The sequence below is a fragment of the Reticulibacter mediterranei genome, assembly GCF_016587455.1.
On record NZ_BNJK01000001.1, the window covers coordinates 7895162 to 7952329 of the forward strand.

Consider the following 57168-nt stretch of genomic DNA (forward strand, 5'->3'; position numbering starts at 1 on the left):
GTGCCGTCGTTGCTGTGAGGCGTAACCTGTTTGTGATGATTATGAGTTGTCAGAGTGGATCAGGCATATCAAGCCCTGCCTTTGGAAGGAAGTGGAATAGGTTCACGTTTGCTGCGAGACGTACGGCGAGGAGGGGGCGGAGTAATACTTTCGGGTGTTGCCAGAGCGCGTGAGACTTTTTCGCGGATGAGAGATATTTGTGAGTGAACTGCTTGACGGGACTGCTGGAGTTTACGGGCGATTTCGGAGGGGCGTTCATTGTTGAGTAGATAACGACAGATGGTTTCCTGCTTCTCGGTGAGTTCGACGGCTGGATCATTGAGTGCTGTGTGCGCGAGATCTTCCAGTTTGCCGTACTTGCTACGTCTATACTCAGACAAATCGTCCGGCGAGAAGAGCCATCGATCCACAACGCGCACGCCTGGTATCCGGCCCGCTTCGACCAGGTGCATAAAGTGCCAATAACTGAGATCGAGTTGTTTGGCTGCTTCGTGTGTTGTCAGCATGCCATTCAGGTGTTGTAAGTTCCGATGTAGCTCATCGCTCCTAAGAACCATGTCGGACGCCTTTCTACGGTTGGCCGTGTGCTAAAAAGTGTCTGGCAGAGACCTACTTAGTCAGGGTAAGTATATCATAGGAGAGAGAAGGAGTGCAAGATTGAGAACACGTAGCATTGCGATCATCGATATAGGGGGGAGAAGAGCGACCTCAACTCTCGGAGAAAGTCGCTCTTTCTATGTATGCCTGAGCAGTTGCGGGTTAACGTTTAACCGGGAAAAGTTGAGGAATACGCATTGCCAGCATCATATCGCCGGTGACTTTGACTTTTCCGGTCATATAAGCATTCATGGCGTCCAGTTCGCCTTTTGCGATTGCCAGCCAGTTTTTGTCGCTCATAATCAGGGTGATATTGGGATTATCGACGCCGCCGGGGATGACTTCGCAGGTTTGATCGGCGATCTTGACGGCCCACTTCCCGGCCTCTTCTCCAGAGATATCCCATTGAAAGATCTTGTTTAACCCAGATGCGGCTGCGGGATTAAAGACAGACTTCATAGTTTCGAAGGTTTCGGCAACTGTCATTCTTTCATCTCCTCTTTCCGAACGAATGTGGGAACGGTCCCTGTTGAACGTCTACAGTATAGCAGCCGTGATACGCGAATGTCCAGTTTGCTATATGCATCAGCCTCGTATTTCGGCGCGAATCTATGGAGGTTCTTTCTCTTGTTTCTCGCCCCTGCTGATGGTATCCTGAAGGGACTGAAAGATTTCGGCGTAGAACAACAGGGAGTTTTGTTATGTCGCGTGAGCAAATCATGCGTAAAGTGAAGGTAGAGGGAAACTATCTCAATTTCAGCTCTGCCCACTTTATTACCTATGGTGGCAAATGTGAGCACCTGCACGGGCACAATTACGAGGTGCTGGTTGAGATTGAAGGCACACTGGGGGAAGACCGGCTGATCTTCGATTTTACGGTGTTGAAGCGATTGACAAAGGAGATTTGTCGTCGGCTCGACCACCGTTTTCTCTTGCCGCTATACAATCCGCACCTCACCTTGCACTCCTCACCTACGGAATGGGAAGTGCTTTTCGGGAAGAGACGCTATGTGTTTCCTCGCCAGGATGTAGTTGAGATGCCCATTGATAATTCAACCGCGGAGCGCATTGCCGAGTATATTGGTGATGAGCTATGCGCACTGCTTGCTGAATACGATACCTCTCGCCTATCGACGCTGCTTGTTGGCGTTGCTGAAGCTCCTATGCAAATGGCGTATTATCAACGTCCGTTTCGTGAGTAATCGGTTGACCAATGATGTAGTTGTGCTTTTGCTCTATCGCATGCGTGGCACTGCTGTTCCTCTTCACTTCTTGCACCTCTGCTCCTATTGTTATCTTGACAACACATGCTGCGTTCTGTATAACTAAGGAAGAGGGGAAACGTTTTCCTTACCGGCTCGATGTGGTATCGAGCTATTCGCGTATTTTTTGGAGGATACTACAATGGTGTTACGTATTGTTCAGGTTGGCCTGGGAGGATGGGGGAAAAACTGGGCGTCTCATGTCGTCTCGCAAAACAAGGATGTTGAGGCGGTCGCCTGGGTTGATGTGCATGAGGAGACGTTGCTAGGTGCTCAGAAGAGCCTGGATCTTCCGGCTGAGCGCTGCTTTTCGTCGCTGAAATGTGCTTTAGAAGAGGTTGAGGCTGATGCTGTGCTGGTGACTGCAAGCCTGCCTGGACATGTGCCGAGTGCTTTGGAAGCGCTCAACGCCGGGAAGCATGTGTTGATGGAGAAGCCTTTTGCCCCCACAATCGGGGAGGCGCGTCAAATCATCGAGGCCGCCACGCAGCACAATCGGATCATGATGATCAGCCAGAATTATCGCTTTTACCCCGCTCCTCGCGTGGTGGCTGATCTGATCCGCAAACAGGAGTTGGGGCCGGTCTACGCAGTGAATATAGATTTCAGAAGATACGATAACGTGGCTCCCAAAGGCTCCTATGGTCACTATATTATCTGGGAGCCGTTGCTGGCCGATATGTCGATTCATCATTTTGATTTGATGCGCATGGTGCTTGGGCAGGAGCCGCAGGAGGTAACATGCAAAACGTGGAACCCGCCGTTGAGCAACTATACCGAACCGCCAACCGGCACGGCAACGATCACGTTTGATGGGGGAACTGTGGTGAGCTATCGCGGTAGCTGGGTGAGTACCGCTCCGCAGACGAACTGGGCTGGCGAGTGGCACATGGAATGTGAGCAGGGCGAGATTATCTGGACCAGTCGCGGCGAACTGCCCGAATATGTGCAGGTGCGCCCACGTGGAAAACGCGTGCGCTCGATCAAACTGCCCGACTATCCATTGACGGACCGATCCGGGAGCTTGAATGCGTTTGTGCAGGCGGTGCAAAGCGGTCAGGAGCCTGAGACTTCGGGGCGCGACAACCTCAAAACGCTGGCTCTGATGTACGCCACCATCGAAGCCGCCGGCAGCAATCGGCCCGTCAAACTCACAGCGGAATAATTACTCTTTAAATAAATCTTATGAAAAAGCGAAGGAGATCGACGTTTTGACAATCTCCTTCGCTTTTCGCTTGCTTACGCTTATTTCGTGATGACCGTGCGGCCAATAGCTCCGGCAACAGCCTGCAACTGTGGCATCAACTGCTGGAACTGATCGAGGGTAAGCGATTGCGCACCATCTTTCAAGGCTTCATCCGGGTTTGGATGCACCTCGATGAGCAGCGCATCAGTGCCAGCGGCGACGGAGGCCAGTGTCATGGGCGTGACCAGATCGCGGCGACCGGTTCCCTGGCTGGGATCGGAGATGATGGGCAGGTGCGAGATCTGCTTGATCAGTGGAATGGCGCTGATATCCATCGTGTTGCGCGTCATTTTCTCGAAGGTGCGGATGCCGCGTTCGCAGAGAATGACGTTGCGATTGCCCTGTGAAAGCACATACTCGGCGGCCAGCAGCCACTCTTCAAAGGTGGCCGACATGCCGCGCTTGAGGACAACAGGTTTTTGCGTGCGTCCCACCTCGTCGAGCAGCATGTAGTTTTGCATATTGCGGGTGCCGATCTGGAGTATGTCTGCGTATTCGCAAACCATCGGCACATCGGAGGGAGTCATCACCTCGGTAATCACCGCCATGCCAAACTCCGAGCGGGCCTTTGCCAGCAGCCTCAAGCCCTCTTCGCCCAGGCCTCGGAAGCCATAGGGCGAGGTTGACGGCTTGAACGCGCCTCCACGCAGGATGACCGCGCCCTCTTTGCGCACTGCCTCAGCGGTGGTCATCAACTGCTTCTCGCTCTCAACGGTGCAGGGGCCGGCCATCATCACAACGGCATCGCCACCGATAAAGACGCTGCCGCCATCGACGCAGGCCACCGGCACTTCCACCGTTGTATTTTCGGGATGAAATTCGCGACTGGCGAGCTTATAGGGCTTGGAGACGCGTAGGACGCTATCGACGCAGGGCAGCGACTCCAGCGTCTCGCCAATGGTTGGATTGATGCCACCAATCGCACCAGGCGCGCCCGAAGGACCAACTGCTCCCAGGACACCGATAACGGTGCGCTCAACGCCGCGCGAGGGATGACCAGTAAGTCCGTGCTTCTCCAGAACTGTTAAAACGTGCTCGATATTTTCTTCGCTACACGATGCTTTCATTACAACAATCATGACAACTTAACTCCTCCAGATAGATCAAAATGGTAAAGAGCCAGCATAGCATTGCCGGCACACGGCCATCGTGACTACCCTGTCATGATTGCCGGTCTCTGTGTTCAATCGACTCATTTACAAATTTAATGCGAACGTGGGGCGCAAGTTTATCGCTCCCCGAATATACACATGCTGTATCTCAGCATTTGTTCGTGTCGTATTAACGTGCAATAGCACACGAATACACTTGCCCAGGCTGTCAGGGACCGGGATTTCGCGAGCGCACATCAGCGAAACATCCAGCCAGCCTATTGCCTTAGAACGAGCCGCGAGCGCGGGATACGCTGCATCCAGATCATCCGTCACCGTGAAAATAGCGCTGGCGATATCTTCCGCGTGCAGATCGTTCTTTTCAATCATTAATTCTAATAATTCCCTGGTAGCATCGAGGATCTCGTCCCGGTCATTGCGCTCTACGGTCGTTGCTCCTCGGATTCCTCGGCAATAAATCAACCAACTCACCCCTTTCAATAGCATGCTTGTTCCATCCTCTCAAATGAGCGAACAGAAGTTGCCTTCTATTGTACGGGATGATGGCAAGTATGCGCTAATTACTACACATGAGATTTCCTCTTTTCGTTAGTGTACCTGTTCTGCTGTTGAGATGCTATATCTACATCGTACTACTTTTGCGAAAGACTCTGGATGTATTGTCTTACTACATCAACCTGTTTCTTTTCGTCGCTCCTGTCAATCAGCGTGACCAGTGCGCTCCCGACGACAGCACCATCGGCAAAGCTGGTGACGGTGGCAATATGTTGCGGCGTTGAGAGGCCAAACCCGACAGCGAGTGGGATCTGATATTTCTGCGTATGGGTGCGAACTCGCTGGATGAATTCGTGTAAATGTGGGGGGAGCTCTTTGCGCTCTCCTGTCACGCCGCTTAGCGAGACGCAATAGATAAAGCCACCTATTCCGCTGGCGACCAGTTCGGCGATCTGCTCGATGCGCTCTTCGGGCGTGGTTGGCGGGATCAGGAAGATCAGGGCCAGCCCGTTTTGTTTCGCCGCTTGGTGAAGTGGCTCTGCTTCCTCTAGCGGCAGATCGGGAATGATCAGGCCGCTGACTCCATGCGTGCTGGCGTCCTGGCAGAAGCGCTCGACACCATAGGCCAGAATTGGATTATAGTAGCCCATGAAAACGAGCGGGACCGTTGTCTGAGCGGAGACCTGTCGTGCGACCTCCATGCAGCCCTTGACGGTCATGCCCTTCTCAAGCGCGATCTGTCCGGCGTGCTGGACAGTGGCGCCATCGGCGAGTGGATCGCTAAAGGGCATGCCCAGTTCGATAATATCTGCGCCGCCCTCTGCTGCGGCAACGATGATGCGTGTACTTTGTTCGGCGGAGGGATAGCCGCACATAAAATACGGCATCAGGGCGCCGCGCTTCTCTTCTCTGGCGCGTGCAAAGGCTTGTGTGATGCGTGTCGCTGGTGCATTGATGACACGGCTTGTGGTTGGTTCCATTGTGTGTCTCCTGTCTGCTCAGTCTGAGATGCTCGGGTTGTGGGCGTCCAGTATGCCCGTCTGGAAGCGGCCCCCGGCGTATGTTTCGAGCAGCGCTTGCAGATCGGTGAGGGCGGCCATGATATCCTGACGCGCTTGTGGATGGTGGCCCTCAACGGTGATGATGGCGTCGGTTGTATCGAGTTGGGCGGCGCTTTGCTCGCTCTGTCGCCAGCACCAGCGCCGTGCTATGCCCATACCGGCCTCGTCCGAGAAGATAACCTCGCCGGGTGCTGGCAGATCTACCTCTGTCTGCCCCAGGTTGGTGAAGCGCTCGGTGCCGTCTGCAAAGTGGACCGTGATCGGCCCCTGCACAGCGCGCGTATCGACGACGGCGATGGGCAGCGCGTAACGGATGCTCACGAGATTGCCGAGATCAACCAGCGTATTGATGCTAGGGATGTCGCCTTTTTTGGTCAACCGGCGTAGCAGCGCTTCGGCAGCGCAGCGATATTGCGTTGGCTCGACGCCAAATGTGCGAAATGCTCCTCGCCAGGCCGATAACGATGGCAACTTGCTCAGCGGGGTGTCGCCCTGCCGCTTGAGCGTGGCCTGCTGCTCCGCTGTATATGCGCTCAACAATTGCTCTGAAGTGGGGCTATTGGTAAGGCCGTGCGCCAGGATAACGCCGCCAACAACGTTGGGATAGCGGGCCAGGATCTCCGAATGATACTGGAATGCACTCATTGTACCTCTTGTACTCCTTACGCTTTTTCTATCGATACAACTTTATAACTGAACATTCAAGGCTTTGGCGACCGTGCCCATGTCTTTATCGCCGCGCCCGGAGAGGTTGATCAGGACCAGCGACCCGGCGGGAATCTTGCCAGCTTCGCCCATTTCCAGCACATAGCCCAATGCGTGCGAGGATTCGAGGGCTGGGATGATCCCCTCGGTGCGGCTGAGCGCCTGCAAGCCTTTGAGCGCGGTTGCATCTTCGGCAGCAACATATGTGGCGCGCCCCGTTTCCTTCAGATAGCTGTGCTCAGGGCCGACGCCGGGATAGTCGAGTCCCGCTGAGATGCTATGGGTTTCGAGGATCTGCCCATCTTCGTTTTGCAGAAGGTAGCTGAGCGTGCCGTGCAGGACGCCCGGCGTGCCTGCCGTCAGCGATGCTGCATGCTGCCCGGTTGCCAGCCCTGCACCACCAGCTTCCACGCCGATCAGTTTGACTTCGGGCGCGTCTGCCAGCGGATAGAAGATGCCGATGGCGTTGCTGCCGCCGCCGATGCAGGCAAAGACCATATCGGGGAGCCGTCCCTCACGCCGCACGATCTCTTCGCGCGCCTCTGTGCCGATGATCGACTGGAAATCGCGAACAATGCGTGGATAGGGATGGGGACCGGCTGCGGTGCCAAAGAGATAGAAGGTAGTCTCGACGTTTGTTACCCAGTCGCGGATCGCCTCGTTGATGGCATCTTTGAGTGTGCGCGATCCACTTGTGACCGAGCGCACCTCTGCCCCCAGCAACTTCATGCGGAACACGTTGAGCGATTGGCGCGCGATATCGACCTCGCCCATGTAGATGATGCATTGCAGGCCGAGCAGCGCACAGACCGTCGCAGTGGCAACGCCGTGCTGACCAGCCCCCGTCTCGGCGATAATGCGCGTCTTGCCCATGCGCTTTGCGAGCAAGCCCTGACCAAGCGCGTTGTTGATCTTATGCGCGCCCGTGTGTGCGAGATCCTCGCGCTTGAGATAGACCTTCACATCGGGGGCGACCAGTTGTGAAAAGCGCGGCACGTAGGTCAGCGCGGTCGGGCGACCAACGTAGTTGCGTTGATATTCGCGTAGCTCCTCTTGAAATTTGGCATCTAAAAGCGCTTCCTCATAGGCCGCCTCCACCTCTGCCAGGGCTGGCATCAGGCTTTCAGGCACGAACTTGCCCCCGAATGGACCAAAGCGCCCCCGCTGGTCGGGATACTGATAATGTTGGTATGCGCTCTGCTGCGTTGCTCCCACCTGTATTTGCTGCATGATAAATAAAGCCTTTCTAGTTCTCTCTCGCTCGTACCTGCTCGATAAACGCTCGTATTTTGGCAGGATCTTTCTGTTTCTGCGTCTCCACGCCGCTGCTGACATCGACTCCCCAGGGCTGAACGCTGTTGATCGCCTGTGCCACGTTGTCTACTGTGAGTCCGCCCGCCAGGATGATGCGTTCCATCTGTGCGGCAGTGCGGGCAAGCTCCCAATCGTGGGTGACGCCTGTGCCTCCCCATTCGGGTGTGGGGGTATCCAGTAGGAGTCGCCACGCCACGTCCTGGTAGTCGCGCAGCCGCACCAGATCGGCACTTTCCCGCAGGTGCAACGCTTTGAGGACGGGTTTCTGGATCTGCTGGCAAAACTCCGGGGTCTCCGTGCCATGCAACTGCACGAAATGTAAGCCCGCTTGCTCGGCAGTCTCATTGATGAAGGCCGCGTCTTTATTGACAAAGACTCCCACCAGATCGGGCCTGGTCTGTCCTTTGGGGAGATGTTGGTAGAGCTCGCTTGCTGCCAGGAGACCCTGCACCTGCTCTGGTTTGACGTAGCGATGGCTTGGTTCGTGGAAGATGAAGCCGAGCATGTCAGCGCCAGCCTCGACCGCAGCATCGATATCTGCCGGTCGGCTGAGGCCGCAGATCTTCACCTGCGTACTCTGGCGCGCGCCCGAAAGCAGCATGTGCATCTGTGCTGGCACATCATCGGAGACGACCAGCGACTCGCCAACCAGCATCGCCTGCACGTCGTAGCGAGCCAGACGGCGCGTATCGGCTGTCGTGTGGATGCCACTCTCTGCAATCACCACGCGGTTCGATGGGATCAGGCGGCGAATGTCGCGAATGAGATAGGGGTTCATCTCAAACGTTACCAGGTCGCGGCTATTGACGCCAATGATCATCGCTCCGGCTGCGACTGCGCGTTGTGCCTCTTCCCGGCTGTGCGTCTCCACCAGACAGCGCATGCCCAGTTCGTGGGCCGTCTGAAGCAGGTGGTAAAGCTGGTTGTCATCCAGAATGGCGCAAATGAGCAAGATTGCATCCGCACCCCAGGCGCGCGCCTCGTGGACCTGATACTCATCAACGATAAAGTCTTTGCGCAACACTGGAATGTTGACGGCTTGCTTGATCGCGGTGAGATAGGCAGGCGAACCCAGAAAGAAATCTGGTTCTGTTAGCACCGAGATGGCGGCGGCTCCGTTTGCCTCGTAGGTTCGGGCCAGCGCGACGGGATCGATATGTGGGGCAAGCATCCCCTTCGAGGGAGAGGCCCGCTTGACCTCGGCGATTAAGTGGACCTGTGTGCGCGGCTCAAATGCTCGCAACAGATCGCGTGGAGGTGTCTGCTCGCTGGCAAGCCGCTTGATAGTCCCCAACGGATATTCTTGTTTGCGTTGCTCTAGCGTTTTTAGCGTTTGCGCGACAATTTTATCGAGAAACATAAATCACCTGACCAGAGATTGAGAATACGCGACGACATCGGCCAACTTCTGTTTTGCCTTCCCTTCGCGCAGTGTCGAGCTTGCCAGCTTGATACCGTCCTGCAACGACTCAACCTGATCATTTGCCAGCAGCGCCGCGCCAGCATTGAGGCAGAGCATGTGGGTTGCCGGGGTATCAGTGTAGCCGCTCAAGAGGTCGCGCAACATTGCGGCGTTATATGCGGGATCGCCGCCCTGGATAGCCTGGGGATCGCTCAGGCGAGGCAGTCCCACCTCTTCGGGCGTGATCGTATATTCACGCAACTCTGCTCCCTGGCGCACCTCACAGATGCGCGTGGGGGCGCTCAGCGAGCATTCGTCCAGCCCATCTTCACCATAGACAATCAGCGCATGCTTGCAACCTAGACGCAGCAGCACTTCGCCCATTTTACGCATGTGGGTAGGATCAGCCACGCCAAGCACCTGATAGCGCGTGTGAGCAGGGTTGGTGAGCGGGCCAAGAATGTTAAAGACGGTGCGAATACCGATCTGGCTGCGGGTGGGACCGACATGCTTCATAGCCGGGTGATATGCCTGCGCGAACATGAAGCCGAAGCCAACCTCTTTGACGCAGCGGGCGAGCTGTTCGGGGCCGAGATCAATTCTGGCTCCCAGCGCTTCCAGCACATCTGCACTTCCACAACGGCTGCTTGCGGAACGGTTGCCGTGTTTGGCTATCGTCGCGCCTGCTGCCGCCGCGATAATACCCGCTCCCGTTGAGACGTTGAAGGTGCCCGAACGATCTCCACCGGTGCCACAGGTATCCATTGCTTGAGCTGCTATCTGCTCATCGAGATGGACCCGTAACGCCTTGTCGCGCATAACGCGGGCGAGACCTGCGATTTCCTCGACGGTCTCGCCGCCTGGACGCAGGCGTAGAGCTGTTAGAAAGGCTCCCAATTGCGACGGGGTAGCCATGCCCGTCATGATCTCTTCCATTGATGCCGCTGCCTCTTCTTCGCTCAGCGTGCCACCTGCCGCGATTTGTATGATAGCTTCACGAATCATGGATGCTCTCCTCCTTAAATATGCGATACCTTCCGATGGTATCGTTAGCATCGTTCCTGCTTTAAAAAGTTGCGTAACAGGTCTTTTCCTACAGGGGTCATGATCGATTCCGGGTGAAACTGTACGCCCTCGACTGGATGCGAGCGATGGCGCAGTCCCATGATTAAGCCGTCCGCAGTTCTAGCGGTGACGGTTAGCTCTTCTGGTAGCGTGGCGTCCTCCACGATCAGGCTGTGGTAGCGATTGGCTTCAAACGGTTGTGGCAGGTTATGGAACACGCCCTGGCCCTCATGGTGCATGAGCGACGTTTTGCCATGCATCGGCTCTGGGGCGCGAATGATCCGTCCACCATAAACCTGACCGATCACCTGATGTCCCAGACAGACGCCCAGCGTTGGGATGCGTGAGCCGAAGGCGGCGACGATCTGACAGGAGAGGCCCGCTTCGTTGGGCGTGCAGGGACCGGGCGAGACTACGATGCGATCTGGTTGCATCGTTTCGATCTCGTCGAGCGTAATCTCATCGTTGCGGCGCACTTCGACGGTGGCCCCCAGCTCTGAAAGGTATTGATAGAGATTGTAGGTGAAGCTATCGTAGTTATCGATCAGCAGTAGCATTGTGTGTCCCCTTGCTTACATATTCCGCGCTACTCTTCGTCAGTTCTCGCTGGAGCTTAGCGAGATGCTCTGCCTCGTCGAGCGCTCGCACCAGCGCTTTGGCCTTGTTCATGCTTTCCTGATATTCGTAGGTTGGATCTGAGTCGGCAACCACACCGCAACCGGCCTGGATGTACGCTCTGCCATCTTTGATGACCATCGTACGCAGGGCAATTGCCGTTTCCTGATCGCCTGAGTAGCTGAAATAGCCGACTGCTCCGGCATACACGCCGCGCTGATCTTGCTCCAGTTCGCTGATAATCTCCATTGCGCGGATCTTGGGTGCTCCCGAGACCGTGCCCGCTGGAAAGCCTGCTCGTAGCGCGTCGAAAGGCGTGAGATCTTTGCGCAACTGGCCGGTGATATTCGTGACAAGATGCATGACGTGGGAGTAGCGCTCGGTGGTCAGAAACTCGCTGACCTTGACGCTGCCTGTTGTGCTGACGCGTCCAACATCGTTGCGAGCCAGATCAACTAGCATGACGTGTTCTGCACGCTCTTTCGGATCGCTCTTGAGTTCCTCCTCCAGTTGTCTGTCGCTCTGGGCGTCTTTCCCGCGTGGCCGCGTGCCAGCGATGGGACGAATGGTGACGGTCTCATCCTCGAAGCGCACGAGCAATTCTGGTGATGCACCAACAATATTGAAATCCTTCAGATCGAGGTAGAACATATAAGGAGAGGGATTAATTGTCCGTAGCGCGCGGTAGACCGTAAATGGAGCGGCATTGACGTGGCGGCTCAGGCGTTGTGATGGCACGACCTGGAAGACATCGCCGGCGCGGATATATTCGATGGAGCGGCTCACCATCTCCTCAAATTCCGCCTGGGTGCGATTCGAGGTCAGGGTCAGGGCGTCCGCATCGTGGATTGGCTCTGGCTCTGGGGGGAAGCGTACGGGTTGGCGGAGTCGCTGTTGGATATCCGCGAGGATAGCACAGCAGCGTCGATACTCTTCATCGAGATCGGGAGCGTCCAGATGAAGATGAGTGATGACGCGCACGCGCTGTTTGACGTGATCGAAGACCAGCACCGTTTCGGTGAAACAGAGCACGGCCAGCGGCAGGCCCAGCGTGTGTTGTTCTGGCACTGGCACCCGTTCAAAACGCGCCACAGCCTCATATGCAAGATAACCGGCGGCTCCTCCATGAAATCTGGGAAATTCGGAGGGCGATTGGTGCGGAGGCGTCACCATGCGATACTGGCTGAGCTCCGCCTCGATCAGTGCAAGGGGATCATGGCAGGGAACCTCTTCGACTCTGCTTTGTGTGCCAGACATCTTGTGCAGGATCGCCTTCTCGCCCTGATGGATCATGACCATGTAAGGATCAATACCGATGACGGAAAAACGGGCAACATGTTCACCGCCTGTCACGCTTTCTAACAGGAAGCTATAGGGAGTTTGCGCCGTCTTGCAATAGGCCGAAACCGGCGTTTCCATGTCGGCCAGGATGTCACAGTAGAGCGGGAGCAGCGGCTTTCCCGCTTTGCCGTTGTGCGGATCGATTTCTCCATCACGCACCTGTCTGGTTTCTTCAAGCGTCGGATAGTACATACTTTTAACCCCTGTTTCAAGGTTCTGACCAGCCTCACCAAAACTGGTGAGGCTGGTGCAGCTTAACCCAGTCCTACAACTTCCTTTACCTGATTGAGCGTCGTGGCTGCCAGGGGGCGTACTTCATCGGCCCCTTGTTTCAGGATGCCTTCCAACGTTGGAAGATCGTTCATCAATTCGTAGTAGCGCTTCTGAATTGGTTCGAGAGTTGTCACCAGGCGATCGATGAGCGCGGCTTTGAACTCGCCATAGCCTTTGCCCGCGAATGCCGCTTCGATCTCCTGCTGGGACTCGCCCGTGAGTACCTGATAGATGGTCAGGAGATTGGTGATCCCTGGCCGCTCCGGGTCGAATGTGACCAGGCGCAGCGAATCGGTGGTTGCGCGGTTGATCTTCTTTTTGATCGTTTTAGGATCATCGAGCAGATTGATGCGCGAGTTGAGATCTGTATCGCTCTTGCTCATCTTTTTGGTCGGCTCCGTCAGCGACATGATGCGCGCGCCCTCCTCGCGGATTTGCGCTTCTGGAACGGTGAAGACTGGCCGCTTATAGATGGCATTGAAGCGCTGAGCCAGATCGCGGGTTAGCTCCATATGTTGCCGCTGGTCATCGCCGACAGGAACGTAGTGAGTCTGGTAGAGCAAAACGTCGCAGGCCATCAAGACGGGATAGCAGTAGAGACCAGTATCGACTGAATCGAGGTTGCCAGCCGCCTTGCTCTTGAACTGCGTCATGCGATTGAGCCAGCCCATCGGCGTAAAGCAGCTCATGATCCAGCTCATCTCGGCATGCTCGCGCACGTGCGATTGAATAAAGAGCTTGCAATAGCGCGTATCCAGGCCGCAGGCTATATAGAGCGCCGCCAGCTTGCGCGTGTTAGTATGTAATTCGACTGGATCAATGGGTAACGTAATAGCGTGCAAGTCAACGATACAGAAGATGTTATCATACTCTGCCTGAGCGTTGACCCAGTTGCGAAGCGCGCCCAGGTAGTTGCCCAGATGGATATTGCCGGTTGGCTGTATGCCGGAAAAGACGCGCTTCTTCACGGCTGTATTGGTGTTTTCTTGTTTAGCATCCTGATTCATGTCGATGCTCATTGCTCAACCTCCCTCAACGTCGGAACAAGACAAATTGAGAACAATAAAAAACGCCCCTCATCCCACAGGGACGAGAAGCGTGAAGCTTTCGTGATACCACCCTTATTCAGATGTTCCGTCCATTGTTTCTTCTTCTTGTATGTTGTTCAGACGTGACGGATCATCCCTTCATTGCCGGATACGGTGTGTTCTGCAAAAATGAGAGTACACGATATCCTGTCCTCGATAACGGGGGACGTACCGAAAGATACTACCAGTACTGCACGGGGCAGACGTTCGCTCTTTAGCTACCAGGCCCATTCCATAACTGCACAGGTGTCGGTTCGCACCAGACCCGACTCTCTGTATCCAGGCAAAGTTATGTACTCTTCCTGTTCATTGCTTCGCTATTCTTTTTTACTTGAGATCTAGTATAGAGAGATTCTTGCGCTATGTCAAGTGCCGATTTTTTTGTTTTACCATGCCTCTTGTTTGCTCATGGTTTCTTTCAGCGCCTCGCCAAGCGTGTTTAAGCGTTTATCCTGCCCAATTGGGAGGACGTGCAAACGGTTATAAGATTTATCAATCCATCCGATATGTCGTTTGGATTGATACTGAGAAGCAAGCTGAATGCCTTGGTAATAGTGGTGAACATCACTCAAAAGAGCGCATCAGGCTGCGTACATTCTTGACGTAGCGCCAGTTGAAGATGCCTCGATGAACGACGGCCCAACCACCCTCGTTGTAAGCGCTGATGACTTTGTTCAGGTCGCCGTGAAAGTTGTGCCACAGGATAGCTAAATAGTAAGTACCGAGGTAAATGTTGCCGCGTAACTTATAAGGATCATAATGTTTACGTGCCGACGTGTTGAGCCCCATCGCCGTATAGGGCATGATTTGCATCACCCCGATTCCACCGTCGCGCGAGATGATACGCTGCTGCCATCCGCTTTCCTGCCAGGCAATGGCCTGCACAAGAGATGCTGGCAGGTGGTAATATGCGGCAGCCTGTTGTAACGTCGTGATCACCTGCCCACGAGTGGCACTTTCCAGCGCGTTGTATGCGTACCAGCGTATTGTGCCGTTGGACATTAGCCCGCTCTGTTGGATAAGGTAAGGGATACATAGCACCTGCTTTTTGTATATCAGATTAATATTTTTCAGGTGATTAGCCCGGGCTAATGTCTGGATGCTCGTTTTAGTATTAGCCGCTATTCGGGTCAAATTATCGCCAGAACGTACAGCATACCAGTGACATGCTTTGCCAGGCCCGGGTGTAGCAGATGCATAGGCATCTGGTAGAGAACAATCGGCGGCAAGAGAACCGAGGAACAGGAGAACTGCAAAGCTAAAGAACAGCAGCATCTTGCAAATAGGAGCAAAAAACTGATACCTTGTTTTAAGGTTGCGGTTAATCCCCCGCTTTATACGCTCTCTTGTAGAAATTCTTCGTATCGGTATGTTCATCATGGTTCCACATCTCCTCTCCCATTTACTATATCTATCGCTTAAATAAATAAATATGGATATATCATGTATAATTGATAGTGCGAATATTCTCTTGACTACGGTTTAGCTGCGTGCTACAGTGTGGAGCATAGAGTATAAGACACTTGAGAGGGCATCGGGCTTATGAAAACAGAAGACTTGTTGAGTGCAACGGTCGAGGAATACCTTGAGACGATCTACAACATGAGTATGGAAGGCGAAGTTGTTATTGGAGCGCGTCTGGCGGAAAAATTCCGCGTTGCTCCGCCAACGGTCACAGAAATGCTCAAGCGATTGGTGAGAGATGGGTATGTGGAGATGGACAATAAGCGCCATGTGACCCTGACGGAGGCTGGCAATCAGGCGGCGGAGGCTGTGTTGCGTCGGCATAGACTGACGGAGCGATTTCTCGTTGATATGCTAGGGATGCAGTGGCATCAGGTGCATGAGGAGGCCTGTCGCCTTGAGCATTTTATCTCTGGCGCGGTGGAAGCACGGGTTATCTCCAGCCTGAACAATCCCACCACCTGTCCACATGGGAATCCAATCCCCGGTTCTGTTCCCAACGCTCGGAGCTATCTCAAAGATCTGCAAGCGGTGCGGCTTTCGACCATAGAGGTTGGTCAAAGCGCAAAGATCCTCTGCATTTCGGAGGTTGTGGAGGACGAAGAGGCGCTGATTATGTACCTGCACGAGAAAGGGTTGACCCCAGAAATCGTTGTCACCATCCTTTCTCAGGGAACCCCTGATCCAGAGACGCACATGTTGCAGGTGATCTTAGATGTCAACGGGCGCGAGGTGGTGATTAGCCGCGAGGTTGCCACAAAAATCTGGGTCACGCGTTGAGCAAATCGCACATTTGATAGATAGGCTTTGACCAGGGATAGAGAAAACGCCCCACATATCGCTAGCATGATGTGTGGGGCGTTTTTTTGCAACCAGAGTGGTTTTTTCGGAGGTTGAGCCGATTACGAAATTCGTAGAAATAATGGGAATAATTGAAATAATTCGCAATGATAGCTCAAGAATTGTTGCTATTTTCAGCAAAAATAGCGTACAATACAACAAGGTACGAAGATAAAATACGAAGAATGGCTATCCTGGGAACCGGATGTCTGCCGTAGACGTAGAGCAACGGCTGTCGAGTTGTTCGTTATCGAGGTTCCCCGCTGAAAGGAGTCCTCTATGCTGCGCGAGCCGATTACAGTTCGTCCTGATCTGGTGGGGGAAATTGTTGCGCGTGAGGAAGCAGAGTTTAAAAAACGTACGCCTCGTTCTCACGAGATTCACGAGCGGGGCAAAGCATCCCTGCCTATGGGAGTCTCCAGTTCTTTCCAGGCCGTCCCACCATATCCGCTGTTTATTAGCCGTGCTGAGGGGAGCCGCATCTGGGACTATGATGGTAACGAGTATATCGATTTTCATCTAGGTTTTGGTAGCTTGCTCGTTGGTCATTCACATCCCGTGCTGATGGCGGCGTTGCGCGATCAGCTGGGGAAAGGCTCGCTGTACTCGTTGCCCTGCCCGGATAGCGTCTTTCTCGCAGAGGAACTGGTGCGGAGGTTTGCCCCCATCGAGCAGGTACGCTTCTGTAACTCCGGGACTGAGGCGACGATGGATGCGATTCGTCTGGCTCGTGCGCATACCAGGCGCGACAAAATCGTCAAGATCGAGGGTGCCTATCACGGCCATCACGATAACGTGTTGATGAGTACGAAGCCCTCGCTTGAGGCAGCAGGTCCGGCGAGACATCCCAATACTGTGCCTGCCTCGCAAGGCATTCCCGCCGACGTGAAAAATAACACCATTATTGCGCCATATAACGATGCCGAGGCGCTCGATCAGATCTTGAGCGAACACGAGGGAGAAGTTGCGGCGGTCATTACCGAAGCGGTGCTGATGAATGTTGGCATTATGTTGCCGCAAGAGGGCTATCTTCAGAGAGTGCGCGATATCACGCGGCGGCACGGGGTTCTCTTGATCTTTGATGAGGTGAAGACGGGTGTGACCGTTGCTCCGGGCGGTATTACCGAACTTTATCCGGTCGAGCCTGACCTGATCTGTCTGGCCAAGTCGATTGGCGGCGGCATGCCGATTGGTGCCTTTGGCGGACGAGAAGAGATCATGCGCCACATCAATCATCAAGAGGTACTGCACCTGGGCACCTTTAATGGTAATCCCATGTCGATGCGCGCCGGGTTGGTGACGCTTACCGAGATCTTTACCCCGGAGGCGCACGCACACGCCAATCAGCTTTCGGCGGCGCTGGCGAAATCGTATGAAGATCTGATTGCCAGCACTGGCCTGCCTATGCATGTTGCTCAGATTGGTGCAAAGGGTTGCGCCATGTTCCGCCATGAGCGTGCGCGCAATTATCGTGCCTGGCTGGAGGTGGATATGGAGCTATCCTTTGCCTACTGGCTCTTCCTGGCAAATCGTGGTATTCTTTTCCCACCAGGATTGGACGATCAATGGACAATTTCGGTTCAGCATTCGCAGGCCGATATTGAGCATCATGCACGTGTCTTTCACGAGTTTGTCGCTGAGATCAGTCGCTAAGCATGAATTGGCCTGTCGTAGTTGAGCGATGTATCGCGGGGAAGCTCGTCGTGTGGCCCTCCGCGATACATCGCTCGACTACGACGGGCTAAGGGTACTCATAATAGAGTAGGTGAGTACCTCTTTCCATCCCCTCCAATCTTTGTCAGACATATACCCCTATCTTCCCCGTTGGTAGACTTATGGTATGCAATTTGTTATAGTTCATATTCAGTATCAATTTCTGCGAGTTGCTTCGTTGTGGCCTATGTTTTTTGCGGAAGTGTGTCGTCTATTATGAATAACCAGAATATATCAGTATCGTCACTTGCTCAGAGTACAGATGAGCGGCCTGTTATCTCATCGCGTCCACCAGCGCTCCCCCCTGAAGGGAATGGACATCTGCTGGCTCGCCTCTCACCGTTCTGGCGAGATCGCCTGGTCGAGGGAGGATTGGTTCTTTCGATGATACTCTATTATCTTATCCATTCTCCTCTGCTCTCTCTACCATTTCTGCTTATTTTTGCATTATTAAGCTGGTATCGCTTATCATTTGCTATTGCCCTGTTGCCGCTGACGTTGCCCTATTATCTTGAAACGTACCAGAAAGCAGTTGCCGGCTCTGCTATGTTTAGCCTGACCGAGATTACGCTGAGCATCTGTGTTGTGGTCTGCCTGGCACAGTTCGTCTTGAAGCGTGGCGAGCGGCGTTTCTGGCTCTCGTGGAGAGAGCTGCAAGATCGTGTGGGGCCGTTTCTGCTACCAATGGTTGTGTTTTTACTGGTGGCTGCCCTCTCGATTACCATCGCCTATCGGGGTGATCTGGCTCTGCGCGATTTTCGCAAAGAGGTCTTCGCACCCCTTCTCTATTTTGTGCTGGTGCTCCTTTATATACGCTCGCGACACGATGTGATACGTCTGCTCGCTGCCCTGATCGCCACCGCAACGATTGTGGCTTTCATGGGCGTGATACAGATTCTCTTCTTTCCAAATTCTATGGCGCTGGAAGAGGGTGTGCGTCGCGTCTATGCAATCTACGGAAGTCCGAATAGCATCGGGTTGCTGTTTGATTATACGTTGCCAATTGTGCTGGCATGGGCGCTGGGACGAGTGCGCTGGGGCAGCCGTTTCCTGGCACTGTTTTTAGCAGGGTTGATGTTTGTCGTTCTCTATTTGACGCATTCTCTGGGGAGTTGGATGGGCATTGCAGTGGCAGCGCTTTTTGTTGTAGGGTTTTCTATCAGGAGCCGTAAGATTTTGTTGATTGGTGGCCTGTTCGCGCTGGTGCTGGCGATTGCCGTAGTTGCCGTATATCATACCCAGTTGTTGAACTATGTGGTTGATCGCCACTCTGATGCCTTTGGGACCGGCACAGCTGCCAAGCGTGTTTATCTCTGGCAGGCGGCGCTGGCAATGATTCACGATAGCCCCTGGCTTGGCTACGGGCTGGATAACTGGCTCTGTCATTACAGCCAGAACACTATCTGCCCGAATACGCTCCATCACTATTGGCTGCTGCGAGATGCAACCGGACACCCAACGGGGCTGGTCAATGAGCCGAATCTGTCGCATCCCCATAACATATTCTTGCATATCTGGGTGAGCATAGGAGTATTCGGTCTGCTCTCGTTTGGCGTCGTGCTGATCCTGTTCTACTGGCTCTTTGCGCGCATCCTGATCTCCTTGCACGCTGCTCCTGGCAAATATAGCGAGCAGTTGCGCTGGATGACGCTGGGTGTGGGTGCTGCTATGCTGGCCGCTCTGGTGCAGGGGCAGGTCGATAGTGCTTTTCTGGAACAAGACCTTTCTTTCTGCTTCTGGACCCTGGTTGCGACCTTATTATTGCTGCGTGTCCTCTCACAAACTTCCTGGCGCGATGTCGTGCAATCTGAAGCGAAGCAAGAGGCTGTGTGACGGGCAGCACAGTGCCAGGGCTTTCCAAATCTCCCATCTAGCGGGAGTGCAGAGGGCGGCAGCCCTTTGCCGGGGTGCGGGGTGTTCCCGCAAAAACCTTTTTTCTTCTCTTTTGCGCGCCGCCGCAGGCGGCGCGCGAAGGAGGGAAGGAAACTGGGGACACCCCAGACCCCGGCAGGGAGACCCCTGCACCCCTTTGAGCGGAGAACTGGAAAGCCCTGGCACAGTGCTCGTTTGTCTGGACGCGGCAGAGGTCAGGTGATATACTGATTCCTGCCGCGCTAAAACGTTTACTTTTTAAGAATTTATATTCTGTCGTAGTTGAGCGATGTATCGCGGGGAACTTGTCGTGCGGCCCCGCGATACATCGCTCAACTACGACAGGCTTATATTAAAGAAGCGGCAAGGAATCCTCTTTTATTTTCGATGGTGAATGGAGAAGCCCTTCATGTCAGACAATCTTTCCCCCTCTTTTCAATCCGTTCGGCAATTGGCGGAGGCACTACGGGCAAATGTGGCGCGGGTGATTATTGGCAAACTGGATGTGATTGATTTTTTGCTGGTTGCTCTGTTGAGCGATGGTCACGTCTTGATTGAGGATGTCCCCGGTATGGGGAAAACGGTCATGGCAAAATCACTTGCCCGCTCGCTGGGAGCCACGTTTCAACGCATCCAGGGAACGCCTGATCTGCTGCCGACCGATATCCTGGGCGTGAGCTATTTCGATCAGGGGCGCAACGATTTTGTGTTTCGGCATGGCCCTATTTTTGCACAAATTCTGCTGGTCGATGAAGTCAACCGTACAACTCCTCGTACGCAAGCGGCACTGTTGGAGGCAATGGCTGAGCGACAGGTAACGGTGGAGCGCGAGACGATGGCGCTGGCAAAGCCGTTTCTCGTCCTGGCAACACAAAATCCTGTAGAGCAAGAAGGAACCTTCCCTCTGCCCGAAGCTCAACTCGACCGCTTTCTGATGAGCTTGCAGATCGGGTATCCGTCCGAAGACGAGGAACAGGCTATCTTGCATCGCTTTAAAACCGAAGAGCCGCTGGAGACCTTGCAGCCAGTGATTGATGCGGAGCAACTGGTCGCCTTGCAGCAGGTGGTCCGTCAGGTGCAATGGCAACCCGAAGTCGAGCGCTACCTGTTGGCGATTGTGCGAGCCACGCGCAATCATGCCTCTGTCGCGCTTGGCGTCAGTCCTCGTGGGGCGCTGGCGCTGTATCGAGCCTGTGAAGCCTACGCCGCCCTACAAGGACGTGATTATGTCCTGCCCGACGATGTCAAACATCTGGCCCCTGTTGTGCTGGCCCATCGCTTGATTACAACGACGCGAACTCGGATGCGAGGGAAGCGCAATCTGGAGATTATTGCGGAGATTGTGCAGGCGACTCCTGTTCCTGTTGAGACCGTAGCGCCTCCTTCAAGCAAAAGGTAGGTGTGGCGATGAACACCGATCTCGTTAAGATTGAGCGCGATGAGGAGATGCTCAAAAAGCGCCGCCTCTGGTATGCGCTGGCGGTGGGCCTCCTGTTTATCAGCGTCGTAACGCGGCAACCCCTCGCGTTTCTGGCGGCACTGTTTACCGTCGTCGTCGCATTCGTGCCAGAACTGTGGTATCGACGCGCGCTGCGGCATCTAGTGGTGCGCCAGTGGGTGGACCATAATCACTTGTTCTTTGGAGAGGTGGTTACGCTCTCGATGCGCATCGAAAACCAGAAATGGCTCCCGCTGCCCTGGCTGGCAGCCGAGAATACCATTACGCCTCCGCTCGCTCCTGTCAGCAAACGTGCTCTACGCTTGCGCAAAGCGAACGAAGATACCTTTGCCAATACCTGGCTCCTCTGGTCTTTTCAGCGGGTCACACGTCACTATCGCTTCTTCTGTCACGCACGCGGCTTTCATGTTTTTGGCCCTATTAGATTGAGAAGCAGCGATCCGTTTGGTTGGCTGGAATGTGATATGACGTTGCCTGTTGCCGAAAACCTGTTGATCTATCCGCTGATTGCGCCGCTGGAAACGCTGGGCTTTGCATCTGTGCATCCCTTTGGGGACTATGCCTCGGATCGGCGCTTGATCGAAGATCCCCTGCGTTTCGCCGGTGTGCGCGATTACCAGTTGGGCGATGATCCGCGTCGTATTCACTGGAAAGCGACTGCGCGCACCCATACGTTGCAGAGTAAGCTCTACGAACCCAGCAGCCTGCGTCGCCTGCTCGTGCTGCTCGACGCCTGGAACTATTCTGAAGATCTCAAAGAGGCCGATGTCGAGATTCAGGAGTTGACGATCTCTGTCGCAGCCTCGATTGCGTTGTGGGGGCTTGACAATAACTATATGGTAGGGTTGCTCTCCAATAGCTCCCTGATGACCTTACAGGCCGAGCGGCCCGCGTCATCGTTAAGCGATTCGTTGGTTGAGTGGGATATCAAAAGACTGGAAAATGCTACCAGCATCAAGATTTCTGCCCCCGGAATCAGCGTCCCCTTTGCCTCCGACTACGGACAGTATGAGCGTATCCTTTCGCATCTGGCCCGGCTCGTTCCCCGCTTTAACACGCCAATAGAGCACATTATGGATACGGAAGATACGATGTTTCCTCTTGGCACGACGATACTGTTGGTCAGCGCGAAAACCTCGCTCAACGCCGCCACGATAGAGCGCTTGCTTGATTTGCGTGCGCGTGGTGCGGCTGTCTATCTCGTGCTGACTGGTGAGCCTGATGTTGATCTGGCAACGGACATCTACGATTTACCCCTGCATTCTGTCGGTGGAAAGGAGAAATGGCATGAACTCATCAGCACCGTCGGCGAGCAAAAAAGCGAGACTGTTGGAACCAGCTCTACTGCGCTCCAACTGGATTGAGTTCTTTGCCGTTCCGGTTGCAATTAGCATTATGGAATCGCAACCGATTATCATCATTCTCGCCATCTTCGCACCATTGTTTAACACTGGTGGTCAGACCGTCCCGTTGGGAGAGACGACGATTACACTGTTGTTGCTGGGATTGCTCTGGTGGGCGAGGCTGGGGAAACACTTTGTGCTGCGTGGGGTCAACGAACGCAAGGTGCAAATCTGGCAGGTTGGCGGACTGGTGCTGGCGATGGTCCCTGTTGGTGCGGTTGGTATAGGACAGATCGGGAATATTCTGGCCCTTTTTCTGGTGATTGCGCTGGTTGTCTGGTGCTGGAAACGGGGACTGGATTGGGCACGGACCGGGCTGGATGATGAGCATATTATCACGGCGTTTCGCGTGGGGTTCTGTGTGCTGCTGGTTGGGCTGGTGATCGGCATTTTATTGCTCAACATGGCATCTCCTCTGGTGTTAGCGGTGCAGGCGCAGGCCATCCCGCTGTTCTTTATGAGCGGCTTGATCGGCCTGTCGTTTACGCGTCTGGGATTGGTGCGTCGGGAGAATGCGCGACATAGCCCAACGGGTACTGATCAGACCCGCTCCTGGCTGACGATTCTCTCAATTGTGTGGGTGATTGTGGTTGTCGCGTCCCTGGCGTTGGAGACCTTTTCGTTTCAGGTATTACTGGCAATCATGCCGTTCTTCTGGAATGTGCTGGGAACGATAGTCACATGGATCGTGTATGCGCTCTATTTCTTGCTCTCGCCGCTGCTCTCGTGGCTGTTTAACGGTGGGAAGCTTCCTCCACCAACCGCACGACCAACTGGACCCGCCCCAAAGCCTCAGCCACCGCCACACATGACTCCGATTGCCCCTGAAGCTGTATTGATCGGTCAGATTGTGCTGTCGCTAATTGTGCTGGTAATTCTGGTGTTGATTGTGCGAGCGATAGTCAGGCGGTGGCGGGTTGAGCGCGAGGAGGATGAAGATGAGGAGGAGCGCGAGGCACTACCCGTGCAGGAAATTTTGAAGATGCGGCGCGAGGAACGGCGGAAAAAGAAGAAAGAGGAATTGGCACTTGAAGCGCTTGAGCCAGGATCGGCGAGGGCACGGTATCGCGAACTGTTGCAAACGATTGCGGAGAGCAACGAGCGGCTGGCCCGGCGTCCCAACGAAACACCTGCTGAGTATGAGACGCGGCTGCGAGCGCAATTGCCGCATAGTGCGGCTGTGACTATGGACACAGAACAGGAACTATCTGATGCAGCGATACTGGAAACATTAACGCAGTCCTACGCGGGAGAGCGTTATGGAGGAGTGCAAACCAGCGCGGTCCAGCGAAAGTATTTAAGTACCTGGGTTCCACATTTGCTGAAAAGGTTTACGGGCAGGACAAAAGGAGTTTAAAATATAAAAAAGAAAAGTAATTGCTAAAAGAGGTGGAGTTTTATGCGCTAATTCACATGTCAGGTGCGATATAGATCATAGATGCTTTCTCCTGATCAAGTTATTCTGTGATAAAAGGATACAATGAGGGGGAAACTTATGATATTCAATATGCAAATTTCGACGGTATTGCTCTGGTTAGCATGCCATTTTGTAGGTGATTTTGCGTTTCAAAGCACCTGGATGAGCGTTGAAAAGGGGAAAAGTTGGGAGGTAAATTTCTATCATTGCGCCACCTATACAGCGACTTTTTTGTTATTTATACGTCCTTTCCCTTCGCTTGCGGCCATTGCCGTTTTGATTGGAACCCATTTCGTTGTGGATGCGCTCAAGGCTCGTTATAAAGTAATTGGCCCTATCTGGCTCGACCAGCTTTTGCATTTTTTGACTATTTTCTTAATTCTTGGACTGAATTTATAGCAGTTTTTTGGAAGCGTCTTGCTTCACTGATCGCTTTCATGATATGCTCATCAGCATTGAACTATGAAACAGAAGAGAGCAGAAGAAAGCGATGTCACAGACTGAAAATCAGAACCTTATCTCGCCGCTTGCTACCAAACTGGCTGCACCCCAACTTCCTCTAACATTGGTCAACCGGGAGAGATTGCTGGCAGATCTGGATGTGACACCAGCGCATCGGTTGGTGCTGCTTTCTGCCTCTGCTGGCTTTGGTAAAACTACTTTGCTCTCGGCATGGGTTCGTCAGAGCAAGAGCCGGGTCGCCTGGTTGACACTTGATGAGCAAGATGACGATCCGATCCGCTTTTGGGCCTATGTGATTGCGGCGCTCGGGAAAGCCAGCTTGCCTGTAGGAGAGGCTATGTTAGCCCTGTTACAGGCACCCCAGCGTTTAGAGCTGACTGGCGCTCTGACCTCGCTCATCAACGAACTGGCGATGCTTGAGCAAGAAACAATCCTGGTGTTCGATGATTATCATGTGATTAGAGAACGAACTATCCATGAATCGCTGCAATTTTTGCTCGATCACCTTCCTCCCAATCTGCATCTATGTATTGCCAGTCGCATCGATCCTCCGTTGGCGCTTTCTCGTCTGCGGGTACGTGGGCAACTTGTTGAGATTCGCGACACTGATCTACGCTTGAGCAGCGAAGAGACAGCGACATTTTTGTCTCAGGTGATGAAGCTTGCACTCTCAGAAGAGGATATGCAACGCCTGGAAACGCGCACCGAAGGATGGATTGCTGGCCTCCAGTTGGCGGCGCTCTCTCTGCGGAGACATGCTGATGTGCCAGCCTTTATCCGGGCGTTTACTGGTAGCCAGCGCTTTATCCTTGATTATGTGCAGGAAGAGATTTTGATGCCTCTGCCTGAATTGCAGCAGAACTTTCTGCTGGAAACAGCCGTGCTTGATCGCATGAATGCTGCCATCTGTCAGGCGCTCACCGGACGAGAAGATGCTCAACAGATTCTCGAAGCGTTGGAGCGTGCCAATCTGTTTCTCGTGCCTCTCGACGAAGAACGGAACTGGTATCGCTTTCATGCCCTCTTTCGCGAGGTGTTGCTTGCCCGATTACAGGCTATCCAGCCGAGACGAGCTTTGCAACTGCATCGGGCGGCAGCGGTCTGGTATGAGCAACAGGGCTGGTTGCATGAGGCCATCTCGCACGCTCTGGCGGCACGGGACTTCTCTTTCGCTACTTCCTTGTTAGAAAGCAATGTCGAACGCCTGTATCTGCAAGCCGAGCTGAAAACATTGTTAGCCTGGATTCAGCAGTTGCCCGAAGATGTCCTGTGTGAGCATCCTCGCCTTGCTACAAGCTATATTTTAACCTTCAATATGATGTTTCCTTTCGCTCATCAACAATTGGCAGAAAGAGCATCTCTTCATCAGCTTATGGAGCGGCTTGTCCAGCGTGCAGATCAGGAGACCCTTGCGCCACAGGAGCGAGATCGATTGCGCAATCGGATCACGATTCTCAAATCCTGGGATCTGATTGCAGGGGCGCTCTCTGACGGCAACGTAGAGCAGCTGACCAGTGTTGTTCAACAGATGCAACGGTTGTCTCTGAATGACGATATCATGTGGTCGCTACAACATGGGGGATGCCTTACCATTGCGTTGCGCCTTGCCGGGAATTTTCCTCCGATGGTGGTAGCCATTCAGGAACTCAGGACTATGAGCCAGACGACACAACAACTTGCCCTGGAAGGTCAGGTGCTCTGGGGTCTGGTTGCCGCTCTGCTCGCTCTGGGACAATTGCGGCAAGCGCGTGACCACTGCCAGGAACTAGGCCAGCTGGTTGATCGTCTGGGCAGACCGCTCCCGGTGGCGGCGTATCCAGATTTCTTCCAGGCGCAACTCGCCTATGAATGGAATGATCTGGATATGGCGAAAAGTGCTGCTCTGAAGGCCATTGAGCAGACAACGCCTTTGCAGTATATGGATATTCTCATGGGAGCCTATGAGGTGCTGGTTCGTGTTTGCATTGTTCAGGGCGATCTGACTGGTGCTGAACAGGCGGTACGTGAGTTGGAGCGCTTGCATCAGTCGGCTGAGATTCCCCTCTTTCGTCCCTGGATTGCCAGTGTACGGGTTCACCTCTGGCTGGCTCAGGGCAAACTTGCGCAGGCTGTGGATTGGGCCGAGCGTGCTGAGCACCGTCAGGATGTCCTCGCATATCCCCGCGAAAGGGAATATCTGGCGCTGGTACACGTCTATCTGGCAAAGCGGCAGTATCCACAGGCCTTACAGTGGCTCAATGCGCTTCTTAGCAGCGCCGAGCAGGTTGAGCGCACGGGGAGCGTCATCGCGATCCTGGCCTTGCAGGTGGCAATTCTGCAAGCGGCGGGGAATGTCCAGGAGGCGCGTTACGTCCTTCAGCGCTTGCTCATGTTGGCAGAGCCGGAGGGATATGTGCGCGTCTTTCTCGATGCCGGTAAACCGATGCAGCAGGCACTTCAGGCATTGCTCGTTGCTGAGCAGAACGATGTTCCCGCAGATCATATTTCCTATATTCATGCGCTCCTCGACGTGTTTGCAAGCGAGCAAGGCCAGGAGGTGACGGAAAAAACGCTACCTCTGACCGCCAAACCTCTCATCAGTACTCCATCATCGCTACCTGAAGCGCTGACACCGCGCGAACAGGAAGTTTTGCGGCTGCTTGCGGAAGGAGCCTCCAATCAGGAGATTGCCAGGCAGCTGATTGTCTCTCTTGCGACCGCAAAGAAACATGTCGCGAATATTCTGAGCAAACTGGGGGCGGAGAACAGGACGCAGGCTATTGCGTATGCTCGCTCGCTCTCTTTACTCTAACTTGCTCATCATCCCCAACCAGGACGGTAGCCGAAAGGCTACCATCTGAACCTCTTTTCCTCTACTCCTTTCGCCATGAAAAAGGTATCCCTTGCGATATCCTTTCGGTTACTGTGTTCTGTTCGCGAACCAGGTATTCTTTATCCACAGAGAAGAACAAACAATATGAACGGAGTCCAAGAGCTTATGAGATACGTTATCCGCGTCAAGGGACACCTGGACGCCTTCTGGCAAGGATGGTTTGAGAACCTCTCGATCACTCACAATGTAGATGGCACAACCTTGCTTGTGGGTCATATCAAGGATCAAGCTGCACTGTACGGCATCCTCATTAAATTGCGCGATCTGGGGCTAACGCTTCTAGAGCTTGCGCCTTCGGAGCAGTGAGTAGCGCCACCGGTTTTCGACTCCATCTCTTCTCTTGCATGAATAAGCGAAAAGCAACATAAGGAGAAATGAATATGTCATCATATGATCGCGATGCTACTGAAAAGACACAGGTATTGATTGTCGGAGGCGGTCTGGTGGGCCTGTCAACCGCCATGTTTCTGGCTAACCAGGGGATTGCATCCCAGTTGATCGAGCGCCATCCTGGGACCGCGATCCATCCTCGCGCAATGGGTTTTACCCCGCGCACAATGGAACTATTCCGGGGCGCTGGAATTGAGGAGGCGATTCGCCGGATCGAGCCGCCTATTCCACAAGGCAATCAGGTGCTCTTGGTCGAGAGTCTGATGGGACAGGAGTTTGACCGTTTTCAAGAAAATGTTGACTCTTTGTTTATCGATGCCAGCAGCCCCGTGCATGGCAGCGCCATTGCTCAAGACCTGCTGGAGCCTGTGTTGCGTACACGAGCAGAAGAACTTGGTGCGGATCTACACTTTGGGACCGAACTGGTGACGTTCGAGCAGGATGAAGAGGGCATAACTGCAACGGTACGCGAACGTGTCAGTCAGCGTACTCCCACGATTCGCGCACGATATATGGTGGCGGCAGATGGTAGCCAGAGCGCGATTCGCAAGCAGCTTGGCATCGGTCAGCATGGCACGGGAAGCATGGGGCATTTCATCAGCGCTATCTTTGAAGCCGATCTGATGAAGGTTTTTCGCGAGAGGCAGGTTGTGATGTGTTTCCTGAGCAACGAGCAGGTTGCAATTGGCTCGCTTGTTCCCTATCCAGGTTCCACCGGGCGAGGAGACATCTTTCGGTTGGATATGGGCTATGACCCGGAGGAAGAGACGCTCGCTGATTATCCTGAGCAGCGCTGCCTCAGCCTAATCCGGGCCGCGACGGGCATTCCTGACCTGAAGATCACGCTCAAAGCCACGCTGACCTGGGAAATGAATGCGCTGGTGGCTGATCGATGGCAGCAGGGCAACATCTTCCTGGTGGGCGATGCCGCACGCACTCAACCGCCTAGCGGTGGTCTGGGGGCCAATACGGGCATTGCTGAAGCCCACAATCTGGCCTGGAAGTTGGCAGCCGTCCTACGTGGAGAGGCCGGCAGGGCGTTGTTAGTTACATATGATGCAGAGCGTCGCCCGGTGGCAGATTATACCGCCGAACAGATGGCGCTCCTTTCTCAGCAGCGTCATAGTGAGGGATCATCAGGCATAACCGTGAATATCAGAGATGTCAATACTGGCTATCGTTATGAGACGGGAGCTTTTGTGCATGAAGAGGGCGATGAACAACTTCCCCTGGCTCTATCCCCGGAAGCGTGGCGAGGAGAACCGGGAACGTATTTCCCTCATCTCGTACTCGCACAGGAAGACAGGGCGATCTCAACACACGATCTGATCGGCTCCCATTTTGTTCTGTTTGCTGGCCCCGATGGACGGCGTTGGAAAGAGGCCGCTCAACATGTAAAAGAGACACTCCATATAGAGCTTGCCAGCTATCAGGTTGGCGGCGAGGCGGGAGATCTCATCGAGAGTGAGAACAGGTTTTGCGAGACCTGCGGAATCACCAGTACTGGTGCGGTTCTGATCCGTCCCGATGGTTTTATTGGTTGGCGGAGCAAGAGCTTGGGTGAGTCCGTGCAACAGGAGCAAAATGTGTTAATGGGCGCTATCTCCACAATGCTAGCGCGTTAAGCAATGGTAAAAAATTGTCAACAGTACATCATGATTGAGAAAAAGGAAAAGAACATGGCTACGTTTGAATATACAGATACATTTAACTACTCATCTGCTTCCGTCTTTGCACTGCTAACCGATCTGGATGCTCGCCCCTCCTGGATTCAAGGGATTCTTGAGGTTCGTGTGACTCCAACCGGCCCCGCTCATCTGGGAACTGATTACTACGAAGTGGGCAAGTTCTCTGGTTTCAAGAGCGAGAAGATGATGAGTGTGACCGAGTTTGAGCAAGATCGTTTGCTGGTCCTGGCTACCCCGGAAGGGGCGAGCCATCCATTCCGTGAGACCTATCGCGTCGAGCCGCTCTCAGCGGAAAGCTGCCAGCTGACGATCACCGTCGAGGTCGGCAACGTGCCACAGGTGGCGGAGTTCTTTATGAGGCAGGAGATGAAGAAGTCACAGCCGCGCAACGCCGAACAGCTCAAAAAATTTCTGGCCGGGCAAAAATAATAAATTTTAACCTGTAACGACAATGGATATCGTAGTCGAGCGATTGATCGCGGTGCACTTGTCATGTGGCTTCTACTGTGATAAATCGCTCGACTACGATATCCTGGATATATAGATGAAATTATTCAGTTGGTGGTGTGTTGGGATCGCTGCCCTTGCTCTCACCATAGATCATATTGGCAAGATCGTTGCGCGTGCGTTCGATGATGGTGTGCAGGCGTTTGAGATGTTCCGGGTTGTGGAACGACATGCGCCCGGCAATCGAGAAGAGGCGGGCCACTTCCATTGCTTCGCTGCGGAGCGCCTGCATTTCCGGGGCATTCCAGCGACCGCCAGGGCCGAAAGTACGTGCCCATCCCGCTCCGGGAAAATCCTCATCTTCTTTTTGCCGCTCAGCAAGAAATGCTTTTCCTGCTTCGGTAATGCTGTAGACTTTCTTCCCATCAGCTTCTGCAACGGTGACGAGTCCGCGGTCTTCTAGCATCTGGAGCGTTGGATAAATGGAGCCTGCGCTGGGGACATAGAAGCCGCCCGATTTTTCTTCCAGCGCCTTCATCATCTCGTACCCATGCATGGAGCGTTCCTGGAGCAGTTCCAGCAGCGCATATTTCAAGTCACCGCGCCCGAAGAAGCGTCTTGATTCGCCGCCAGGACCACCGAAGGGGCCTTCTGGACCAAAAGGTCCGCCAGGGCCAAAGGGTCCGCCATGCCCGAAGAGGCCGCGTTTGATGCGTTTGGCAAAGAAACGTGGTCCGAAGTTCGGTCCATCATCCTGCAACCAGGGAGGAGTCCAGCCTTCCCAGTTGCCGCCGCCATATTGATATGCAAAATGTCTGTCGAATCTGCCAGGCATAAAAGTTCGCTCCTTTCGTTTCCAGGGAAATACGATATATCGCTGTAAATACTATAAGCGATATATCGTATTCATGTCAAGGACAAATATGTATGTTCTGCTGGATCGAAATAAGGCTATCTTTGCCTCTCGCTGCATCCCACATCCTGAGAGCAAAAAATACCTTTACGCGAATGTGGCGGATGGTGGAAGAGAGGTGGAACTGTACATTGCCATACGAGTGTAGTAGCTATGATTGACCAGGGTCCAGAGTTCCTGGAAAAGAGCTGGATCGAGCTGTTCCAGGGATTTGAGCGATGCCTGTTGCTTGTCGGCAGAGGCTTTGCAGAAGCTGCCACCGGCGGCAGCATTCAATTGGTCGAAGACGCTGCGCAGCTGTTTCAGGTTGAGCATGCGGGGAGAATATTCGACACGGGATGAGCAGTGATGCAAAAACTCATCGATCAGGTCAAGGCTGGAAGGTGGAGGAAAATGTTCGTCTGATGGAATGAGCAGGTCAATAATCGTATTCAACTGAGCTTCTTCTTCGCGAGTAAGCTCGGCAATAGGATTTTTTTGGGCTGATTTGCTTTGCAGTATTTTGTTCATGGAAGGCTCCTCTTAGCGAATAAGGTTGGCGACCTTTTCAACCATCTCTAATGGTATCATATGTTTGAGATGCATTTCAACTCGCGATGGCATAAAATGCGATTGACGATTGCCCATTCCTTACGATTGAGCGATTGTTTGTGTGGCCCCTGCGCGTGTTCCCTACTTTTTAGTATCGACAAGATGTGGGAACGCGCCAGAGATTAAAAAACAATAGTTTTATTTTCGTACACCAGAATGCGATCTTCGGTGTGAAGGCGCACAGCCTCCGCTAGCACCCGGCGCTCAACATCGCGTCCCTTGCGCATCAAGTCTTCGGCTGTATCGCGATGGTTACAGTGAATGACATCTTGCGCGATAATCGGGCCTTCGTCCAGATTGGCTGTGACGTAGTGGGCGGTTGCCCCGATAATTTTGACGCCACGTGCGAATGCTTTCTGATAGGGATTGGCTCCGATGAATGCCGGCAAGAAACTATGATGGATGTTAATGATTTGATGCGGATAGGCATCAACAAGGAGCGGTTCCAGGATTTGCATATAGCGAGCCAGGATGAGAAAATCGGCCCGGCCCTGGATAAATTCTAGAATTCGTTGTTGGTCAGCACTACGGGTTTCTTTATGGACTGGAAAATGATAGTAGGGGATATTATACATATGCGCCAGCGGTTCCAGATCGGGATGATTGCTAATGATAAATGGGATATCCATCATTAGCTCTCCGCTGCGCCAGCGCCAGAGTAAATCGGTCAGACAATGATCGAATTTGGATACAAAAATGCCCGCCCGTTTACGCTGTCGAGAGTAGCTGACGCTCCACTGCATATGGAATTCTTCGGCAATCGGTGCAAAGGTGGCTTCTAGCTCTGAAGGCAGGAGAGCAAAGCCTTCTTCGGCAAAGCTCACGCGCATAAAAAAAGTGCAATCTTGCTGGTTGGTTGAATGCTGGTCCGATTCAAGGATATTGCCCTGATGGGCAAAAATAAAGCGGGACACAGCCGCTACGATACCAGGTTTGTCGGGACACGAAATGAGCAATGTGATTGTTGACTTATGTGTGGACAACGAAGCCCTCCCACCGTAGTTGTTCTCTTCTTTTTGTGATGAGGTTATTGCACAGAGGGCGATTTCTGTGACTGCTGAGTGTATATACTATGATTATTGTTGCCCTTTGTCAATAGCAGAATTCGTTTTCTCTCATCGCTGCCGAAACATTTCAGCCGAGTACGGGTCAGGTTAGCCAAATCGTCCCTCTTGTAATATAATCTGCGTGTATAGTAGTAGGGAGCCTTGAGAATGTTTTCTCGGCAGAAAGTTATAGCTTTCAAATTATATGTTGTGCTATTTTTTTTTGCTCTGCTTATGACGTAAACTCATCATTTAATGCAGAAGCTCTAGTATCTTTCTCTATAAAGGTATCTGTTGTCAATGCAAAGAAAAAATAAATCTGTCTATAACCATATTGTATATGTTCTCTGTTGCCTGGCTTTGCTCGTAGCGGGGTGTGGTGCTCAGCGGTCTGGCGTGGCATCGCATGCGACGGCTACGCCCACACAGGCGGCGACCAAAATTGTGGTTGCCCTTCAGCCAACCGAAAGCGCTGAGGAGGCATTGGCGCAGCAACGAATCGCAAGCGCGAAGAAGATCATTGCGGGGATGTCGCTGGAGCAGAAATTGGGTCAGCTCATATTAGTGGAGTATCTTGGGCAGGATTATCAGGACAGCGGTTTGCAGGAGATGATCACGCAACAGTTTGTGGGTGGCTTTATGTATCAAGAAAGCAATCACAACTTTGAGGCACCCTATAATAAGGCTGACAAGGTGCGAGCATTTTCTCAACAAACGATGCGAGACGCGCGCACCCCATTGCTGATTGCGACCGATCAGGAAGGCGGGCTGGTCAATCGCTTACGGACGTTTCATGGTGATCTGCCTTCCGCCGAAGAGATGGCGGCCAGCGGCGATCCACAGGTTGCCTTGCAGCAGGGGGCGCAGGCGGCAGAATGGATGCAGGAATTGGGGATCAACGCAGATCTGGCTCCAGTTGTTGATGTTCATACCGTCAATCCACCAGTTCTGGAATCGCGTATGTTTGGCAGTGATCCGCAAACGGTGGCAACCTATGCCGGGGCGTATCTGGAAGGCTTGCAGAGCAATGGGGTTATTGCGTGTTTAAAGCATTTTCCGGGGCTGGGCGCGATTAGCTCTGACCCCCACGAAGGCTTGCCAACGGTCAAAAGAAGTATGGCTGATCTGGAGAAGATCGACCTTGCGCCTTATAAGATCATGATCCAACAGGATCATCCAGCTATGATTATGAGTACCGATGTGCTGATGCCAGCTATCGATCCTGATCTCCCTGCCGAACTGTCCGCTAAAGCAATCGATGGCCTTTTGCGCGGCGAGCTGGGCTACGATGGTGTGGTAATTACCGATGGGCTGTATATGCAGGGGATCAGTGATCGCTGGTCCTTGAGTGAGGCATCTGTGATGGCGATTGAGGCAGGCGGTGATATCATTGAGGGGCCATATACTCCCTCGCAGGTCGCAGAGGTTGTGGTTGCTCTCAAACAGGCGATCCAGCAAGGGCATATTACAATGCAGCGCATCGATCAATCAGTGCAGCGTATCTTATTGCTGAAGATGCAGTACAACATTCTTGGGCTTTGAAAAGAAGCACCCTTCTCCAATTCAAGAGGAAGGGGCCTCTTATATCTTTTGTGAGAAAAGGGGTTAATCTTCCAGGTGGGCGTTGACATGGATGGCGACGTTGTTGCGCAGGGCGTTGGAGACCGGGCAGCCCTGTTCGGCTGTTTGTGCGGCCTGTGCGAAACCAGCGGCATCCAGTCCTGGTACTTTCCCGCGTACGTCGAGCGTAATGGACCCGATCTTAAAGCCGCCTTCAATCTGCTCAAAAGTGCAAGTAGCATTGACTGTTAAGCGCTCTGCGGTATGCCCGGCACTTGCCAGCGTATTCGAGAAGGCCATCGCATAGCAGCCGGCATGGGCCGCAGCAATGAGTTCTTCGGGGCTGGTCTTGCCTTTGGAGCGCTCGGTTCGTGTGGCCCAGCTAATTGGTTGCGTGCCGATGACGCCGCTTCCTACCTGAACGCTACCATGTCCCTGGAACAAATTGCCTTCCCATGTTGCCTCAGCGCGAGATTCTGCTTTGATCATGTGCGAGTTCCTTTCTTTATCTAAGAGTGAATCTTTGTATTTTGGGAAATACACCATCTAATAAACAAAACGTCAGGCCAGCATCTTTCGTGACAATCCATTCTGTCGTGAATCTTGCGGAAACGGTTAGTAAATAGCGTGAATGTTGGTTCTTACACACTCTCGGTGAAGCCAGTTCGGTCAGAGAGCATGAAGAACTCTCTGGCGCAGCAACTTGAAACTGGCGCGGCCGTATCCCATCCTTTTGAGAAGCTTCAGCTTGTTCACATGACCCTCAACTAATCCATTGTTTTGGGGAAGGGTCAATCCTGCGAGTACGGCTGCTTTGTCCCGCTCAACACTCTTGACAAACCCTTGCAGTTCACGGACCTGGCTCCCTCTCGCGCTCTCAAGCCAAGCATCAAGCTGTTCTCCTCCAGTCCGCATGTGTAGCATCAGGGCAAACTGCCGAACAAAGTTGTAGGCCAGTTCGATCTCTAGATCAAGCTGTTTGAGGGTGATGAGTGTTTGTTGCTCATCGGTCGAAAGGGCTTCAGGCTGACGAAGGAAGAGGAAAGCTGCAGATCTGGAGGAGAGAGGAGCCGCAGAAAGGTTGCATGGTATTGTCGCGTTCTTCGTTCCTCCGGGAAGCAGGCGAAACACCTGATCATAGACTGACTGATATGACCCCTTGTAGCCACGCTCCAGCAATTCCCGATACACCTGCATGATGTTATGGCAACCCGCTTCCCAGCGTTCGCGTAGAAAGGAAAGGTAAGCATCAACACCAGTCTTGCGCAAAGGCGGTTGTCGTTCAGGAAACGTATCACACCTCAACCAGCGTGAGACGGTGGAGTGAGCGATCCCTATCCGATTGGCAATAGCCGTCTGCGAGAAGCCTTGTTTGCGTAAAGCCACGACTTGCTCGTATTGAGCCAAGCGCTCTTCTCGCTTTGCCTGGCTCAGCTCGGCTGCCTTTGGATGAGATCGATGATATCTCGGCGGCTGTTTCCCTTGCACATCAGAGAGAGGGGTAGCCGAGGATGTTTCTGCTTGGCCTCTGCGATGAGCAGCGAGGTGGCGGGCCAGAAGGCCCTCCAGAGCCTCGCCAAGGTTTTTGAGAACGTGAAACCTGTCTGCACACTGGATAGCTTGAGGAGCAGCAGTCTTGGCTGCTGATGCATAGTCCCCTCCTCGATCTCGACTTATCAGCTCAATTTCTGAGTGGGCTGCTATCCAGGCAGCAGCAGTTTCTGCTGACCGATCAGGCAAAATATCGATGACCTTGTGACTTTGCATATCGACAAGAATCGTACCCCATTTCCGTCCACGTTTCCAAGCGAAGTCGTCTATCCCAAGCTCTTGCACTGGCTCAACTGGCTCAAATGGCAATGCCATGATGCGGCGAAGAACCGTCATCCAGGAGGTCTTGATCCCTATCCGCTCAGCTAGACGCGCTCCAAGCATGCCACCAGTAGCAAGGCCGAGAGCTTGAACCACCTGAAACAGACGAGTCGTGACTCGTGCCAGCGGTTCCGCAAAAGGAGCCAAACGCTCGGCGAAGATTTTGCGCACACAGGTGTTGACATCACAAAAGCATTTGCGCACCAGAACCTGCAAACACACGCGCATTCCACCAGAGGGCAGATCCGTGATTCGGCGGAAGTAATGGCTATGGAACCGTTGTGCTGGTGTACCGCAGAGGGGACAGCAGGGGTATTTCCGCGTGCAATGAGCGGTAAGGGTGAAGATCTCATCATTCATCTCGATCTCTGTAATCTCCAGTTCCTCTGGCAAGGCAAGCGGTGTGAGCACTTCTCTCTTCTTCATACGATCCTTCTACAGTCTCTTTATTTATGTAGAACGATCTATTCGTGTGACAGGCGCAAATAAGCTTCACCGAGAGTGTGTAAGAACCGAATGTTCGACGATGTTTCGGGTGAAACATAGGAAATCTTCTCTACTGAGCCTGGAGAAATCGCATCCCATCTGGTACACTCTTCTTGAAGAGTGACCCAGTCCAGCGTCATTTGACGCTGGACAAAACACACGTTTACCCGCGTTTCCCCTCCTCCCACAACATATAAGGCGCTGAGGCGTCAGGAAAAGACATCCAGGTAGTTGTGCTTATGAGACAATGCTGTTCAGATTGGTCAGATCGTCCTCGGAAAGGGTCAGCGTAGCACCCGAGATGTTCTCGCGCAGATGCGCAACGGATGAGGTACCCGGGATAAGCAGAATGTTCGGTGAGCGCTGGAGCAGCCATGCCAGCGCAACAGCCATGGGTGTGGTGTTGAGACGGGTGGCGACAGATCTCAGTTTGTCGGACTGAAGAGGAGAGAAGCCGCCGAGCGGGAAGAAAGGCACGTAGGCGATACCTTGCGCGGCGAGGGAGTCGATCAGGTCGTCGTCGCCCCGGTGAGCGAGATTGTAGAAGTTCTGCACGCACACAATTGGCGCGATGGACTGTGCCTCAGCGATTTGCTCAGCGTTGACGTTGCTCAGACCGAGGTGCTTGATCAGTCCTTCTCGTTGTAGTTGTGCGAGCACTGTGAATGGTTCGGCGATTGAGCCAGGAGTGGGTCCTTGCAGGCCGCCGACCCGCAAATTCACGACGTCGAGGGTGTCCAACCCAAGATTTTTCAGGTTGTCATGGACGGCCTGGCGCAGTTGATGGGGAGCACGCGCAGGGGGCCAGCCGCCCTCGGCGTCTCGTACAGATCCGACCTTGGTTACAATATGCAACGAGTCGGGGTAGGGATGCAGGGCTTCTTTGATGATCTGGTTGGTGATGTGCGGGCCGTAGGCGTCGGCTGTGTCGATGTGTGTGATGCCTAGCGCCACGGCTTCGCGCAGTATGGACACGGCTGCGTTGCGGTCAGCAGGCGGGCCAAACACATACGGGCCAGCCAATTGCATTGCGCCGTACCCCATACGCGTGACCGTCAGATCCTCGGTCATGGTGAACGTTCCTGCGGTTGTGGCTGGCAGATTACTATATTCATGCGATGAATGCGATAGCATAGAAAATGTCCTTTTCCCTCATTGAAACGATGATAATCACGATGTGCGAGTAACACATCACTCCTACCACTCTATCTGAAAAGCGTGTATCATGTAAGATGTAACCAAAAAGTGATGGAGTTTCCATATGGTAACTAAGCAACAAAGTGTTCCTGATATTTTCCAGGAGAACTGCCTATCGCGGCAGGTGCTGCAATTGATTGCGGATCAGTGGACGCCGCTGGTGATCGCTGCATTGAACGATGGCACGATGCGGTTTGGGCAATTGCTCAAGCGGATCGGTGGCATATCGAGGAAAATGCTGACGCAGACATTGCGGGCGATGGAACGTAACGGCCTGGTGCGGCGCGTCGTCTATCCTGTCGTGCCTCCAGTCGTCGAGTATACTCTCACGCCATTGGGACAGACGCTGGTCGAACCAATGAAAGCGTTAAGAGACTGGGCATACGGACATTTACAGGAGGTCGCGCAGGCGCGAACGGCGTACGATCAACGTGATCATACGCCGCTTCAGGATGCAGTAGCTTCTCTTGTTCAACAGCGAGAAAAATCACTCTAACTCCCCTACAGCGCTACCCCATGGCCCCACTTTTGAGAAAGAGTCGGGGTCATTATTGCAAATTGCCCTATTTCCTAATGGTGTGGTGTGGTAGGATGGAATAATAAACAGGGGCCAGAGGAGGCATCCCTGCCATATGAAAACGTATCCTACGCCGATAAGTATACTCGCTTGATGCTTCTATGACAAGCTGCTTTTAGTACTACCATATGTTGCCAGGGCTGAACGCAATGATGTTACTCCCTGGATCACTATTTGGAGGAATTATGCCACGTGCTATCGATTTTCACGTTCACTTGCCAACAACAGAGTTTATGCAGGTGACGCTTGGTCCATATGCAAAGGCAGCCGAGCGCTATTTTCGCACCGAGGTCAAGCTCAAGGATATCGAGCAGATCGCCGCTGATTATGCTGAACTGGATATGATCGGCGTGCTGCTTGCCTGGGATGCAGAGACAGCCACCGGCTTACCACCGTTGGGCAACGATTATGTTGCTGCTATCGTTGAGCGCTACCCACACCAATTCGTCGGGTTTGCCAGCGTTGACCCGCATAAAGGCAAGGCGGCGGTGAAAGAGATGGAGCGAGCGGTGAAAGAGCTGGGATTGGCTGGTGCGAAGTTTCATCCGGGCGTGCAGGCGTTTTATCCCAACGATCCGCAGTTCTATCCATTGATGGAGAAAATACAGGAGTTGGGGATACCGGCGCTCTTTCACACTGGTACAAACGGCTTGGGAGCTGGTACTCCCGGCGGTATGGGCATCAAGCTTGACTACACGCGCCCGATCTATCTGGATGCTCTGGCTGCTGATTTTCCGGACTTGACGATTATTGGCGCGCATCCGTCCTGGCCCTGGCACGAGGAGATGATCGCCGCCATGCTTCACAAAACCAATCTGTACAACGATTTATCTGGGTGGTCGCCGAAGCGCATTCCCGAAGTACTACTGCGTGAGGCGGCAACGCGTTTGCAGGATCGCTTCTTGTTCGGCTCCGATTATCCATTTATTACCCCTCAGCGCTGGCTCAAGGACTTTGAACCGCTCACATACTTCCAGCCAGAGGCGCGAGAGAAACTGATGTGGCGTAATGCCCAGAAGTTGCTGGCTCATACGCAGGTTGGACAGATGACGTTTTCATCATAAGCTCAGTCTGAAGCGCCGCTCTACTAGCCCACTTTGGCAGGATTGGCGGCGCTCATTGACAGAAAGAAGTGCAATTTCTATACTAGGGCAGGTCAAGCGTGAGCTATGATCATCAAGTGGGAGGAAGGATAGAGCCTCATGTCTTTTACTCAGGATGAGCTTCAGGCATTTAATACGATACTCAACCAGCGATTGACTGCCCAACGTCGTGAAATGGAACGTGCTCTGGATCAGCGTATGGGCATACTTCGACATGAGTTTGAGCAGCGCCTTGTCACGCTTCAGCAAAATCTGCTGCGTCACCTTCCTCAACGCCTGTCGGAATCGCAAAGCAGGCTGCGCGATGACCTTTCTCAGCAACTTGCCAGACAGCATGAGCATATGATGGAAACGCTCCGGGGCGATGCTGCGGTTGAGCAGCAGGACCAATCACAGCAATTTGAGGATCAGATTGAGCGCGCGCTGGCTGCTCAATTACTGGCGATTGAACAATTGATCAGTCAGCGTACAACAGTGGCCGAGTTTACTACTGTTCATAGCTCTGAGGCCCAGCCAGATTTTGAGTCCATCGAGGTGCAAACGGAGATTCCCTGGGAAGATCTGGTTGAGGTGGTCGAGAAGGCGATGGAGCAGCGTCTCGCGGCCCTGGATGAGTCGATGCAAGCCATGATGAAAGCGTTAGAGCGATCCCTGGCCGAGCAATTGAGCGCGTTACGCGAAGAGCTGGTGCATGCTCAAGAGCAGACATTTAGCAGCAATATTGCCTATATTCAGGAGATTTTTGCCAGCATCGAACAGCTAGAGCATATCGTTGAATCAATGCAGGTAGCGATGAACGCCAATCATACCCTCCTCTCCAATCGCCTCTATCACCATCAGCGGCTCCCGTTTGAGCGTGCGCATCCAGGCGGGCGTTCAACGACCTTTCCAGGTTCGGGGAAGCGTACTGGCATCACGGCTCCACTTCCCCTGTTGGAAGAACAGGAAAACGAGCACCAGCAGGAATAGCCCTGCTGGTGGGCACCTCGCCATATGATGTGCGCACGCGAATTGAGCAAAAACACCCAAAGTGAGAGCGGGAATGCACGTGCCTCAGAGGCCCACTTCATCCTTCGCTCGCTCGACCCAATCGAGCGCCTCATCCGGGATGGCGTGTTGTCCGAGAAAGAGGCTCAGTTGGGCCGCATGCTCCTGCACGTGGCGCATGGTGTACAACTGGAGCTCGAAATAGCCGATCGGATTTTTACTGTCCCAGGGGAAATAGAACGGTTGATGTACTTTCTCGTCTGACAAAGAGGTGATCGTTGACTGGCACTTCTTACGCAGATACTTCAGATAGGTGTGAAGCTCGTCCCTGGTATAGGGTTGTTTAGGAATGACATCATCGGACTTCCTATTGAAAGGTGCAGGGGGCGTGAATTCTTCTTCTGGGCGGCCCGTTAGATACAGATCGAGCCAGTAGAGGGTGTGGTAGATGATATCCCCGAATGTTCCGTAGTCCGATCCCTCCGAGTCGATCCAGAGATGCTCCTGCCAGAGCGTATCGGGGCAGGCCACCAGGGCATTCTCCAGCATATCGATGGCCGCGCCGAACTGCTGCCACAGAGCCGTGCGCACTGTCGTCTCCATCGGTCGTTCAGCCATAATGTGTACTCCTTTCTGTTTCTTTGCTCGACATGCTACCACCAAAAGCGGTTAGAATCTACCCTGATATCGACCGTTTCATTTCTGAGTGACGTTTTTGTCCAATTTGCGTGTGCCCCCCTTTCCAGCATCATATGGCGAGGTGTCTGCTGGCGCATCCGATAAATCCGCCAGGGAGAGAGAAGATTTCCTCACCTTTCCCTTTCAATTGCCAGTTGATTGTGGGCGCACGGGTCGGCGCACGAAGTAGTACACGAGTGCTCCAATGAGCGGGACCAGCAGGATAAAGAGCGCCCAGGCGACCTTATCATTGCCTTCTGAGGGTTCTTTGGTCAGGCAATCGACCAGCACCCAGAGCCAGAAAATGGTTGCCAGAACTGCAAGACCGCGTCCGCCGAGAAGAAAAACGTGGATCAGTTTCCACCAGGGAATCAACATCATAGCAAGCCTCCTCTAAGAGATAATTCTCATGCTCATTAATTGAAAGACAAAAAAAGCGCTTCTGGTTGCAAGAATGGGCATCAATCTTGAGAAAGATGCAAAATGAGCAACCTGCGTGTGGGCTGAATTAGGAAAAAGAGGGGATTGACCGCAGTGAAGTAGTCATGGTAAAATCTCCCTCCTGCAACAACAATCCTGGACATGTAGAAGTTGTTGCATTGATACGGGGTAGTTTCTGGCTATCCCGCGTAATCGTATGTGCAAATGAACCGGTAGCCCCCTCTCTGGTGGGATACCGGGTTCTTGTGCTGGAAAACGGCGTAGCTGGCTCGAAACAATGGAGAGATAAGATGCTACGGTTTTATTTCGCAGTGGGATGGACCGCATTTCAGCGGCAACTCGTCTATCGCTGGGCAAACTTTGCCGGTTTGATCACCAACATCTTTTTTGGCTCAATTTTTAGCTATGTCATCATCGCCCTCTATCATGCGCGTCCGGTAGTGAATGGGTATGATGTCCTCGATTCGTTACGCTATACCTGGCTCGTGCAAGCATTGATTATGGTCGTGCTGCCGTTCGGTTGGTATGACCTCATGCAGACTATTCGCTCTGGTGAAGTGGTTTCTGATCTGAGCAAGCCCTGTGATTTTTACTGGTACTGGTTTAGCCGGGAAGTGGGACGTAATCTCTACTACCTGCTCTTTCGGGCGATCCCGATCTACATTGCTGGCATGCTGCTCTTTGGCATTGGCCTGCCCAATCAGTGGCACTACTGGCTGGCGTTTGTGCTCTCGTTGCCGCTGGGATCGATGCTGGGGATAGCCTATCGTTTTCTGTACAATATGGTCGCCTTCTGGATTCTGGAAGCACGGGCGATTGCGCTACTGGCTGGCGTCGTTGCCTTGTTTTTTACCGGCTCGTATGTACCGTTACCGCTCTTTCCCGACTGGCTGCGTTTGATTGCGAACTGGCTCCCCTTCAATGGTTTGTTGAGCCTGCCTGCCGAGGTTTTTATGGGAAAAGTTGCGGGCAATGCGCTCTGGTTTGAGTTGGCGCGACAGGGATGCTGGCTTGTGCTTCTGACACTGGGAGTGCGTACATTGAGCAGCATCGCAACCCGGCGAGTGATCGCGCAGGGCGGTTAGAAAGCGAAGGGTGTTTTGATGTTTCATGCCTGGTTAAGCGATGTGCGGCTGTACCGTCTGCTCATCGCCATGCAGATCAAAGCGCAGCTGCAATATAAGGTCAATCTCGCGGTTGATATTCTGACATCATTTGCTGTGACCTGCCTGGAATTTGGCGCGCTGCTGCTATTCTTTATCCCGTTCCCTACCTTGTTGGGCTGGCGCATGGGAGAGGTTGCGCTGCTGGCTTCAATTATTTCGATTGGTTTCGGGCTGGCTGAACTGGTCGGTGCTGGCGTCGATAACTTCCCCTTTACGATTCGCAAGGGCGAGTTTGATCGCGTGTTGTTGAGGCCGGTAGGAGCGTTTATGCAGGTGGTTGGCAGCGATTTTCTCTTACGCCGCTTTGGTCGCATTACGCAAGGGCTGCTCGGTTTTGTGGTCGCGCTGCATTTCTTGCCGAATCTGCACTGGACGCTGGCGAAGGTTGTTGTTCTGCTGCTTGGCATTGCGAGCGGTGCAGTGATCTTCGTGGCGATCCTGCTTCTGGGGGCGACGCTCTGCTTCTGGACGATTGAAACGACGGAACTAACGAGCCTGCTCTACTATGGTGGGCGCGAGATGCTGAGCTATCCTATGAGCATCTACCATTCCCTGCTCCAACGCGCCTTTTTGTTTGTCGTGCCAATTGCGTTCGGCTCTTACGTTCCCACTTGCTATATCCTGGAGCGGTCGCTTCCATTCGGTTTGCCGCTGGAACTGGCGTTTGCGGCCCCGCTGGTCGCGCTGGCATTTGCGCTCGTGGCGGGTGCGGTCTGGACTTTTGGCGTGCATCACTATCAAAGTACTGGCAGTTAAAGTATTTTGGAAAGGAAATCGAGTATGTCGCTTATAATTGAGGTCGAGGGGCTGAACAAGGTATTTCGTGTGACGCGTCGGCGTCCCGGCATAGTGGGCGGATTGCGGAGCCTGGTTAACCCGGAAGTACGTGAGGTCTCTGCTGTGCGGGATCTCTCTTTAGCTGTCGAGCGGGGAGAGATGATCGGACTGGTTGGGCCGAACGGAGCTGGTAAAAGCACGTCGATAAAAATGATGACCGGCATTCTGATGCCGACGAGCGGGACGTTGCGCGTGGCGGGGTTTGTTCCTCTGCATCAGCGGCGAGATCTGGCGGCGCGGATCGGCGTCGTCTTTGGACAACGTACGCAACTCTGGTGGGATCTGCCGCTGATCGATTCTCTACGACTGTTGCAACATCTTTATCGCGTTCCAACCGACCGCTATCAGGATAATTTGCAGCGCCTACGAACGATGCTGGAACTGGACGAATTTCTTGATACGCCAGTGCGTCAACTCTCGTTGGGCCAGCGCATGCGCGGCGATCTGGCAGCGGCTCTGTTGCATGATCCCGAACTGCTCTATCTGGATGAACCAACGATTGGTCTGGATGTGGTGGCGAAGGCGCGTATTCGTGAGTTTTTGCTGACCCTCAATGCTGAGCGCGGAACAACTATCTTGCTGACGACGCATGATATGGACGATGTGGAGATGCTCTGCCCCCGTATCGTTATCATCGATCATGGGCGCAAGCTCTATGATGGTACCGTGACCGATATTCGCGAACGCTTTGGTGGCGATCGTCAGCTTGTCGCGGTGCTGGACCCGGCTGAGATGGCGGCGCTCAATCTGGACGAGGCGGGGCTGCCCACCGTTGAAAACCTGCCAGCCGGCGTGCGTGTGATGCAGGCCGAGGGACCGCGCATCTGGTTGAGCTTCACGAGCGAGGCCATGCCTGCTCATGAACTGGTCGCGTGGTTGGGAACGCGTTACCGTTTGCGCGACGTAACGTTTCAGGAGCCAGAAATTGAAGATGTTATTCGGCGTATTTATGAGGAGGGGTTGTTGTTGCAAGAAGAAGAGGCCACATTGTCTGTATAATAGCGTGTAAAGTGGCCTCTGATGAGAAGGATGATGGGTGTGTGCAAGTATGCCGATTGCTATTTGCTTGCACACGCCTCACTTATTTGGTATGCTTAGTAGCAGGACAATTATTCGCAAATAACTGGTCCTCGTGGATTGCAGATCATGGTTTGCAAAATATTCTCAGAGGAAAGCAGAGCTTATGGACAGTTCTCTTCACAGTGCTAATCTCACAACGGACGAATTAAATAAGTTAACTGCAACGGATCATGTGGAAACTGAGGGTGCAGAGGAAGAGCATCATATTCATTTGCCTAATCCCAGCTTATGGCCGTTTATTTTAAGTGCAGCCGTTTTGCTGACATTGGCAGGATTGCTGGCCCTTCCTGATCTTCCCGTGCTTTCTATTATCGGCGCTCCTTTTGTCATCGTTGGCATTCTGGGGTGGGCGCTGGAAGATCCGATGGCACCACAGGAAGTGGAGTTTATTACCATACCAGTTCATAGCCAGTCGAAATTTTTGCCTGGCCAGGAAGTGGTCGATCAGAATGGGGCGTGGGTTGGCGAGGTGCGAGCACGCTTTGGCAACTATATGCTGGTTGATCGCGGTGGTCTTATCGTCAAGCCGTACTATGTTCCCTATAGCGCGGCAAATGAACCAAATGAAAGTGGCGTTATTCAGCTCACTGCCAGCATTGACGAGTTAGTCGCGCGAGGGTTGGATCAGGTGCCTGATGATCTCTATGGCGTGACTCCGGAGCCGGGCCTTGTCCGGGTCAGCGGCGTGCCACAGTTCGCAAAAGGTCCATTGTCTCCTGCTGAGACGGGGCATTATAATTATGGTCCGAATTATCCAGGTATCAACACAGACGCCAGCGGCTCCTATGATCGTCAGTACGTTGTTCCCTCCCCTTCCAAATATGTTGGCGAGCGTCGCAAGATGTTTACCACCAATCGTCCGATCCCCGCACGTGCTATCAGCCCAGATTAAGCTGATGTGTGATTAGCACAAGAACAGGGAGGCGAGATCGATCTCGCCTCCCTGTTCTTTTACTTCTGGTGATCGTAGAAGCCCTTGCCGCTTTTCCTGCCCAACTGCCCGGAGACCACCATGCGGCGCAGGAGCGGTGGTGGTGCGTAGAGCGGATCTTTAAATTCTTCATAAATTGCCTCGGCTGCCCAGAGCGTGGTATCGAGACCAACGTAGTCGAGCAGCGTAAACGGCCCCATCGGATAACCACAACCCAGTTTCATTGCAGTGTCGATATCGTCGCGACTTGCCATGCCGTTTTCCAGCATCCGAATAGCTGCCAGCAAATAGGGGATGAGCAAGAAATTGACGATAAAGCCTGCCCGATCTTTCGAGAGCACGGGTGTTTTCCCCAACGAGAGAGCGAATTGCCTGACCGTCTCTATCGTCTCGTCCGTCGTGGAGATAGTTCGCACGATCTCGACCAGCTTCATAACCGGCGCGGGATTGAAGAAATGCAGCCCGCAGACCTGGCTCGGTCGTTTGGTGACGGCTCCCATCTGGGTAACGTTGAGCGATGAAGTATTGCTGAGAATAAGCGCGTCAGTTTTGAGTGTGGCATCGAGCGCGGGAAAGAGGCGTATTTTCTCTTCCATATTCTCGATGACGGCCTCGATCACCAGATCGCAATCGGCAAAATCGACCAGCTCAAGGGTGCCATGCAGACGCGCCCGATTCTCCTCGACCTGTTCAGATGTTAATTTGCCCTTTCTGATCATGGTGTTCCAGGCATCATAGATGCGCGAGAGACCTTTATCGAGCAGTTGTCGATTGACCTCGCGAACGACGGTTTCGTAGCCAGCCTGGACGCAGGTCTGAGCAATGCCCGCGCCCATTAAGCCACAGCCGACAACGCCAACTTTATTGATCTTTTGAATCGTCATTGATCCCTTACCTTTTCATAATAAACTGACAATCAGGATTTATTGAGAAATGCGCGTATCTCCTCTATCGGCCCCTGTTCGACACCGAAGAGGATGGTGTAGTGATTCAATGTTGGAAATTCGGCAAAACGACAATCTGGAATAGCCTGTTGCATCTGAGCGGCTGCCTGTTCTGGAAGCAGCTGATCGTCGCCTGAGAGCAGTCCTTGCCCTGCACGTAGCAGCAATGTTGGCACCTGGACGCGGCTCCATAGTTCTGCGGGGTTGATATCGTTGAAATGCTCTCCTTCTTCTAGGATCGCCTCACGATACGCTTTTGAGGCCACCGTTCCGTCACTGTTGGGGTAGACATCGTGTTTGAAATAGAGATCGACGTATGCGTTCCAGTATGGCCCTAAAAAGGGGGCGGCCTTCAAACGAGTAATATACTCGTCGTATGAGGCGACGGGAACCCCTAAGCGGCTGATGGCGGCGGTGAGCCACAGCGGCTGTTCGGCGGGTGTCTGCCAGGGCAGGGGAGCACCGGCATCGATCAGCACGAGCTTGCTCAACTTGTCGGGATACTGCGCGGCAAAGTTCAGGGCGATCAGTGCTCCAAGAGAGTGGCCGATAATGATCGGGCGTTCGAGGCCAAGCTCGTCGATTAGTTCGTTCAGATCGTCGGTATGAATGGGAATGCTGTAGCCATCTTCGAGCTTGTCGCTGTCGCCGCGCCCGCGCAGATCGTAGGCGATGACGCGATGATTCGAGGCCAGATCGTCGGCGAAGGACTGGAAGCAGAAGGCGTTGGCGGTGAGTCCGTGAACGCAGATGACAGGTGGCCCTTGCTCCCCCCATTGCACGTAATGAAGCGTGATATCGCCAGCGATAATAAATTCGTCGCTTACGGGTTTACTGAGCATGAGCTTCCCCTTGTTGTTGAAATTGCTTCCATCTGGCGGCAGTCAACGGGATCATCGCTTTGCCAGCTTCCTGCCGCTGCTGGGGAGAGCGCCATTCGGTCTTGCCGTTATGGGCTGTTGCACCCGTCCAGAGGATTGTGCGGATCACATGAAAGTAGCGATCCATATCGGGCGAGAAGAGCAGGGCGTGATGCGGGTCTTCCAGGTAGAAGTAGTGGCCCTGACTGGCGTACCAGGTACGCAGATCGTCTTGCGAAGAGACGACGAGATCATGCAACCCATCAGTAAGATTATATGTAATCCCTTTGAATGGAAAACAGTGCAGATGGGCGTGAAAAACGGTTTGCCTGAAGACGCCATGTTCCCAGAAAACAACCGGTGAAGCGTAGAAACGGTCGAAGAAGGTTCGTACTTCGCGCTTTAACTCGTGCAATTCGGCATCGAAAGAGGCCGGGACCGTGCCATAGCAGGCGTAATGTTCCTGGGGCATGATCAGCAGATGTCCTTCAACCAGAGGGGCATAGTCTGTAATGATGCGAAAATGTGGCGTTTCTTTCAGGATATAGGTATCTATCTTACTGCGCTGGCAGAATACGCAGTTCGTTTGAGTGGTATCGTCGTTCAAAAAATGCTGCTCCTATTATCTTTTGCTTGTAATCTCTGAGCAAACAGGACGCTATGCTATTGCCTTGAGTATAGCGCACAGAGAGATACGGGTGCAAGTGAGGCAACGGGAAAGGCTACAGACGATGGAGCGAGATGTCTGTAGCCTTATCTGGTCTAGCCCGCGTGCCGGAAGCCTGCCTCTGACATCGTGAGGGGTGCTCCCTCGGCGATCACGCCTGCGTCTACGATTTCCGCAAGCACGAGGGTTGAATCGCCTGCCGGGACGCTCTGGCGAACTTCACAGGCCACCCATGCCTGTGCATCGCGCAACACGAGGCTCCCTTCATGGATATCGTAGGGAATATTTGCCAGCTTATCGGGATACTTGAGGGCCGATTTCCCCAGCGCGCCAGCCAGCGCTTTCTGTCCCGAACGCAGTACGTTGACGGCAAATTTGCCGCTATGCAGGATCATAGGGAGAGATTTCGAGTCGTTTTCGACCGAGACGGCCAGTAGTGGTGGCTCGAATGAGACTTGAGAGAGCCAGTTTGCTGTAAAGGCGTTGACCTCATCGCCATCGATGCAGGTGACGGCATAGAGGCCATAAGTGAACATGCGCAATGCCTGTTTTTTAATAGCCGGGTCCATGCAATATTTTCCTCTCTGTCCATTATTGGTGCATCCAGCAATTGGAGCGGAGAGCGCTCCCCGAATATGGCAGGGGCGATGGCTTGTCCTCGCCCTGGATTACAATACCTATATTTGGGGCAACACAGGCGAGGACAAGCCATCGCCCCTGCCATATTCGGTCATCCTCGGAGGATTTCATGGATGCACCAATCATTATATCCCTGACGGGAAAGGATTGCATAGAATGCTATCATCACATCTGAAAATCGCAAGATATCACCATTCCAGCAAGAGACGCTCATAGTCTTCCAACTGATAGCTAAACAGCTTTTCGGCGGGCGTATCGGAGCGGATTGTTGAGGCATCCTGGAAAAGAAAGACACCATCTAGCAATTGCTCAACCCATCCTGTTCTGTCCGCTTGTTTGGCAATCTGCATCAGTTCGTAATCTTTGATGCCGCGTTCGAGCCACTTGTAGCGCAGAGAGAGCAGTGGTTTGCCACGAGCACCGGGATAGACAAAGCACATGTCGCCAGCTGGCCAGATAGTTGGTCGATAGCTGATTTTTGTGAGGGGCTGATCGGGCCAGGCGGTATAGGCCCAGCGCAAGAAGCCATCGAGTTGCAGCCTTTCAACCAGCCAGGGCAGCAGGCGGCATTCGAGCGAGGGCGATGCGATAAGGGTGTTGGGATAACGTGGAGAGCAACAGACGTAATAGAACAGCTTGCCTGGCAACTGCGAACGTGATGCCATCAACTTTTGATGTTGTTGCGTTGCGCAGGCAAAGTTGGGAACAGCATCATATATGCCCGTAACGCCGCGCTCGATAAATTCCGCATGATTGATGGCAACTTTGAGCTTCAATGAGGGCGCGACCTGCTGTATATGCTCCCACTGCTGTTGAAAGAGCGCGAAATTTTCCGGCTCATCAGCCGTTATACGGATGTGCTCGATCCAACCTTTTTCAATGAAGTGTGCTTCCAGGGCGTGAATATAGGCGTCCAGTTCCGCACCCTCGCGTATGAACTTATAGGCGCGAGTCGTCGCGTCATAGTAGCGAAGACGAATTGCATCCGGGTCTCCTGCGACAATGGAGCCATAGCCGGCTTCAGGAGCTTGCCAGATGTTGATCAGGCCCAGCACTTCGATTTCTTGTGTCATGCCGTATGTCTCGGCCAGCGCGACGTAGCGATCAATGGTCGCGAAATCGTACACAAAGTGCCCGTCCGGTGCTTTTGTGATCCCGACCATATTGTATTCAAACAGGTCTGAGGGTTCGCGATCATAGAAACTGCGCTGGCCAGACCAGGGAATCTCCGAGACGATGAGCGTGGCAGCTTTCTGTCCCAACGCAGCCAGGCTACTCATATACTGTTCAAGGATGCTGAAATGTTCATCAGACCAGAGAGCAACCTGGTACTTCCTGGCAATGTTGGAGTGATGCTGCCAGATATTGAGAAAGAAGCGGTACTCGGCAGGGCGAGGCATGACAGGCTCTTTCACTGTGATCGTGAAGCGGCATTCCTCTTGAAGTTGCTCATCCTCAAACAGACTATGAGTATAGAGTCGAACGCTGCCATGATAGATTCCAGGCGGCACATCTTCGGTTGTGGTGCATTCAATCCAGACTTGTTGAAGCTTCTTGCCTTCTACATAGATATGAGTCTGGTCAAGCAGAATATCTGACGTAGGGTCGTCATGATCGTCAGGGATCAGGCCAACCAGTTGAACCTGAACGGGAATAGCTTCGTCAAGGGCGACCTCTATGCGACCGATGGGGACTGAGCCAGCTTTCCAGAAAAAGGGATCGTTGTTGACGGTTAAGACGAAGGGGTCGTCTGAGCAGACGACTGCTTGTAAAGCGGTCGTGTCGCGGCGACAACAGGTCAGATCAAACTGTTTGGTGGAGGTCGCCTGTGCATGCTGTTGCCAGGATGGATAGCTCCACACATATTTGAAAAACATTGATTGCAGTCCTAAATGCATCATTTCCCCCTATCAGTGAGCGTTTATAGTTATCTTGTTCGCTAAGCCAGGATCACATCGATGTTCATATCGCGCAATTGTTGGACGATATGTGCTGGAGTTTGATCGTCGGTCACGATCTTGTGAACCGCCGTAATGGAAGCTACGAAGCCGGTCGCGGCCTTATCAAACTTGGTATGGTCCGCAACCAGGATGACCTCGCGCGCGAACTGGATAATGACGCGATCCGTCATAGTCTCTAGCGGATCTGCGTTGGTCAGTCCCTCTTTGATGCTGATGGCGCGCATCGAGACGATAACTTTATCTGCCCGCAACTCTTTTAGCGTTTGTTCCACAATATGGCCGATCATAGAGAACTCGGAATGGCGTACGATGCCGCCAGTAATGATAAGATTGATATCGGGGTTGCTGACCAGTTGATTGGCAATATTGAGGGCATTGGTGACGACGGTCAGGTTCTTCTTATGATCTAGGAAGCGAGCAACTTCCTGCGTGGTAGTGCCTGATCCGAGGAAAATTGTCTCCCCATCATTGATCAGATGAGCCGTTGCCTCGCCGATTCTGCCCTTTTCCTCTTTGCTTTCCGTTATCCGGTGGATGATCGGTGGCTCTGGTGTGGCTTGAGTGAGCGCGATGGCTCCGCCATGTTCGCGCTGTATCCTCCCCATCGCCTCCAATTTCTGGAGATCGCGTCGGATTGTTGGCTCGCTCACGCCAAAATGTTCGCTAAGTTCGGTAACTCGCGCATGCTGATGCTCTTTGATAAAGAGTTCGATTTGTTGTAGCCGCTCAACTGTCAATTGCATAAGCCCTCATTTGATCGATTGTGATTGTTTGCTTTTATTATTTTCGATAATAGCCTTTGCAACAGGCGTTGTCAAGGTTATATTGCACAGTATTTTTGCTGCAGTCGTGCATATACCTTGACAGGTAAGCTGAAAAATGTTATATCTTCCGCAAGGTAATAATCATAAACGATCAAAAATAATCACGCCGTTGATCGTTTGTAGTTATCTTTACATCCCTCTGTTGTCGTTGATGCCATTTATGTTGATGGAATACGTGCTTTTCGGGTATATTGGGAATCCAGTATATATTGGTGATTCTGCACGTATTATATTCTTTATTTTTTAATCGTTACCTATTTGAGTCAAGGAGAGGGAAGATGAAAAAGCTCTGGACCCTGGGCTGTCTCTGCATGTTATTTGCGGTCCTGTTGACCGCGTGTGGAGGAGGAGAAGCTGCTTCGTCAGGAAACGCGAACCAGCCCGTCACGCTCAGATATATGATCTGGGATCAGAATCAGGCACCGGCCATGCAGCAGATTGTCACTGAGTTTAGAAAGACTCATCCCAATATTAATGTGAAAGTGGAAGTGACCCCATCGGATCAATATTGGACAAAGCTGGAGACCGCTGTAACAGGTGGCAGCGCTGGTGATGTTTTCTGGATGAACGGGCCGCACATCGTTCGCTACGCCTCTAACGACGTAATTTTGCCAATCGACGATCAAATCAACGCGGACAAAATTGACCTCAAAAACTATCCCGATGCGTTGGTTTCGCTCTACACTGTCAATGGCAAACACTACGCGTTGCCAAAAGACTTTGATACGATTGGGCTGTGGTATAATAAGCAGCTCTTTGATGCAGCAGGTGTCAAATATCCCGATGAGAGTTGGAACTGGCAGACATTGCGCGATGCAGCCAAGAAGCTGACCAATCCAGCGAAGGGTGTCTGGGGTATTGCCGCGCCTCTCAGCGATCAGGAGGGGTTCTACAACACCATTCCACAAAATGGTGGCTATGTTATTTCGGATGATAAGAAATCGTCGGGCTTTGACAAACCTGAAACCATTGGCGGCATCAAATTTTGGACGGATCTCATTCAGGATAAGTCCTCTCCTTCGCTGGCCCAACTGACGGATACGGCCACGGCGAGCATGTTTGAGTCTGGCAAGGTCGCGATGATGTATGCTGGCTCCTGGCGTGCTATTGAGTTTGCTCAGAATGAATATACCAAAGATAAGGTTGATGTGGCCGTGCTACCCCAGGGGAAAGAGCGTGCAACCGTCATTCATGGGCTTGGCAACGTGATCTATGCCAATACCAAATATCCGAAAGAATCATGGGAATTTGTCAAGTTTCTGGGATCAAAGGAAGCTGCTGATATTCAGGCCAAAACTGGCACTGTCATTCCTGCTTACAACGGTACGCAGGAGAGCTGGGTGAAATCTACTCCCAATTTTCACCTTCAGGCTTACATCGATGAGCTTGCATATGCGAAGCCGTATCCGGTTTCCAAGAACACTGCCGCCTGGAATGATGCTGAACTAAAAATGCTCATCCCGGTCTGGTCAGGGCAGCAGAGCGCGGATGCAGGATGTAAGGCGTTTGCCCAAAAGATGAATCAGCTTCTTGCTGACGAGCAGAAGTAGATGAAGTAAGGATCACTCAGGTAACATTGGCTGAGTGATCCTGATTAGCCCGTGGAGGTGCCTTGTGAAAACGGCAGGAGTCGAGCTTGCTGAAGAGCGGCGGAAGGGAGTAAAAGAGGTCAGAGCAAGGCGTGGCCGAAAGATAGCCTGGAAGGATATGCTGAGCGCTTATATCATGATCGCGCCCTTGATGATCGGCCTGTTCATTTTCTATATCTGGCCCGTCTTCCAGACATTCTACTTTAGCTTTACCAAATGGGGCGCTTTTGGCAAATATAAGTGGACCGGCCTGACCAACTATGAACAGTTGTTGCATGATCCTGATCTTGGGCGTGCTCTCTTAAATACCGTTATCTATATTCTGCTTTCGGTCCCTGGCAGCCTGATCCTGGCGATTGTGGTAGCTGTCTTACTCAATCAGAAAATTCGTGGGGTTGGCATCTATCGCACGCTCTATTATTTGCCAGCTGTCACGATGCCGGCGGCGATTGCGATGGTGTGGCGCTGGCTGTACAATGGGGATTATGGCCTGATAAACTATATATTAAGCCTGTTTGCTATTCATGGTCCACGCTGGATCTCCGATTCGTCTATCGCACTCTATTCGATCATTCTTGTTGCGATCTGGGCAGCGATTGGCAACAATATGATTTTGTTTCTGGCCGGTTTGCAGGGTATTCCGAGCGTCTACTATGAGGCAGCTGCTATCGATGGGGCCGGGACGCTCCCGCGCTTCTTTCGCATTACTCTCCCACTACTCAGCCCGACCATTTTCTTTGCGCTGGTGACATCCCTGATTGGAGCCTTTCAAGTCTTCGACCTGATTTTCCTGATGTCTGGGCCAAACAGTCCGACTATTGATGCCACTAAAACCGTTGTCTATCTGTTTTATCAATATGCCTTTATTAGTAACGACAAAGGATATGCGGCGACGATTGCAGTATTGCTTTTCGTGATTATTCTACTCATCACCATTGTTCAATTCAGGTTACAAAGGCGCTGGGTGCATTATTCATAGGAGGAGTTTGATGAGAGTTGCTACTAAACGCTCCATTGCAATTGTTCCGCTGGTGAGCCATATTGTGCTCATTCTGGGATCGTTGGCCTTTGTGGTGCCGTTTCTCTGGATGTTGCTCACCTCTCTCAAGACGCTGGGCGAATCTACTCACGTGCCACCAGTCATTATTCCCGCCAACCTTCAGTGGAGCAACTTTTCGGAAGTGCTTGCTACCTTACCATTTTTTCAGTTCTACATCAATACTCTGCTTATGGCGGCGGGGCGCACGCTTGGGCAGTTGTTTTTCTGCTCCCTGGCAGCCTACGCGTTTGCTCGTATTGAGTTTCCGGGGAGAGATGCGCTGTTTGTGATTGCTCTCTCTGCCCTCATGATTCCAACCTACTTGTTGCTGCTACCTCAATATTTAATCATGAAAGATCTGGGATGGCTCAATTCGTTGCAGGCGCTTATCGTTCCTGGCCTGTTCAGCGCATTTGGCACCTTCCTGCTGCGTCAGTTCTTTCTGACCATCCCAAAAGAACTGGATGAGGCGGCTCGGATCGATGGCGCGAACCATTTCCAGATTTACTGGCAGCTCATTTTACCGCTTGCTCGCCCAGCTCTGATCGCGCTCTCCATTTTCGTTGTGCTATGGTCCTGGAATGATCTGATGTGGCCGCTGGTCGTTAACGACTCGGTGGATAAGATGACGCTATCGGTGGGGCTGGCATCGTTGCAGGGTGAACATACAACAAATTTCCCTGTCTTGATGGCGGGCGCTGTGCTGGCTATCTGGCCTATGCTCGTCATCTTTATCACGTTGCAACGCTACTTTGTTGAAGGTATCGCTATCACCGGCTTGAAAGGATAACGTGAGCCGGGAATCTCTCACAAGCCGATCCGTGCGCGATAATGAAATTTCACAACCAAATCGGGAATCTCCCCCTTTCGTAGTCGCGCGATTTATCGCGCTCGTCCCGCATCCCGCCTATGTTGATGGGCCACAGCGCGATAAATCGCGCGACTACGAAAGGGGGGATCGCCTTCGTAAATTGTTATCATGGATAGTCTTTTAGAAAGAAAGAGTCTATGCAGCCTGTAAAATTGCTGATCGTTGGTGCTGGAAGTCGGGGATCGAGATATGGCGAGTATGCCCTTGAGCATCCCGAGCTGGCGCAGGTGGTGGGAGTTGCGGAGCCGCGCGAGTACTTCCGCAATCGTCTGCTGGAACGGCATGGAATCGCTGCCGAAAATGCCGTGGAGGATTGGCACGAACTGCTGGCCCGTCCACGCCTGGCCGATGCGGTGATTATTGCGGTGCAAGATGCATTGCACCTGGAACCGGCTGTGGCCTTTGCCGAAAAGGGCTATGATATCTTGCTGGAAAAGCCGATGGCACCCGACCCGGAGAGTTGTAGGCGCATCGTGGAAGCGGCCCAGGCGCAGAACAATATTTTCGCTGTCTGCCATGTGATGCGTTACACCCATTATACACAACGGCTGAAAGCACTGGTGGCCTCTGGACTGATTGGCGAGGTTGTGAGCATCCAGCATCTAGAGCCAGTAGGCTACTGGCATTATGCCCACTCTTTCGTGCGTGGTAACTGGCGTAACGAGGCCGAATCGTCGTTTATGTTGCTGGCGAAGTCGTGTCACGACATCGATTGGTTGCGCTACATCATAGGGCGGCCCTGTGTGCAGGTCTCTTCATTCGGTTCGCTACAACATTTTCGGCGCGAGGCCAAACCTGCTGAAGCTGGTCAGGCGAAACGCTGCCTGGATTGCGCTTACGAGCCGCAGTGCCCCTATTCAGCTAAACGCTTTTATCTTGAGCGCCTGCGTCGTGGCGATCGTGGATGGCCCCTGGATGTGATCACAACGGAATTTTCGGAGCAAGGGGTGCTGGATGCGTTGCGCAACGGACCCTATGGACGCTGTGTCTACGAATGCGATAACGATGTTGTCGATCATCAGGTTGTGAATCTGCTCTACGACAATGGCGCGACGGCCTCGTTTACCATGATTGCGACCAGCGAGACGCGAGATCGCGAAACTATCATCTTCGGCACGCGCGGCGAGTTGAGGGGCAATGGTGAAAAGATCGTGCATTATAATTTCTTATCGGGGAAGACGGAAGAGATTGCCATTGAAGGACCGGAGACCGGAATGGCGGGACATGGTGGCGGCGATTATGGCATTATGAAGGCGTTTGTGGCGGCTGTAGCTCAGCGTGATCCTAATCTGATCCTGTCGGGACCGGCCGAATCGTTGGAGACACATCTGACCGTCTTTGCGGCCGAGCGTGCGCGGCGAGAGGGCAGCACTGTACGGGTTTGAGTGCATGTATTTGAGGGTAGAATGACCATGCAAGAAAATGCTGAGAGCTTGCTTGTGGGTGTCGATGTGGGAGGGACAAAGATCGCCGCCGGAGTGGTTGATGCTCGTGGTCAGGTGTTGAGTCGCGTGCAAATCCCGACCGATACAGACGGCGCGGAGAAGACGTTACAATCTATCGCGACTGGAATTGTCGAGACCATGCGAGCGGCAGGCGTTGAACGTGAGCAGATACGAGGAATCGGACTGGGCATTCCTGGTGAGGTGAACCCTGAAAGCGGTGTTGGTCTGTTTGCCGCGAACTTGCACTGGAGAAACGTGCCGGTGAAGCGGTGGCTGGAAGATGCGCTTGGGATGCCATGTGCAATTGAGAACGATGTCAGCGTGGCTGCTCTGGGAGAGCATTTGTATGGAGCAGGGCGAACGGAGAGAGATAGCAAAGCCGATACGATGGTGTATTTGAGCCTGGGAACCGGTGTGGCAGCCAAAGCTATTATCGGCGGCAAGTTGCATCGTGGCTCACATGGGCTGGCGGGAGAGATCGGGCATACCGTCTTTGTTCCCGATGGGCCGTTGTGTGCATGTGGCGCGCGAGGATGCCTGGAGGCGCTGGCGGCTGGGCCTGCGCTGGCAAAGCGAGCACGTGAAGCGATTCAGGCTGGCCATGTTTCTCTGTTGCAGGAACAGGATCAGGCCACTTTGACAGCACATCATTTGTTTAGCGCGATTGCTCAGGGTGATAATCTATCGCGACAGATTGTTGCCGGGGCCGCAACACATCTGGCATATGCTGTGTATCTGTTGGCGATGACCTTTGATCCACAGGTGATAGTGCTTGGCGGTGGGCTGGCTCACGAGGAGAATCCATTGATTGAAGGGATACGTGCTGGCGTCGCTCAGTGGATAGAGCGCTCCCCTGTTTTTCGTGTGATCTGGCATGCGAATATGTTGCGACTGACCGCGTTAAAGCGCGATGTTGGGATACTGGGCGCGGCTGCTCTTCTGGCAGACGGCGAGACAGTCTAGAAGGTGTCATAAAAGCTATGAGCTTACTTGCGATTGTGAACGGCGATGTCCTCACGCCACAAAAGGTACTGGAGGATGCAACGGTACTGATTGAAGGTGAGCGGATTGTTGAGATTCGGCAGGGAGGGAGCTATCCCGCAGAGGCGACGATGCTTGATGCGCAAGGTGGATTGGTTGCGCCGGGCTTGATCGATATTCATGTACATGGCAGTGCTGGATACGATACGATGGATGCCACGCCGCAAGCTTTGCACGCGATGGCAACGTTTTTCGCCGCTCATGGCGTGACCAGCTTCCT

55 protein-coding genes (2 of these 55 only partly in view) are annotated in these 57168 nt (G+C 53.1%); 28 read left to right on the forward strand and 27 right to left on the reverse strand.

The genetic code is table 11. The features are described from left to right. Nucleotides 1-18 carry the 3' portion of a DUF1786 domain-containing protein gene (locus tag K3T83_RS33745; protein ID WP_220207309.1) on the forward strand. Its footprint begins 1119 nt before the window's first position, so the window shows 18 of its 1137 coding nt (coding positions 1120-1137); its start codon lies off the left edge, out of view; its stop codon occupies nt 16-18. A 50-nt stretch (nt 19-68) separates the two neighbouring features. Here K3T83_RS33745 and K3T83_RS33750 read toward each other — a convergent pair whose 3' ends face one another. Together K3T83_RS33750 and K3T83_RS33755 are read right to left on the reverse strand one after the other, a co-directional pair. Next, nucleotides 69-557: a helix-turn-helix domain-containing protein gene (locus K3T83_RS33750; RefSeq protein ID WP_220207310.1), complete on the reverse strand. Its 489-nt coding sequence runs from the start codon at nt 555-557 to the stop codon at nt 69-71. A 202-nt stretch (nt 558-759) separates the two neighbouring features. After that, nucleotides 760-1083 carry an SCP2 sterol-binding domain-containing protein gene (locus tag K3T83_RS33755; RefSeq protein ID WP_220207311.1) on the reverse strand — a complete coding sequence of 108 codons (324 nt, stop codon included), beginning with the start codon at nt 1081-1083 and terminating at the stop codon, nt 760-762. 215 nt (nt 1084-1298) lie between these two features. Here K3T83_RS33755 and K3T83_RS33760 point away from each other — a divergent pair, with 215 nt between their 5' ends. Continuing rightward, entirely contained in the window at nt 1299-1799 is a 501-nt protein-coding gene (locus tag K3T83_RS33760; protein ID WP_220207312.1) for a 6-pyruvoyl trahydropterin synthase family protein, read from the forward strand. A 202-nt stretch (nt 1800-2001) separates the two neighbouring features. After that, nucleotides 2002-3024: a Gfo/Idh/MocA family protein gene (locus tag K3T83_RS33765; RefSeq protein WP_220207313.1), complete on the forward strand. Its 1023-nt coding sequence runs from the start codon at nt 2002-2004 to the stop codon at nt 3022-3024. Nucleotides 3025-3104: 80 nt separating this feature from the next. On the opposite strand, the gene aroF is transcribed toward K3T83_RS33765, so the two are convergent. The 11 genes from aroF to K3T83_RS33820 form a co-directional block, all read right to left on the reverse strand. Next, entirely contained in the window at nt 3105-4184 is a 1080-nt protein-coding gene (aroF, locus tag K3T83_RS33770) for a 3-deoxy-7-phosphoheptulonate synthase (protein ID WP_220207314.1), read from the reverse strand. A gap of 117 nt (nt 4185-4301) precedes the next feature. Beyond that, nucleotides 4302-4703: a chorismate mutase gene (gene aroH / locus K3T83_RS33775; RefSeq protein ID WP_236065040.1), complete on the reverse strand. Its 402-nt coding sequence runs from the start codon at nt 4701-4703 to the stop codon at nt 4302-4304. A 146-nt stretch (nt 4704-4849) separates the two neighbouring features. Next, nucleotides 4850-5692 carry a tryptophan synthase subunit alpha gene (gene trpA, locus K3T83_RS33780; protein ID WP_220207315.1) on the reverse strand — a complete coding sequence of 281 codons (843 nt, stop codon included), beginning with the start codon at nt 5690-5692 and terminating at the stop codon, nt 4850-4852. Nucleotides 5693-5710: 18 nt separating this feature from the next. Beyond that, the gene (locus K3T83_RS33785) at nt 5711-6418 is read right to left on the reverse strand and encodes a B3/B4 domain-containing protein (RefSeq protein WP_220207316.1); all 708 of its coding nucleotides are present in this window, start codon (nt 6416-6418) and stop codon (nt 5711-5713) included. A 42-nt stretch (nt 6419-6460) separates the two neighbouring features. Next, complete coding sequence (gene trpB, locus K3T83_RS33790) at nt 6461-7708, reverse strand: tryptophan synthase subunit beta (protein ID WP_220207317.1); 1248 nt, start codon at nt 7706-7708, stop codon at nt 6461-6463. A gap of 16 nt (nt 7709-7724) precedes the next feature. After that, a complete protein-coding gene (trpCF, locus tag K3T83_RS33795; protein WP_220207318.1) occupies nt 7725-9152 on the reverse strand; it encodes a bifunctional indole-3-glycerol-phosphate synthase TrpC/phosphoribosylanthranilate isomerase TrpF in 1428 nt (475 codons plus the stop codon). A gap of 3 nt (nt 9153-9155) precedes the next feature. Further along, the gene (gene trpD / locus K3T83_RS33800) at nt 9156-10199 is read right to left on the reverse strand and encodes an anthranilate phosphoribosyltransferase (RefSeq protein WP_220207319.1); all 1044 of its coding nucleotides are present in this window, start codon (nt 10197-10199) and stop codon (nt 9156-9158) included. 44 nt (nt 10200-10243) lie between these two features. Next, nucleotides 10244-10816 carry an anthranilate synthase component II gene (locus K3T83_RS33805; protein WP_220207320.1) on the reverse strand — a complete coding sequence of 191 codons (573 nt, stop codon included), beginning with the start codon at nt 10814-10816 and terminating at the stop codon, nt 10244-10246. Then, nucleotides 10797-12407 (reverse strand): anthranilate synthase component I, encoded by a 1611-nt coding sequence (trpE, locus tag K3T83_RS33810; protein ID WP_220207321.1) that lies wholly within the window; start codon nt 12405-12407, stop codon nt 10797-10799. The genes K3T83_RS33805 and trpE overlap by 20 nt, the downstream gene beginning before the upstream one ends. 62 nt (nt 12408-12469) lie before the next feature. Next, on the reverse strand, nt 12470-13507 hold the full coding sequence (gene trpS / locus K3T83_RS33815) for a tryptophan--tRNA ligase (protein ID WP_220207322.1): 1038 nt from the start codon (nt 13505-13507) through the stop codon (nt 12470-12472). A 633-nt stretch (nt 13508-14140) separates the two neighbouring features. Beyond that, nucleotides 14141-14956: a lytic transglycosylase gene (locus tag K3T83_RS33820; protein ID WP_220207323.1), complete on the reverse strand. Its 816-nt coding sequence runs from the start codon at nt 14954-14956 to the stop codon at nt 14141-14143. A 162-nt stretch (nt 14957-15118) separates the two neighbouring features. On the opposite strand from K3T83_RS33820, the gene K3T83_RS33825 reads away from it, so the two are divergent. The 11 genes from K3T83_RS33825 to K3T83_RS33875 all read left to right on the forward strand — a co-directional run bounded on the left by K3T83_RS33825 (nt 15119) and on the right by K3T83_RS33875 (nt 29585). Then, on the forward strand, nt 15119-15820 hold the full coding sequence (locus tag K3T83_RS33825) for a metal-dependent transcriptional regulator (RefSeq protein ID WP_220207324.1): 702 nt from the start codon (nt 15119-15121) through the stop codon (nt 15818-15820). 339 nt (nt 15821-16159) lie between these two features. Then, nucleotides 16160-17533 (forward strand): aspartate aminotransferase family protein, encoded by a 1374-nt coding sequence (locus K3T83_RS33830; protein ID WP_220207325.1) that lies wholly within the window; start codon nt 16160-16162, stop codon nt 17531-17533. Between the two features lie 276 nt (nt 17534-17809). Then, nucleotides 17810-19426, forward strand: a complete 1617-nt coding sequence (locus K3T83_RS33835) for an O-antigen ligase family protein (RefSeq protein ID WP_220207326.1) — start codon at nt 17810-17812, stop codon at nt 19424-19426. A 448-nt stretch (nt 19427-19874) separates the two neighbouring features. Further along, the gene (locus K3T83_RS33840; RefSeq protein ID WP_220207327.1) at nt 19875-20864 is read left to right on the forward strand and encodes an AAA family ATPase; all 990 of its coding nucleotides are present in this window, start codon (nt 19875-19877) and stop codon (nt 20862-20864) included. An 8-nt stretch (nt 20865-20872) separates the two neighbouring features. Next, a complete protein-coding gene (locus K3T83_RS33845) occupies nt 20873-22288 on the forward strand; it encodes a DUF58 domain-containing protein (RefSeq protein ID WP_220207328.1) in 1416 nt (471 codons plus the stop codon). Then, the gene (locus K3T83_RS33850) at nt 22212-23684 is read left to right on the forward strand and encodes a DUF4129 domain-containing protein (RefSeq protein WP_220207329.1); all 1473 of its coding nucleotides are present in this window, start codon (nt 22212-22214) and stop codon (nt 23682-23684) included. The genes K3T83_RS33845 and K3T83_RS33850 overlap by 77 nt, the downstream gene beginning before the upstream one ends. A 138-nt stretch (nt 23685-23822) precedes the next feature. Then, entirely contained in the window at nt 23823-24143 is a 321-nt protein-coding gene (locus K3T83_RS33855) for a DUF3307 domain-containing protein (protein ID WP_220207330.1), read from the forward strand. 91 nt (nt 24144-24234) lie between these two features. Further along, nucleotides 24235-26997 carry a winged helix-turn-helix domain-containing protein gene (locus K3T83_RS57610; RefSeq protein WP_308441699.1) on the forward strand — a complete coding sequence of 921 codons (2763 nt, stop codon included), beginning with the start codon at nt 24235-24237 and terminating at the stop codon, nt 26995-26997. A gap of 186 nt (nt 26998-27183) precedes the next feature. After that, nucleotides 27184-27384 (forward strand): DUF8691 family protein, encoded by a 201-nt coding sequence (locus K3T83_RS33865; protein WP_220207331.1) that lies wholly within the window; start codon nt 27184-27186, stop codon nt 27382-27384. A 74-nt stretch (nt 27385-27458) separates the two neighbouring features. Further along, nucleotides 27459-29093, forward strand: a complete 1635-nt coding sequence (locus K3T83_RS33870) for an FAD-dependent monooxygenase (protein WP_220207332.1) — start codon at nt 27459-27461, stop codon at nt 29091-29093. A 54-nt stretch (nt 29094-29147) separates the two neighbouring features. Continuing rightward, nucleotides 29148-29585 (forward strand): SRPBCC family protein, encoded by a 438-nt coding sequence (locus tag K3T83_RS33875; RefSeq protein WP_220207333.1) that lies wholly within the window; start codon nt 29148-29150, stop codon nt 29583-29585. A 121-nt stretch (nt 29586-29706) separates the two neighbouring features. On the opposite strand, the gene K3T83_RS33880 is transcribed toward K3T83_RS33875, so the two are convergent. From K3T83_RS33880 to purU, 3 genes are all read right to left on the reverse strand, one after another. Continuing rightward, entirely contained in the window at nt 29707-30438 is a 732-nt protein-coding gene (locus K3T83_RS33880) for a PadR family transcriptional regulator (protein WP_220207334.1), read from the reverse strand. A 165-nt stretch (nt 30439-30603) separates the two neighbouring features. Then, on the reverse strand, nt 30604-31026 hold the full coding sequence (locus K3T83_RS33885; protein WP_220207335.1) for a gluconate 2-dehydrogenase subunit 3 family protein: 423 nt from the start codon (nt 31024-31026) through the stop codon (nt 30604-30606). Between the two features lie 203 nt (nt 31027-31229). After that, a complete protein-coding gene (gene purU, locus K3T83_RS33890; RefSeq protein ID WP_220207336.1) occupies nt 31230-32090 on the reverse strand; it encodes a formyltetrahydrofolate deformylase in 861 nt (286 codons plus the stop codon). Between the two features lie 363 nt (nt 32091-32453). On the opposite strand from purU, the gene K3T83_RS33895 reads away from it, so the two are divergent. Beyond that, the gene (locus K3T83_RS33895) at nt 32454-33695 is read left to right on the forward strand and encodes a glycoside hydrolase family 3 protein (RefSeq protein WP_220207337.1); all 1242 of its coding nucleotides are present in this window, start codon (nt 32454-32456) and stop codon (nt 33693-33695) included. Between the two features lie 63 nt (nt 33696-33758). Here the strand turns inward: K3T83_RS33895 and K3T83_RS33900 are convergent, their stop codons facing one another. The 3 genes from K3T83_RS33900 to K3T83_RS33910 all read right to left on the reverse strand — a co-directional run bounded on the left by K3T83_RS33900 (nt 33759) and on the right by K3T83_RS33910 (nt 37205). Beyond that, a complete protein-coding gene (locus tag K3T83_RS33900; RefSeq protein WP_220207338.1) occupies nt 33759-34202 on the reverse strand; it encodes an OsmC family peroxiredoxin in 444 nt (147 codons plus the stop codon). 180 nt (nt 34203-34382) lie between these two features. Beyond that, complete coding sequence (locus K3T83_RS33905; RefSeq protein ID WP_220207339.1) at nt 34383-36011, reverse strand: ISL3 family transposase; 1629 nt, start codon at nt 36009-36011, stop codon at nt 34383-34385. A gap of 297 nt (nt 36012-36308) precedes the next feature. Further along, nucleotides 36309-37205 (reverse strand): aldo/keto reductase family oxidoreductase, encoded by an 897-nt coding sequence (locus K3T83_RS33910; RefSeq protein ID WP_220207340.1) that lies wholly within the window; start codon nt 37203-37205, stop codon nt 36309-36311. Between the two features lie 127 nt (nt 37206-37332). On the opposite strand from K3T83_RS33910, the gene K3T83_RS33915 reads away from it, so the two are divergent. From K3T83_RS33915 to K3T83_RS33925, 3 genes are all read left to right on the forward strand, one after another. Next, nucleotides 37333-37764: a winged helix-turn-helix transcriptional regulator gene (locus K3T83_RS33915; RefSeq protein ID WP_220207341.1), complete on the forward strand. Its 432-nt coding sequence runs from the start codon at nt 37333-37335 to the stop codon at nt 37762-37764. Between the two features lie 266 nt (nt 37765-38030). Continuing rightward, entirely contained in the window at nt 38031-38909 is an 879-nt protein-coding gene (locus K3T83_RS33920; RefSeq protein WP_220207342.1) for an amidohydrolase family protein, read from the forward strand. 138 nt (nt 38910-39047) lie between these two features. After that, nucleotides 39048-39917 (forward strand): hypothetical protein, encoded by an 870-nt coding sequence (locus tag K3T83_RS33925; protein ID WP_220207343.1) that lies wholly within the window; start codon nt 39048-39050, stop codon nt 39915-39917. 84 nt (nt 39918-40001) lie between these two features. Here K3T83_RS33925 and K3T83_RS33930 read toward each other — a convergent pair whose 3' ends face one another. Beyond that, nucleotides 40002-40553, reverse strand: a complete 552-nt coding sequence (locus K3T83_RS33930; protein WP_220207344.1) for a DinB family protein — start codon at nt 40551-40553, stop codon at nt 40002-40004. Between the two features lie 204 nt (nt 40554-40757). Further along, nucleotides 40758-40994, reverse strand: coding sequence for a PLD nuclease N-terminal domain-containing protein (locus K3T83_RS33935; protein ID WP_236065042.1), 237 nt, complete (start codon nt 40992-40994; stop codon nt 40758-40760). A gap of 350 nt (nt 40995-41344) precedes the next feature. On the opposite strand from K3T83_RS33935, the gene K3T83_RS33940 reads away from it, so the two are divergent. The 4 genes from K3T83_RS33940 (at nt 41345) to K3T83_RS33955 (ending at nt 45029) form a co-directional block, all read left to right on the forward strand. Then, nucleotides 41345-42139, forward strand: coding sequence for an ABC transporter permease (locus K3T83_RS33940; RefSeq protein WP_220207345.1), 795 nt, complete (start codon nt 41345-41347; stop codon nt 42137-42139). An 18-nt stretch (nt 42140-42157) separates the two neighbouring features. Next, nucleotides 42158-42976: an ABC transporter permease gene (locus K3T83_RS33945; protein ID WP_220207346.1), complete on the forward strand. Its 819-nt coding sequence runs from the start codon at nt 42158-42160 to the stop codon at nt 42974-42976. A gap of 24 nt (nt 42977-43000) precedes the next feature. Beyond that, on the forward strand, nt 43001-44056 hold the full coding sequence (locus K3T83_RS33950; protein WP_220207347.1) for an ABC transporter ATP-binding protein: 1056 nt from the start codon (nt 43001-43003) through the stop codon (nt 44054-44056). A 184-nt stretch (nt 44057-44240) separates the two neighbouring features. After that, nucleotides 44241-45029 (forward strand): hypothetical protein, encoded by a 789-nt coding sequence (locus tag K3T83_RS33955; RefSeq protein WP_220207348.1) that lies wholly within the window; start codon nt 44241-44243, stop codon nt 45027-45029. Between the two features lie 59 nt (nt 45030-45088). Here K3T83_RS33955 and K3T83_RS33960 read toward each other — a convergent pair whose 3' ends face one another. The 6 genes from K3T83_RS33960 to K3T83_RS33985 all read right to left on the reverse strand — a co-directional run bounded on the left by K3T83_RS33960 (nt 45089) and on the right by K3T83_RS33985 (nt 50882). Further along, nucleotides 45089-45946 carry a 3-hydroxyacyl-CoA dehydrogenase family protein gene (locus K3T83_RS33960; protein ID WP_373324630.1) on the reverse strand — a complete coding sequence of 286 codons (858 nt, stop codon included), beginning with the start codon at nt 45944-45946 and terminating at the stop codon, nt 45089-45091. A gap of 38 nt (nt 45947-45984) precedes the next feature. Beyond that, nucleotides 45985-46854, reverse strand: a complete 870-nt coding sequence (locus K3T83_RS33965) for an alpha/beta fold hydrolase (protein ID WP_220207350.1) — start codon at nt 46852-46854, stop codon at nt 45985-45987. Next, on the reverse strand, nt 46844-47479 hold the full coding sequence (locus tag K3T83_RS33970) for an HIT family protein (RefSeq protein ID WP_220207351.1): 636 nt from the start codon (nt 47477-47479) through the stop codon (nt 46844-46846). Before K3T83_RS33970 ends, K3T83_RS33965 begins: the two co-directional genes overlap by 11 nt. Nucleotides 47480-47634: 155 nt before the next feature. Further along, nucleotides 47635-48108, reverse strand: a complete 474-nt coding sequence (locus K3T83_RS33975) for a flavin reductase family protein (RefSeq protein ID WP_220207352.1) — start codon at nt 48106-48108, stop codon at nt 47635-47637. Nucleotides 48109-48366: 258 nt separating this feature from the next. After that, the gene (locus K3T83_RS33980) at nt 48367-50055 is read right to left on the reverse strand and encodes a DUF4091 domain-containing protein (RefSeq protein ID WP_220207353.1); all 1689 of its coding nucleotides are present in this window, start codon (nt 50053-50055) and stop codon (nt 48367-48369) included. A 62-nt stretch (nt 50056-50117) separates the two neighbouring features. Beyond that, nucleotides 50118-50882 (reverse strand): DeoR/GlpR family DNA-binding transcription regulator, encoded by a 765-nt coding sequence (locus K3T83_RS33985; RefSeq protein WP_220207354.1) that lies wholly within the window; start codon nt 50880-50882, stop codon nt 50118-50120. A gap of 359 nt (nt 50883-51241) precedes the next feature. On the opposite strand from K3T83_RS33985, the gene K3T83_RS33990 reads away from it, so the two are divergent. The 6 genes from K3T83_RS33990 to nagA all read left to right on the forward strand — a co-directional run. After that, nucleotides 51242-52513 (forward strand): ABC transporter substrate-binding protein, encoded by a 1272-nt coding sequence (locus tag K3T83_RS33990; protein WP_220207355.1) that lies wholly within the window; start codon nt 51242-51244, stop codon nt 52511-52513. A gap of 64 nt (nt 52514-52577) precedes the next feature. After that, nucleotides 52578-53531, forward strand: coding sequence for a carbohydrate ABC transporter permease (locus K3T83_RS33995; RefSeq protein ID WP_220207356.1), 954 nt, complete (start codon nt 52578-52580; stop codon nt 53529-53531). A 10-nt stretch (nt 53532-53541) separates the two neighbouring features. Then, nucleotides 53542-54381 carry a carbohydrate ABC transporter permease gene (locus tag K3T83_RS34000; protein ID WP_220207357.1) on the forward strand — a complete coding sequence of 280 codons (840 nt, stop codon included), beginning with the start codon at nt 53542-53544 and terminating at the stop codon, nt 54379-54381. Between the two features lie 218 nt (nt 54382-54599). Beyond that, nucleotides 54600-55847, forward strand: a complete 1248-nt coding sequence (locus tag K3T83_RS34005; RefSeq protein WP_220207358.1) for a Gfo/Idh/MocA family protein — start codon at nt 54600-54602, stop codon at nt 55845-55847. A 27-nt stretch (nt 55848-55874) separates the two neighbouring features. Beyond that, a complete protein-coding gene (locus tag K3T83_RS34010; RefSeq protein ID WP_220207359.1) occupies nt 55875-56870 on the forward strand; it encodes an ROK family protein in 996 nt (331 codons plus the stop codon). 17 nt (nt 56871-56887) lie between these two features. Continuing rightward, a protein-coding gene (nagA, locus tag K3T83_RS34015) for an N-acetylglucosamine-6-phosphate deacetylase (RefSeq protein ID WP_220207360.1) crosses the window boundary here: on the forward strand, nt 56888-57168 show its start. It continues 892 nt past the right edge of the window; the window shows 281 of its 1173 coding nt (coding positions 1-281); its start codon is at nt 56888-56890; its stop codon lies off the right edge, out of view.

Bases quoted from the DNA above. Each gene is read 5' to 3' on its own strand.
- K3T83_RS57610 (WP_308441699.1), top strand. From the start codon at position 24,235: ATGTCACAGACTGAAAATCAGAACCTTATCTCGCCGCTTGCTACCAAA.
- K3T83_RS33845 (WP_220207328.1), top strand. From the start codon at position 20,873: ATGAACACCGATCTCGTTAAGATTGAGCGCGATGAGGAGATGCTCAAA.
- K3T83_RS33850 (WP_220207329.1), top strand. From the start codon at position 22,212: ATGAACTCATCAGCACCGTCGGCGAGCAAAAAAGCGAGACTGTTGGAA.
- K3T83_RS33785 (WP_220207316.1), bottom strand. From the start codon at position 6,418: ATGAGTGCATTCCAGTATCATTCGGAGATCCTGGCCCGCTATCCCAAC.
- K3T83_RS34005 (WP_220207358.1), top strand. From the start codon at position 54,600: ATGCAGCCTGTAAAATTGCTGATCGTTGGTGCTGGAAGTCGGGGATCG.
- trpCF (WP_220207318.1), bottom strand. From the start codon at position 9,152: ATGTTTCTCGATAAAATTGTCGCGCAAACGCTAAAAACGCTAGAGCAA.
- K3T83_RS33920 (WP_220207342.1), top strand. From the start codon at position 38,031: ATGCCACGTGCTATCGATTTTCACGTTCACTTGCCAACAACAGAGTTT.
- K3T83_RS33945 (WP_220207346.1), top strand. From the start codon at position 42,158: ATGTTTCATGCCTGGTTAAGCGATGTGCGGCTGTACCGTCTGCTCATC.
- K3T83_RS33875 (WP_220207333.1), top strand. From the start codon at position 29,148: ATGGCTACGTTTGAATATACAGATACATTTAACTACTCATCTGCTTCC.
- K3T83_RS33965 (WP_220207350.1), bottom strand. From the start codon at position 46,854: ATGCTCAGTAAACCCGTAAGCGACGAATTTATTATCGCTGGCGATATC.
- trpE (WP_220207321.1), bottom strand. From the start codon at position 12,407: ATGTACTATCCGACGCTTGAAGAAACCAGACAGGTGCGTGATGGAGAA.
- K3T83_RS33755 (WP_220207311.1), bottom strand. From the start codon at position 1,083: ATGACAGTTGCCGAAACCTTCGAAACTATGAAGTCTGTCTTTAATCCC.
- trpD (WP_220207319.1), bottom strand. From the start codon at position 10,199: ATGATTCGTGAAGCTATCATACAAATCGCGGCAGGTGGCACGCTGAGC.
- K3T83_RS33900 (WP_220207338.1), bottom strand. From the start codon at position 34,202: ATGATCAAAGCAGAATCTCGCGCTGAGGCAACATGGGAAGGCAATTTG.
- K3T83_RS34010 (WP_220207359.1), top strand. From the start codon at position 55,875: ATGCAAGAAAATGCTGAGAGCTTGCTTGTGGGTGTCGATGTGGGAGGG.
- K3T83_RS33825 (WP_220207324.1), top strand. From the start codon at position 15,119: ATGAAAACAGAAGACTTGTTGAGTGCAACGGTCGAGGAATACCTTGAG.
- K3T83_RS33925 (WP_220207343.1), top strand. From the start codon at position 39,048: ATGTCTTTTACTCAGGATGAGCTTCAGGCATTTAATACGATACTCAAC.
- K3T83_RS33910 (WP_220207340.1), bottom strand. From the start codon at position 37,205: ATGCTATCGCATTCATCGCATGAATATAGTAATCTGCCAGCCACAACC.
- K3T83_RS33840 (WP_220207327.1), top strand. From the start codon at position 19,875: ATGTCAGACAATCTTTCCCCCTCTTTTCAATCCGTTCGGCAATTGGCG.
- K3T83_RS33820 (WP_220207323.1), bottom strand. From the start codon at position 14,956: ATGATGAACATACCGATACGAAGAATTTCTACAAGAGAGCGTATAAAG.
- trpS (WP_220207322.1), bottom strand. From the start codon at position 13,507: ATGAGCATCGACATGAATCAGGATGCTAAACAAGAAAACACCAATACA.
- K3T83_RS33750 (WP_220207310.1), bottom strand. From the start codon at position 557: ATGGTTCTTAGGAGCGATGAGCTACATCGGAACTTACAACACCTGAAT.
- K3T83_RS33950 (WP_220207347.1), top strand. From the start codon at position 43,001: ATGTCGCTTATAATTGAGGTCGAGGGGCTGAACAAGGTATTTCGTGTG.
- K3T83_RS33905 (WP_220207339.1), bottom strand. From the start codon at position 36,011: ATGAAGAAGAGAGAAGTGCTCACACCGCTTGCCTTGCCAGAGGAACTG.
- K3T83_RS33915 (WP_220207341.1), top strand. From the start codon at position 37,333: ATGGTAACTAAGCAACAAAGTGTTCCTGATATTTTCCAGGAGAACTGC.
- K3T83_RS33835 (WP_220207326.1), top strand. From the start codon at position 17,810: ATGAATAACCAGAATATATCAGTATCGTCACTTGCTCAGAGTACAGAT.
- aroF (WP_220207314.1), bottom strand. From the start codon at position 4,184: ATGATTGTTGTAATGAAAGCATCGTGTAGCGAAGAAAATATCGAGCAC.
- K3T83_RS33765 (WP_220207313.1), top strand. From the start codon at position 2,002: ATGGTGTTACGTATTGTTCAGGTTGGCCTGGGAGGATGGGGGAAAAAC.
- aroH (WP_236065040.1), bottom strand. From the start codon at position 4,703: ATGCTATTGAAAGGGGTGAGTTGGTTGATTTATTGCCGAGGAATCCGA.
- K3T83_RS33990 (WP_220207355.1), top strand. From the start codon at position 51,242: ATGAAAAAGCTCTGGACCCTGGGCTGTCTCTGCATGTTATTTGCGGTC.
- K3T83_RS33870 (WP_220207332.1), top strand. From the start codon at position 27,459: ATGTCATCATATGATCGCGATGCTACTGAAAAGACACAGGTATTGATT.
- K3T83_RS33940 (WP_220207345.1), top strand. From the start codon at position 41,345: ATGCTACGGTTTTATTTCGCAGTGGGATGGACCGCATTTCAGCGGCAA.
- trpA (WP_220207315.1), bottom strand. From the start codon at position 5,692: ATGGAACCAACCACAAGCCGTGTCATCAATGCACCAGCGACACGCATC.
- K3T83_RS33975 (WP_220207352.1), bottom strand. From the start codon at position 48,108: ATGGACCCGGCTATTAAAAAACAGGCATTGCGCATGTTCACTTATGGC.
- K3T83_RS34000 (WP_220207357.1), top strand. From the start codon at position 53,542: ATGAGAGTTGCTACTAAACGCTCCATTGCAATTGTTCCGCTGGTGAGC.
- K3T83_RS33985 (WP_220207354.1), bottom strand. From the start codon at position 50,882: ATGCAATTGACAGTTGAGCGGCTACAACAAATCGAACTCTTTATCAAA.
- K3T83_RS33955 (WP_220207348.1), top strand. From the start codon at position 44,241: ATGGACAGTTCTCTTCACAGTGCTAATCTCACAACGGACGAATTAAAT.
- K3T83_RS33805 (WP_220207320.1), bottom strand. From the start codon at position 10,816: ATGCTACTGCTGATCGATAACTACGATAGCTTCACCTACAATCTCTAT.
- K3T83_RS33865 (WP_220207331.1), top strand. From the start codon at position 27,184: ATGAGATACGTTATCCGCGTCAAGGGACACCTGGACGCCTTCTGGCAA.
- K3T83_RS33885 (WP_220207335.1), bottom strand. From the start codon at position 31,026: ATGAACAAAATACTGCAAAGCAAATCAGCCCAAAAAAATCCTATTGCC.
- K3T83_RS33760 (WP_220207312.1), top strand. From the start codon at position 1,299: ATGTCGCGTGAGCAAATCATGCGTAAAGTGAAGGTAGAGGGAAACTAT.
- K3T83_RS33895 (WP_220207337.1), top strand. From the start codon at position 32,454: ATGCAAAGAAAAAATAAATCTGTCTATAACCATATTGTATATGTTCTC.
- K3T83_RS33930 (WP_220207344.1), bottom strand. From the start codon at position 40,553: ATGGCTGAACGACCGATGGAGACGACAGTGCGCACGGCTCTGTGGCAG.
- K3T83_RS33855 (WP_220207330.1), top strand. From the start codon at position 23,823: ATGATATTCAATATGCAAATTTCGACGGTATTGCTCTGGTTAGCATGC.
- K3T83_RS33980 (WP_220207353.1), bottom strand. From the start codon at position 50,055: ATGTTTTTCAAATATGTGTGGAGCTATCCATCCTGGCAACAGCATGCA.
- K3T83_RS33830 (WP_220207325.1), top strand. From the start codon at position 16,160: ATGCTGCGCGAGCCGATTACAGTTCGTCCTGATCTGGTGGGGGAAATT.
- K3T83_RS33880 (WP_220207334.1), bottom strand. From the start codon at position 30,438: ATGCCTGGCAGATTCGACAGACATTTTGCATATCAATATGGCGGCGGC.
- trpB (WP_220207317.1), bottom strand. From the start codon at position 7,708: ATGCAGCAAATACAGGTGGGAGCAACGCAGCAGAGCGCATACCAACAT.
- K3T83_RS33935 (WP_236065042.1), bottom strand. From the start codon at position 40,994: ATGATGTTGATTCCCTGGTGGAAACTGATCCACGTTTTTCTTCTCGGC.